The sequence below is a fragment of the Membranihabitans marinus genome, assembly GCF_021729155.1.
Taxonomy (GTDB): Bacteria; Bacteroidota; Bacteroidia; order Chitinophagales; family Saprospiraceae; genus Membranihabitans; species Membranihabitans marinus.
Genome location: NZ_JAJQYA010000023.1, coordinates 1 through 57,671, shown reverse-complemented (window position 1 = coordinate 57,671; position 57,671 = coordinate 1). Strand labels below are relative to the sequence as shown.

The 57,671-nt window shown below is 37.9% G+C and carries 45 protein-coding genes and 1 pseudogene (1 of these 46 running past the window's edge); 14 read left to right on the top strand and 32 right to left on the bottom strand.

Translation table 11 applies throughout. The annotated features are described in order from the left end of the window. Positions 1-167: the 5' end (the start) of an RNA polymerase factor sigma-54 gene (gene rpoN, locus LVD51_RS13810; protein ID WP_262912785.1), read on the bottom strand. The gene continues 1,315 nt to the left of window position 1, outside the view; the window shows 167 of its 1,482 coding nt (coding positions 1-167); its start codon is at positions 165-167; its stop codon lies beyond the left edge, outside the window. Positions 168-727: 560 nt separating this feature from the next. After that, complete coding sequence (locus LVD51_RS13805; protein ID WP_236971982.1) at positions 728-1,174, bottom strand: hypothetical protein; 447 nt, start codon at positions 1,172-1,174, stop codon at positions 728-730. A gap of 203 nt (positions 1,175-1,377) precedes the next feature. Between LVD51_RS13805 and LVD51_RS13800 the strand changes: the two genes are divergently transcribed. From LVD51_RS13800 to LVD51_RS13785, 4 genes are all read left to right on the top strand, one after another. Continuing rightward, positions 1,378-3,705 (top strand): TonB-dependent receptor, encoded by a 2,328-nt coding sequence (locus LVD51_RS13800; RefSeq protein WP_236971981.1) that lies wholly within the window; start codon positions 1,378-1,380, stop codon positions 3,703-3,705. A gap of 7 nt (positions 3,706-3,712) precedes the next feature. Further along, entirely contained in the window at positions 3,713-4,561 is an 849-nt protein-coding gene (locus tag LVD51_RS13795) for a DUF4249 domain-containing protein (protein ID WP_236971980.1), read from the top strand. 139 nt (positions 4,562-4,700) lie between these two features. Then, positions 4,701-5,720, top strand: a complete 1,020-nt coding sequence (gene galE, locus LVD51_RS13790; RefSeq protein ID WP_236971979.1) for a UDP-glucose 4-epimerase GalE — start codon at positions 4,701-4,703, stop codon at positions 5,718-5,720. Between the two features lie 9 nt (positions 5,721-5,729). Further along, positions 5,730-8,750 carry a M1 family metallopeptidase gene (locus LVD51_RS13785; RefSeq protein ID WP_236971978.1) on the top strand — a complete coding sequence of 1,007 codons (3,021 nt, stop codon included), beginning with the start codon at positions 5,730-5,732 and terminating at the stop codon, positions 8,748-8,750. A gap of 240 nt (positions 8,751-8,990) precedes the next feature. Here LVD51_RS13785 and LVD51_RS13780 read toward each other — a convergent pair whose 3' ends face one another. The 3 genes from LVD51_RS13780 to LVD51_RS13770 form a co-directional block, all read right to left on the bottom strand. Beyond that, positions 8,991-10,019 (bottom strand): cytochrome d ubiquinol oxidase subunit II, encoded by a 1,029-nt coding sequence (locus LVD51_RS13780; protein ID WP_236971977.1) that lies wholly within the window; start codon positions 10,017-10,019, stop codon positions 8,991-8,993. Continuing rightward, positions 10,016-11,323, bottom strand: coding sequence for a cytochrome ubiquinol oxidase subunit I (locus LVD51_RS13775; protein ID WP_236971976.1), 1,308 nt, complete (start codon positions 11,321-11,323; stop codon positions 10,016-10,018). Before LVD51_RS13775 ends, LVD51_RS13780 begins: the two co-directional genes overlap by 4 nt. Positions 11,324-11,457: 134 nt before the next feature. Further along, positions 11,458-12,132 (bottom strand): GDSL-type esterase/lipase family protein, encoded by a 675-nt coding sequence (locus LVD51_RS13770; protein ID WP_236971975.1) that lies wholly within the window; start codon positions 12,130-12,132, stop codon positions 11,458-11,460. Positions 12,133-12,401: 269 nt separating this feature from the next. Here LVD51_RS13770 and LVD51_RS13765 point away from each other — a divergent pair, with 269 nt between their 5' ends. Together LVD51_RS13765 and LVD51_RS13760 are read left to right on the top strand one after the other, a co-directional pair. Further along, positions 12,402-13,352, top strand: coding sequence for a polyprenyl synthetase family protein (locus tag LVD51_RS13765; protein ID WP_236971974.1), 951 nt, complete (start codon positions 12,402-12,404; stop codon positions 13,350-13,352). 27 nt (positions 13,353-13,379) lie between these two features. Continuing rightward, complete coding sequence (locus LVD51_RS13760; protein ID WP_236971973.1) at positions 13,380-13,724, top strand: DUF6970 domain-containing protein; 345 nt, start codon at positions 13,380-13,382, stop codon at positions 13,722-13,724. Positions 13,725-13,897: 173 nt separating this feature from the next. Here LVD51_RS13760 and LVD51_RS13755 read toward each other — a convergent pair whose 3' ends face one another. Genes LVD51_RS13755 through fabD form a run of 3 tightly spaced genes read right to left on the bottom strand, consistent with a single transcriptional unit; the run spans position 13,898 to position 17,294 of the window. Continuing rightward, a complete protein-coding gene (locus LVD51_RS13755; protein ID WP_236971972.1) occupies positions 13,898-15,826 on the bottom strand; it encodes an ABC-F family ATP-binding cassette domain-containing protein in 1,929 nt (642 codons plus the stop codon). 7 nt (positions 15,827-15,833) lie between these two features. Continuing rightward, positions 15,834-16,403 carry a YqgE/AlgH family protein gene (locus LVD51_RS13750; protein ID WP_236971971.1) on the bottom strand — a complete coding sequence of 190 codons (570 nt, stop codon included), beginning with the start codon at positions 16,401-16,403 and terminating at the stop codon, positions 15,834-15,836. A gap of 12 nt (positions 16,404-16,415) precedes the next feature. Continuing rightward, a complete protein-coding gene (gene fabD, locus LVD51_RS13745; RefSeq protein ID WP_236971969.1) occupies positions 16,416-17,294 on the bottom strand; it encodes an ACP S-malonyltransferase in 879 nt (292 codons plus the stop codon). Positions 17,295-17,456: 162 nt separating this feature from the next. On the opposite strand from fabD, the gene LVD51_RS13740 reads away from it, so the two are divergent. After that, on the top strand, positions 17,457-18,518 hold the full coding sequence (locus LVD51_RS13740) for a sensor histidine kinase (RefSeq protein ID WP_236971968.1): 1,062 nt from the start codon (positions 17,457-17,459) through the stop codon (positions 18,516-18,518). A gap of 10 nt (positions 18,519-18,528) precedes the next feature. After that, entirely contained in the window at positions 18,529-19,230 is a 702-nt protein-coding gene (locus LVD51_RS13735; protein ID WP_236971967.1) for a LytR/AlgR family response regulator transcription factor, read from the top strand. Positions 19,231-19,361: 131 nt separating this feature from the next. Here LVD51_RS13735 and LVD51_RS13730 read toward each other — a convergent pair whose 3' ends face one another. Next, positions 19,362-21,722 (bottom strand): T9SS type A sorting domain-containing protein, encoded by a 2,361-nt coding sequence (locus LVD51_RS13730; protein ID WP_236971966.1) that lies wholly within the window; start codon positions 21,720-21,722, stop codon positions 19,362-19,364. 95 nt (positions 21,723-21,817) lie between these two features. Here LVD51_RS13730 and LVD51_RS13725 point away from each other — a divergent pair, with 95 nt between their 5' ends. Next, entirely contained in the window at positions 21,818-23,272 is a 1,455-nt protein-coding gene (locus LVD51_RS13725; protein ID WP_236971964.1) for a hypothetical protein, read from the top strand. Positions 23,273-23,428: 156 nt separating this feature from the next. On the opposite strand, the gene LVD51_RS13720 is transcribed toward LVD51_RS13725, so the two are convergent. The 4 genes from LVD51_RS13720 to LVD51_RS13705 all read right to left on the bottom strand — a co-directional run bounded on the left by LVD51_RS13720 (position 23,429) and on the right by LVD51_RS13705 (position 26,597). Next, on the bottom strand, positions 23,429-23,896 hold the full coding sequence (locus tag LVD51_RS13720; protein ID WP_236971963.1) for a hypothetical protein: 468 nt from the start codon (positions 23,894-23,896) through the stop codon (positions 23,429-23,431). Between the two features lie 71 nt (positions 23,897-23,967). After that, entirely contained in the window at positions 23,968-24,456 is a 489-nt protein-coding gene (locus LVD51_RS13715) for a hypothetical protein (RefSeq protein ID WP_236971962.1), read from the bottom strand. A gap of 22 nt (positions 24,457-24,478) precedes the next feature. Next, positions 24,479-25,249, bottom strand: a complete 771-nt coding sequence (locus LVD51_RS13710) for a (Fe-S)-binding protein (protein ID WP_394803174.1) — start codon at positions 25,247-25,249, stop codon at positions 24,479-24,481. A 19-nt stretch (positions 25,250-25,268) separates the two neighbouring features. After that, positions 25,269-26,597, bottom strand: a complete 1,329-nt coding sequence (locus tag LVD51_RS13705; RefSeq protein ID WP_236971960.1) for a (Fe-S)-binding protein — start codon at positions 26,595-26,597, stop codon at positions 25,269-25,271. Positions 26,598-26,728: 131 nt separating this feature from the next. Here LVD51_RS13705 and LVD51_RS13700 point away from each other — a divergent pair, with 131 nt between their 5' ends. Then, positions 26,729-27,223, top strand: coding sequence for a phosphoribosyltransferase family protein (locus LVD51_RS13700; RefSeq protein WP_236971959.1), 495 nt, complete (start codon positions 26,729-26,731; stop codon positions 27,221-27,223). 24 nt (positions 27,224-27,247) lie between these two features. Here LVD51_RS13700 and LVD51_RS13695 read toward each other — a convergent pair whose 3' ends face one another. The 3 genes from LVD51_RS13695 to LVD51_RS13685 form a co-directional block, all read right to left on the bottom strand. After that, complete coding sequence (locus tag LVD51_RS13695) at positions 27,248-28,108, bottom strand: patatin-like phospholipase family protein (protein ID WP_236971957.1); 861 nt, start codon at positions 28,106-28,108, stop codon at positions 27,248-27,250. Between the two features lie 81 nt (positions 28,109-28,189). Then, the gene (locus LVD51_RS13690) at positions 28,190-29,341 is read right to left on the bottom strand and encodes a hypothetical protein (RefSeq protein ID WP_236971956.1); all 1,152 of its coding nucleotides are present in this window, start codon (positions 29,339-29,341) and stop codon (positions 28,190-28,192) included. A gap of 69 nt (positions 29,342-29,410) precedes the next feature. After that, the gene (locus LVD51_RS13685; RefSeq protein ID WP_236971955.1) at positions 29,411-31,993 is read right to left on the bottom strand and encodes a TonB-dependent receptor; all 2,583 of its coding nucleotides are present in this window, start codon (positions 31,991-31,993) and stop codon (positions 29,411-29,413) included. A 203-nt stretch (positions 31,994-32,196) separates the two neighbouring features. Between LVD51_RS13685 and LVD51_RS13680 the strand changes: the two genes are divergently transcribed. After that, positions 32,197-32,349, top strand: coding sequence for a hypothetical protein (locus tag LVD51_RS13680; protein ID WP_236971953.1), 153 nt, complete (start codon positions 32,197-32,199; stop codon positions 32,347-32,349). A 1,915-nt stretch (positions 32,350-34,264) separates the two neighbouring features. Here LVD51_RS13680 and LVD51_RS13675 read toward each other — a convergent pair. From LVD51_RS13675 to LVD51_RS13665, 3 genes are all read right to left on the bottom strand, one after another. Continuing rightward, positions 34,265-35,491, bottom strand: coding sequence for an IS256 family transposase (locus tag LVD51_RS13675; RefSeq protein ID WP_236971952.1), 1,227 nt, complete (start codon positions 35,489-35,491; stop codon positions 34,265-34,267). A 389-nt stretch (positions 35,492-35,880) separates the two neighbouring features. Beyond that, the gene (locus LVD51_RS13670) at positions 35,881-36,795 is read right to left on the bottom strand and encodes an arginine deiminase-related protein (protein WP_236971951.1); all 915 of its coding nucleotides are present in this window, start codon (positions 36,793-36,795) and stop codon (positions 35,881-35,883) included. Beyond that, the gene (locus LVD51_RS13665; RefSeq protein ID WP_236971950.1) at positions 36,795-37,601 is read right to left on the bottom strand and encodes a queuosine precursor transporter; all 807 of its coding nucleotides are present in this window, start codon (positions 37,599-37,601) and stop codon (positions 36,795-36,797) included. The genes LVD51_RS13670 and LVD51_RS13665 overlap by 1 nt, the downstream gene beginning before the upstream one ends. Positions 37,602-37,792: 191 nt before the next feature. Between LVD51_RS13665 and LVD51_RS13660 the strand changes: the two genes are divergently transcribed. Both LVD51_RS13660 and LVD51_RS13655 read left to right on the top strand, forming a co-directional pair. After that, positions 37,793-38,131, top strand: coding sequence for a translation initiation factor (locus tag LVD51_RS13660; RefSeq protein WP_236971949.1), 339 nt, complete (start codon positions 37,793-37,795; stop codon positions 38,129-38,131). Between the two features lie 168 nt (positions 38,132-38,299). Next, the gene (locus tag LVD51_RS13655) at positions 38,300-39,763 is read left to right on the top strand and encodes a T9SS type A sorting domain-containing protein (protein WP_236971948.1); all 1,464 of its coding nucleotides are present in this window, start codon (positions 38,300-38,302) and stop codon (positions 39,761-39,763) included. Positions 39,764-40,300: 537 nt separating this feature from the next. Here the strand turns inward: LVD51_RS13655 and prmC are convergent. From prmC to LVD51_RS13635, 4 genes are all read right to left on the bottom strand, one after another. Then, the gene (prmC, locus tag LVD51_RS13650) at positions 40,301-41,113 is read right to left on the bottom strand and encodes a peptide chain release factor N(5)-glutamine methyltransferase (RefSeq protein WP_236971944.1); all 813 of its coding nucleotides are present in this window, start codon (positions 41,111-41,113) and stop codon (positions 40,301-40,303) included. 2 nt (positions 41,114-41,115) lie between these two features. Continuing rightward, positions 41,116-42,264, bottom strand: coding sequence for a carboxynorspermidine decarboxylase (gene nspC, locus LVD51_RS13645; protein WP_236971943.1), 1,149 nt, complete (start codon positions 42,262-42,264; stop codon positions 41,116-41,118). After that, on the bottom strand, positions 42,265-43,458 hold the full coding sequence (locus LVD51_RS13640) for a saccharopine dehydrogenase family protein (protein ID WP_236971942.1): 1,194 nt from the start codon (positions 43,456-43,458) through the stop codon (positions 42,265-42,267). It lies immediately after the preceding gene. Positions 43,459-44,207: 749 nt separating this feature from the next. Then, on the bottom strand, positions 44,208-45,095 hold the full coding sequence (locus tag LVD51_RS13635; RefSeq protein ID WP_236971941.1) for an IS1595 family transposase: 888 nt from the start codon (positions 45,093-45,095) through the stop codon (positions 44,208-44,210). 311 nt (positions 45,096-45,406) lie between these two features. Between LVD51_RS13635 and LVD51_RS13630 the strand changes: the two genes are divergently transcribed. Further along, on the top strand, positions 45,407-46,438 hold the full coding sequence (locus tag LVD51_RS13630) for an agmatinase family protein (protein WP_236971940.1): 1,032 nt from the start codon (positions 45,407-45,409) through the stop codon (positions 46,436-46,438). Positions 46,439-46,445: 7 nt separating this feature from the next. On the opposite strand, the gene LVD51_RS13625 is transcribed toward LVD51_RS13630, so the two are convergent. The 9 genes and pseudogenes from LVD51_RS13625 to LVD51_RS20020 form a co-directional block, all read right to left on the bottom strand. Next, a complete protein-coding gene (locus LVD51_RS13625) occupies positions 46,446-46,898 on the bottom strand; it encodes a hypothetical protein (protein ID WP_236971939.1) in 453 nt (150 codons plus the stop codon). 63 nt (positions 46,899-46,961) lie between these two features. Beyond that, positions 46,962-47,408 (bottom strand): hypothetical protein, encoded by a 447-nt coding sequence (locus tag LVD51_RS13620; RefSeq protein ID WP_236971938.1) that lies wholly within the window; start codon positions 47,406-47,408, stop codon positions 46,962-46,964. 437 nt (positions 47,409-47,845) lie between these two features. Then, entirely contained in the window at positions 47,846-48,901 is a 1,056-nt protein-coding gene (locus LVD51_RS13615; RefSeq protein WP_236971937.1) for a hypothetical protein, read from the bottom strand. 79 nt (positions 48,902-48,980) lie between these two features. Next, complete coding sequence (locus LVD51_RS13610; protein WP_236971936.1) at positions 48,981-49,172, bottom strand: hypothetical protein; 192 nt, start codon at positions 49,170-49,172, stop codon at positions 48,981-48,983. Positions 49,173-49,763: 591 nt separating this feature from the next. Then, positions 49,764-51,458 carry a RagB/SusD family nutrient uptake outer membrane protein gene (locus tag LVD51_RS13605; protein WP_236971935.1) on the bottom strand — a complete coding sequence of 565 codons (1,695 nt, stop codon included), beginning with the start codon at positions 51,456-51,458 and terminating at the stop codon, positions 49,764-49,766. A gap of 12 nt (positions 51,459-51,470) precedes the next feature. After that, the gene (locus LVD51_RS13600) at positions 51,471-54,416 is read right to left on the bottom strand and encodes a SusC/RagA family TonB-linked outer membrane protein (protein ID WP_394803175.1); all 2,946 of its coding nucleotides are present in this window, start codon (positions 54,414-54,416) and stop codon (positions 51,471-51,473) included. 1,184 nt (positions 54,417-55,600) lie between these two features. Continuing rightward, entirely contained in the window at positions 55,601-56,725 is a 1,125-nt protein-coding gene (locus LVD51_RS13595) for a DUF6920 family protein (RefSeq protein ID WP_236971933.1), read from the bottom strand. Positions 56,726-56,776: 51 nt separating this feature from the next. Then, positions 56,777-56,998, bottom strand: a pseudogene (locus LVD51_RS20295) (IS30 family transposase); the annotation flags it as partial. Between the two features lie 208 nt (positions 56,999-57,206). Continuing rightward, complete coding sequence (locus tag LVD51_RS20020; protein WP_317207902.1) at positions 57,207-57,473, bottom strand: transposase; 267 nt, start codon at positions 57,471-57,473, stop codon at positions 57,207-57,209. Positions 57,474-57,671: the final 198 nt, after the last annotated feature.

The following is a 57,671-nucleotide window of genomic DNA, read 5'->3' as shown; positions in this document are numbered from 1 at the left end:
TTTTCCTCCACCGTGGTCACTCCTTCTTCTAGAGCAGGATTATTTTCCAGTTCTTCTTTAATTCGCTGCTCCAAGGCCACAGTAGGAATTTGCAACAATTTCATTAACTGAATTTGTTGCGGAGAAAGTTTCTGCGACATCTTTTGGCTCAAGCTCTGTCTTAACATAGATTCATTTGTTTACTACTGCAATAATATCAAAAATAAAACACATTACAATTATTTATAATGTATATTTTCAATATTTAACCCTCATTTTTTTCTACTTCCTTGGTAATCTTCGCATTCCCTCGTCGATTAATTTTACCACAGACCGACGAGATCTCTCCATTCACATCCTGTGAATATTCTCCTCTATTGATTTACATTCAACGTCGTAAATGACAAATCATTTTTACCATATAAAAATTAATAATATAAACCCCAGAATAGTCCTAGATGTTTTAAAATAAATTTGGATTAGGATTTGGGCATTATCGTATAATGTGGTTAATTTGCAGCAAATTGTTTAACAGTTATGGATCATATAGAAAATCAAGGTAAAAAAGGACGTTTTTTAATGTGGGTAATAATTATTTTTGTTTTGCTTATCCTATTATTGACTTGGATATACAGAATGAATATGAACGGTGTGCCCGTTTAATATAGCACTATAGATTATCTTTTAGGCTATATTCCTCTAAGCTTCGTCATCTGTAAATTCAGTTGGTTTAGATGTACCAACAAAACTATTTTTCAAAGTGAATCACCAGTTTGCCTGTTCGCTGGGCTACCTCGTAAGTAAATTTACGTTTGGTCAACCATGAAATATAGCCGTAATACCCAAACACATCTTGGCGAATAGGATCATAAAAATGCATATTGAGGTAAAATTCAACATCTGAATCCCCAGTATGATAGTCGTAGCCTTCTTCAGCGACTACTTCCCAGCTTCCTTCGTATTCTATATTCTCTTCATAATCATAGTAATACACCGTATAATCTGGTAAAAACTCAAACCAATCCGATCTGTATTCACGACTGATATTGTCCTTAAACAAATCTCCATATTCTTTAAAAGTAGCTTTATCGATTTGCCATAAACCAATGATCTTATCTTCTTTATTTTCAATCCGGTCTTCAATAGAACAACCTACAAAAACAGACAAACACAGTATATAAATTCCTATTTTCATAACATTTTGATTTAATATAAGCAATTAAGGAAAAATGTATGGCTTCACCTCTTTGATTAGATTAATTTTAACTATTTATCGACCAATGTGTTTACCACAATTTCATATCAATCTTCGTCGATAAACAGAAGACATTCTCACGAAAAACCATGGGTTATTCTTTCAATTTATTTTATTACTTTGTATAAGGCAAAAAAAGTATTGTGGTAATTAGAATCATTGGCTTTATCTTGATATTCTGTACTTCATCTCTTCTACTTGCACAATCCAATGACACCATTCAAGGAGTCGTCGTTTCGTGGGAAGATGGACATCCCCTATCCGATGTATCGGTATCTCACCTATTAAGTGACCGAGGCACAACTACGGACAGCTTAGGTCGATTTGTTCTCGAAATCCCTCGTCATGACATCATTGCATTACAATTTAATTTTTTGGGATTTAGCGAAGTCAATATCACCTTAGATAAGGAAGATCTATATCATGACATAGTGGTTGAAATGTATAAGACTGGGATCGAAATAACCCCCATTGTCATAAGTGCCAACACCAATGCAGAAACCGAAATATCAAATGCTGGGAGTATTGAACATCTAACCACCGAAGATTCCAAATATGTACCCATCTTGTTTGGTGAATCTGACTTATTTAAAACCATCCAGTTGAAACCGGGAATTTCATCGGGTTCAGAAGGCAGTTCCAATTTATTTGTTCGCGGTGGCAACGGAGACCAAAATCTCATCCTTTTAGATGGAGCCACCATTTACAATCCCAGTCATTTGTTTGGTTTCTTTAGTACTTTTTATTCCGATGCCCTATCTTCCGTTTCCGTACACAAAGGTGGGTTTCCCGCTGAATATGGAGGTCGACTTTCCTCTGTTATCAATGTAAAATCTAAGCAAATCCAAAACGATAGCCTTCACCTGACTGGAGGACTTGGCCTAATCAGCTCTAGATTGGCCATAAGTGGTCCAATAACCAAAGGGAAAACCCATTTTTTAATAAGTGGAAGGCGAACCTATATCGATTTATTCACAAAACCAGTCAATAAAAAAAGAGCAGACAATGATGAATTATCGCCCATACCCCTATATTTCTTCTATGATATCAATGCCAAATTAAGTCATAAATGGTCGGAATCCAACCAAGTCGCCCTCACCTTTTACAATGGCTCTGACCGATTGGAATACGACAATGAGTTATTTAATTTCCAGTTTAAATGGCGAAATTTGGCCGCCATCCTCAATTGGAATTACAAAATATCGGACCAAATTCAAACAGAATTTTACACCACCTTCACCAATTATCAATACGACATTGCCAATAATTTGGATGATTTCAAGTTTGACATCGGTTCCCATATCAATGATTACAAAACCAGCGGTCATATCGAATATCATCTCTCTAACCACAGATTGCAGTTGGGAATGGATTGGATTTATCGCCAATTTAGTTTAGGACAAATTCAAGCGGGCAGTACAGATGGGGAAATTCAGTTTGAAGGAGGTAGTTCTCCAAGCGGTCATGAATATGGTATTTATTTGAAAGATGAATTTTCTTGGACGCCCCATTTCAACTTAAAATACGGTATAAGATACAGCGGATACCTTCAATCATCAGGAAGCTATCACAATCTAGAACCTAGAATAGCCCTCAATTATCGCGGATTAGACAATTGGTCATTTACAGCATCATATGCAAAAATGAGTCAATATATTCACTTATTGTCCAATAGCGGACTGTCATTGCCCACAGATTTATGGCATCCTTCCACAGCCAGTATTGAACCACAACAATCTCATCAATGGGCAATAGGTCTAAACTACAAAATGGGCAAGGGCATTTCATTTCGTCAAGAAAATTACTATAAGACTCTATCCGGCCAAATAGAAGTCAAAGATCATCAACAGATTTTGACCAATGAGGACATAGGCTCTTCATTGACATTTGGTCGAGGCTATGCCTACGGCAGTGAATGGAGCATCGAAAAAGAACAAGGCAAACTAACAGGATGGATAGGATATTCATTGGCCTGGGTCAAAAGAGGTGAATTCAGCGATATCGACAATGGCAGTTATTTTCCTCCCCGCCACGACAGACGTCACGACTTATCCACTGTGGCCAACCTAGCTGTAAATAAAAAATGGTCGGTGAGTGCAACATTCATTTTTGGTTCGGGCGATAAAGCTTGGCTGCCCTCTGGTCGATTTTCATTGCAAGATATAGATGGAATCAATTCTCAAGCCGTAGTACCTATTTACGGCCAAAGAAATTCAGTAAGTCTACCCTCATATCATCGGCTCGATCTATCCATCCATCGACATTTTAAAGCGAGTTGGGGGAATCACGATCTATCACTAAGCATTTACAATGTTTACAACCGACGAAATCCATACTTTATATATCTGGATACTACAACCAAACCACTGATCGCAGAACAAGAGATCATTGATTTACCCATTAAGGTAGAGGCCAAACAAGTATCCTTGTTCCCGATTATCCCCAGTCTTTCTTGGAATTTTGAATTTTAATAATCTTATGATGAAACAACAACACCTCATATTCATCCTATTCGTCATATTTAGTTGCAGTCTAGAAAAAGAAATTGAAATTGATCTTCCCGATTTTGAAAATGGCTATGTCGTAGAAGCCTATTTACAACCCAACCAATCCTTTGAGATGTTGATTACTCGAACCTACCCATTCTATGAGGTATTTGACAGCAATTTATTTAAGGTTGAAAACATCAATGAGCTCTTGGTAAACAATGTAGAGGGCATATTAAAAGTAAATGGAACATCCTACGTTATCGACAATAAACTAATCTTTAAACCAGACAATTTTGTAATACATAACTATACAACATCCAATAACATAACTTTCAAAGAAGGCGATACCATATCTATAGAACTGACATTTGAAGATGGAACAGAGATTGAAGCCCACACCTATATTCCTTCAATTACCCCAATCGATAGTGTTGTCCTTATTTGCAATGAAGAAAACATCGGCAGGGAATTGACCTATATCACTACAGACTCAACCAGTGTACAATATTACCGACGAATCATTGGCAAACGCAATGAATCTAAAACCTATACTTTTCAGGACTTTCCATTCGACAATGACTTATCCGATGGTGGAAAAATGGTATTCGGATCTGGTTATGATTATTATCCAAAGGACACCCTCTACAGTAGAATCATTCATATAACGGAAGACTATTATCTTTTTCTGCAAAGTGTAAATGGCAATATCTCAGCCAATATCCAACCTCTTTCCCAACCGGGGAAGATATATTCCAATGTCAATGGATCGGATAAGGTAACCGGGATATTCACTGGACTGGCCAAATCCGAGGTCGTAAAAATCATTTCAGAAAAATAAATCATACCAGATCACTGCGCAATAAATTATGAATTCATAGTGCACAATCTATCCTAAAATACCATTTTATAGTATCTTTCAATCTTGAAATCACAGGGAAGAAAATTAATAACTCTAACAACAAACATAATAATTGAAGATGAAAAAAATATTGGTTACAGGAGGATGTGGGTACATTGGAAGTCATACGATAGTGGATTTAATTGAATCTGGTTTCGATGTATTCTCCATCGACAATTTCAGTAATTCATCTGCAGTAAGCCTTGACCAAATCGAAGCCATAACAGGTAAAAAGATTAAGAATTACGAGATAGATCTCCGCAATCAGGCCGACCTATTCGATGTCATCGAAGGAGAAGGCCAAGTAGATGGCATCATCCATTTTGCAGCACTCAAAGCCGTCGGAGATTCAGTCTTCCAACCCAATTTATACTACGACAACAATCTCAATGGCTTGCTTAACATTTTGGAGGCGCAAAAGAAATACAATATCCCCTATCATATATTTTCGTCTTCATGTTCTGTCTACGGCAATGCCGATGAGTTGCCCGTAACCGAATCTACCCCTACAAAAGAAGCCGAATCACCCTATGCGCGAACCAAGCAAATCTGCGAGGACATCATCAAAGATTTCACGGTAGCTCACCAAGACTTCCAATTTGTAACTTTACGCTATTTTAATCCCGCTGGGGCACACGAATCTGGACTTATGGGGGAATCCCCCATCAACAAAGCGGCCAATTTGGTTCCGGTGATTACCGAAACAGCTTACGGCAAACGGGAATCGATGACTATATTTGGCGACGATTACGATACGAGGGACGGCAGCTGCCTTCGAGATTACATCCACGTCATGGATTTGGCACATGCCCATACACTGTGTTTGGAATTTCTTCTCAATAAAAAATCAGAAAAATCAATTGAATTATTCAATGTTGGCACTGGTTCTGGCGTTACTGTTCTGGAAGCCATTGAAGCTTTTGAAGCCTCAACAGGTAAAAAATTAAAATATTCCATAGGACCTCGACGCGAAGGAGATGTAATCGCCGTGTATGCCAACAAAAACAAAGCGGAAGAATTATTGGGTTGGCATCCAACCAGAGACATTTCCACGATTATGAAAACCGCTTGGGAATGGGAATTAAAACGAAATAAATAACATTCATCTATGAAATCATTGATCTTTTTTCTACTGTGTATAAGTTGTTTATTCACACCGATCGTAGCGCAAGAGTTTCAACAAAAAGTGGATTACGATATAGAGGTAAGCTTGGACACCAGCCGCAAAGTTTTGACGGGCACAGTACTGATTCAATATAATAATCGTTCCAATAAAAATCTAAACAAAATCTTCTTACATCTATGGACGAATGCATATCAGTCCAAGGCCAGTGATTTTTCTAAACAAAACCTAGCTTCCAACGACGATAAGTTTTATTGGGCCGACGACAAAAAAATGGGAGGGTATCAAAATATTTCATTTTATCAAGATGAAAATGAATTGGACTTTGCTTATGTCCAACAGAACAAGGAATTTGTAGAATTATCCCTAAATCAATCCATTGGTCCTAATGAAACCGGAGTGCTAAAAGTGAATTTTGAATCCAAAATCCCCTATATCTTTTCAAGAGGGGGTTGGGCCAAAGACTTTATAGCCCTTACTCAGTGGTTTCCCAAGGTAGCGGTCTACGACAAGGACGAATGGCATTTAATGCCTTATTTGGAAATGGGAGAATATTTTTCAGAATACGGAGACTACAAGGTGACCATTGAAACCCCAGACAGCAGCATCATTGGGGCTACTGGTGTCCTAGTGGACTCTACCGTGTTGGATTCGGGAAGAGTACAGCGCACCTATGAAGCGAAAAAAGTATTGGACTTTGCCTGGTTTTACGGTCATGAGATGATCGCTCAGCACGGTAAGACTGTATTGGACAATGGGCAGACTGTAGATTTACACTACTATGCCCCCAAAAATTATCCATTAAACCATGCTCAGGTATCCGACACTTTAATACCTCAAGTAAAAGGTCAGATCAACAACAATCTATCCCCTATTGGATTGATGGCTAGGGCAGTTCAATTTTATTCCGAAGAAGTGGCTCCCTATCCCTATCCTCAAGCCAGCGTAGTTATTGGCCCCCTCAATACAGGAGGTGGTATGGAATACCCAATGATCACTCTGGTAGCTCCCATGCGCGACATCAAAATGTTGGATCGCACCATGACTCATGAAATCGGTCACAACTGGTTTCAATCCATATTGGGTTTCAACGAAAGACAATCCCCATATTTGGATGAAGGCATCAATAGTTTTTATGAAAAAAAATACATGGATCGCTACTATCCTGAGCCCTTTCAATCGATGCAAATCATGGCGGCTAGAACTGAATTGACCATGGATCAAATAATGTACCATGGCAGTTATCAACGAGGAGATATACTACCCGTCAACTCTCACACTCACGACATGAGTACCATTCAGTATTATTATAATGGCTACATGGTTCCCCCTACTCTATTTAAGAAATTGGAAGAAGTAGTTGGTGAGGAGAAATTCAAAGCCGCCATGAATGAATTTTACCAAAACAATGCATTTGGTCATCCTACGATTGAAGATCTGAGAAAAGTCTTTGAAAAAGATGGTCAATCCTTGGATTGGTTTTTCACGGACATGTTGACTACAGTTAAAAAATACGAGGTGGGTATTGAATCGGTTGAGGAAAGAGGAGATCATTTCATTGTGCATTTAAGTCAATCTGGGGAAATCAAAGCCCCCGCAGTCCTAAAAGTGTACGATGGTCCGAAGGTCGTTCTATCCTATGATATCCCTAGCATCAATGATGGCACCAGTATCAAGATTCCCATAGATGACTACGACTATTTTGCCATCGATCAAGGCTTGGTTATAGAGGAAACCCCTCACGACAACACCTATTACTTTACTCCACAACGGGAGCAGAAATTTTTAAATCCAGTATTGGGTCTCAACAATCCCGGTATTAATAAAATATGGTGGTATCCCATATTTAATTACAACTATTCCAGTGGGGGAATTTTGGGAGCAGGTCTTCACAACATCACCCTGCCGGGGAATAATTTCGAATTCAATCTACATCCCGGTTACGCCCTTAAATCCAATGAAATAGTAGGGATGGCCTCTATGGATTATTATATTCCAAAGAACAATACCAAGTTGCGATATATTAATTTTGGCTGGTCATTGAAACGCTACACCTTTGACTACAATGAAGCCCAAGATTTCCATCTCAATTACACGAGGATAAATCCTCATTTCAAAATATCTTTTCAGCCCAAGAATGCTATCAATCCATGGTATAAGACTCTGAGATTTGAGATGCCCATAGTCCAAGAAGAAATTCCAGTATACAATGATGAAGGATTTTATGATGGCAATGACGGTACTTGGCGATATATCCCAAGGGGAGAATTTACTATAGAAAAAAAATCTCCAGTCAACAATATTAAGCTCAACATATTAACGGAGTTTCAATCCTATAAAAGCTTTTTTGACAGATCAGAAAATTATTTAAAAACCTCAGTTGAACTGATGACTGACTATGCCTATGCACCGAAGAAGAAGATATATGCTCGTTTTTTCATCGGGGGTTTTCCAGTCAATTCATCGCGAGATATAGGTAGTGTAGCTTCCTATTATACTCAGGGAAGTCTGGCTATGTTTAGTCAAGCTTATAACGACTATGCCTTCGATGGTTATTTCTTAGATAGAACGGAGCGGGCAGACAATATACTTAGCCGTCAGGTACGACAAAACGATGGTGGGTTTAAAGATGCTCTAGGCTATAGTTATGCCAATGTGACTGGAAATAGCAATTCGTTTTTGGCCAGTGCCAATTTGAGTTTTAATTTGCCCTTTATCCCTGCCAAAATACCGATTCAACCATATTTTGACATAGGTATTTACGACGATGCTACACCTACGGGGTCAGGCATGGAGATGTTGTACAGTGGGGGTATTATGTTGGGCAACCCCAAATGGCCCATTCAAGTCTATCTACCGTTGGTCTACAGTGAGGCTATAGGCAATATATACAAAGAAAGGGGGAATATTTGGAAACGAATATCCTTTAAGATGGACTTAGAAAACTTTAAACTTTCTGAAAAAGCCAGAGACACCAGAGTGGAGGATTTGAATATATTCCAATAATTAATGACCATTATTGCAAATCCTTCAACACAGAAGTGGAGAATCGGTCAGATTGATATGAGGTATAATTCTTTTAAACTTAGATGTGGACTACCACAATGTGGCTATTCTATTTCTATAGCAAAATCCCTTATACCTCTATCCATAGTAAGGACAGATGGTCAAATCACCTATTCTTATGCAACCACCTAGGAATATAAGGAGATATTTCGCATTGACTCTATCTTTCAAAAAGGATCTCTATGAGGTTTTACTATTCCCCTTAAATACTTTTAACAAATAGTAGAGGGCTGGAAATATTATGACCACACCTATAAGCAAGGAATAAAACAGCACGACCATGACTGGTTTAGATGCTGCAGCTTCGTAAATAGAAATGGTTTGGCCATCATTAAAATGCAATACATTGGGCCATTGAATGGCCAACCAACCCAAAACAATAAGCACGACTTGGACGCCAACTAGAATTCTTAAATTCCACACTTGTTTGCGTTGGATATAGATCCAAATCAATGGGACAATTATAGTAGCTATTATCCCTGTAGCGACAGAGAGTGAGTGATCAAAAAAGCGATGAAAAAAATCTAAATCTTGATAATAAGCACTGGCCATTAACAATCCACCGGCTAGCATTGATGCTAAAAACAAACGCTTAATAAACCTAGCGATCAATTGATAACCAAAATCGGTCTCCACTTCACCCAATAAAAAAATAGAAGCGATATAGGCACTTAATACCGACACAAACAAACCACAGAGTATACAAAAAGGATTGAGCCAAGGCTTCATAAATAAAGTATAAAAATTCATAGACTCTCCTACTTCATAGTAGTCATTGTAATTGGGAATGGTACCAGCCAATAAAGCCCCCAAAATAACTCCGAGAAAGAAGGTCGAAAACAGACTTGAATATCGAAACACTTGATTATAGAGTCGTTGACTCCCGTCTTTTACAGCATCATAATGTCGGAAAGTAAATGCTGTACCTCTAAATATAATACCCAGTAAGGCCAACAATACGGGGATATGCAATGCAGTAGTGATGGTAGAATACACTACTGGAAATCCATTAAACAAAATCACCACAGCAATGATTAGCCAAATATGATTGGCTTCCCATACTGGTGCTATAGCCCGACTAATGGTACTTACCCCTCTATCTCCGGTAAAGATTTCCACTATTCCAGCACCAAAATCCGCCCCTCCAAAAACCACATAAAACAATAAAGATATGGCGAATATTAAAATGACTAATTCTGTAAAAATCATTTTTCATGGTTTTCATGTAAAACAAATATCTGTCTTCTCATAAGCCAAATAATGACCAAGGTCAGTAAGGAGTAAACTAAAATGACTAAAATAAAAGAAAACTGGATTCCCGGCATTGGAGTTAATGCATCCTCGGTCTTCATGATTCCATAAATAATCCAAGGTTGTCGGCCGACTTCCGTCACTACCCAACCAGCTTCTAAAGCTAAGAATCCTACTGGAGTTAATAAAAACACCAAGCGCTGTCCCCATTTTTTATTTAATAGTGACTTTTTACGCCACATCATCCACAGATAGATTATCCCAAAGCCCATCATTAAAGTGCCCAATCCAACCATGATTTGAAAAGCCAAATGAGTAATCACCACTGGAGGATGCTCATCCTTGGGAATTTGATCAAGACCAATTACTTCCTCTTGAAAATTTCCGTGAGCCAAAAAACTTAAGGCCCCAGGAATTTTAATGGCATAATCTACTGTTTGATTTTCCACATCGGGAATACCTCCAATAATTAATGCGGCATTTTTTTCGGTATGAAAATGAGCTTCCATTGCGGCCAACTTCGCCGGTTGGCGTTTGGCCACACTTTTGGCGGCAATATCTCCTGTAATGGGCATCAAAAAGGCTGCTCCTACCCCAAAGGCAAGGGCAATTTTAATGGCCTTATAATGAATATCCAAAGATTTTCCCTTGATGAGATAATAGGCATGTAGACCGGCGACAGCGAAACCAGTACTTGCAAAGGCAGCAAAAGTCATATGCAAGGCTTGACTAAACCAAGCATCATTGAACATGGCCTCCATGGGACGAATGTTTGAAAACACGCCATCGTGATAGTCGAAGCCAGCTGGACTATTCATCCATCCATTGGCCGCAACCACGAAAATGCCAGAAAAAACTCCTGAAATACCCACCACTAAACCACTGGTCCAATGGGCCCATTTCGGCACTTTGTCCCAACCGTACAGAAATACTCCCAAGGCTATGGCTTCTAAGAAAAATGCCGTTCCTTCTAGGGAAAATGGCATTCCTATGATTGGCCCTGCATGGTGCATAAACTCGGGCCATAACAGTCCCAATTCAAAAGACAACAATGTTCCACTTACCGCACCAACGGCGAAAAATATAGCTACTCCTTTGGACCATGATTTGGCCAAAGTCAGATAAGAATCATCCCCTGTCTTCAGCCACTTCCATTCGGCTACAGCCATGAAAAAAGGCATGGCCATACCGATACAGGCAAAAACGATATGCCATCCCAAAGAAAAAGCCATTTGCCACCGAGCAGCTAATAAATCGTCCATTTGATTCTGTTTGAAATCTTCAAAAAATATCCAAGCGTATCTCTGTAAATATACAACTTATCGACTTCAAAGTAGAGATCAAGGTAACAGAATAATGTATTTAGAAGCAGTATAATTAAATAAGAAATTAAAATTTAATTTCGAATATAAGTTTGAACTATGGGTGCCCACAATTCATAACCGGCGCGATTCATATGTAGGGAATCCGACTTCCAAATATCCTTTTTAATCACTCCATCCAAATCGTACATTACTTGTGTAATATCAATAACATCGAATTTTTCTCTTTCAATAGACAGCTCTAGGAGTTGTTTACGTACTTCATTGTAACTATCTAAGAGGTGTTTTCTAGAAGGGCTGGGTTTAGGGGGCAAGAAGGAAACATGGGTGCCAGGCAATTTAATCTCTACCATTCTCAAGAAAGTATGAACATCATCCATATACTCCTCTGGTGTCATACCAGCGCTGATATCATTGTCCCCTTCATACACGACAATTTGCTGTGGGGAGAAAGGAGTAAGCAATTGATCGAAATAATATATAACATCAGACAATTGTGATCCACCAAAGCCATTGTTTACCACTTGTTCTGTATCAAAATCTTGTTCAAATCCCACCCAAATGGTAAAACTACTGCTACCGACAAAAACGGTATGTACATTTTCCGGAGTTAGCACATTTGCTTTATTTTCCAGTTTCTCAATGGTTTTCTCAAAGCGTTTGCGGCGTGCATCATCTTTGGAAGGAGATTGCCCAAAGACAAAAACGGAGGAACAGATCAAAGTGATAACAAGGAATAAATTTTTCATGTTTTATTATAAAATTTAGATAGTTTAAACAACAAATTATTGTATTGCAAAGTAGAAAAAAATAATAAAGGGAAGTAAAAACAAAGGTAAAATAACCCAATTAAAAACACCTAGTACCAGATAGTCCATAATTTATATTTATGAGGAGTTTATCCTTGTACTTGTTCGATCTTCCCTCTCAACCCATAATGCCATGAGAGAGAATCATTCTACAGATATATTTGACTATATTTGTTTTTGAATATTTAGATAAAATACAAGATTATCCATTGAAGAACCCAAGTCCCCTTAAAAGCGAATCGGCATTTAGCCGACTCTATAGCCCAGCTACTTTATATGAACCCGTTGATTATACTATGAATCAAGGAGGGAAAAAAATTCGCTTTAATATTACCTTATTGGCATGTAAAGCCTTTACCGATGATGTTGCAAAAGCAGAGTTGGCAGCCAAGGCCATTGAGATGTTTCACAACTTCACCTTGGTCCACGACGATGTAATAGATCGTGCAGATACGAGAAGAGGACAGCCCGCTGTTCATAAAAAATGGGATTTAAATACCGCTTTATTAAGTGGAGATGTTATGCTCATTTTGGCTTATGAATACTTGACCCAAATTCAGCATCCCAATCTGTCTCAAATCCTTCAAAAGTTTACAAAAACGGCTAGAGAAGTCTGTGAAGGTCAGCAAATGGATATCGATTTTGAAAATTTACCAGCTGTCCAAATGGATTCATACATCGATATGATATCCAAGAAAACCGCAGTATTGGTAGGTGCAGCCATGTACATTGGCAGTAAATGTGGTGGCGCTGAAGAAGCAGATGCCTTGTCACTATACCAATTTGGTCTCCATTTAGGGATTGCTTTTCAAATCAGGGATGATATTTTAGATTGTTATGGCGATAAAGTAAAAGTGGGTAAAACCAAGGGTGGCGATATCCTTCAGGGAAAGAAAACCATTTTGTATATTCGCACATGGAACACTTTATCACCCGAAGATCAGGTGAAATTTGAAAAATTGTATTACGGATCAGACTCTGACAAAATAAATCAAGTATTGGAGTGGTTTATAAAATCAGATGCCAAGTCCTATGCCTTGGAGATGGAAAAGAACTATTTTAGAAAAGCTATAAATCATCTGAAACAAGCCAATATTCCAGAACACAAAATGCATGACTTGTTTGATTTTGCCAATGAATTAATGGATCGCGATCACTAATTATTTAAAATATTAACACAAATCAAAATGACTAACAAATATCTAATTATAGCACTATTGGTTTGGTCTTTTACAATGAGTTGTGACAAAAACAAAGACGAGGTAGATATACCTACATGTATTCAAGCCAAAATAGAGTCCTTAAAGACCTTACACAAACAGAATCCACCAGCCATTGTCGAGGAGTGGGAAACTCCTAGTGGGACATACTACTACATCACTTCTGACTGTTGTGATCAATTCAACTATCTCTACGACGGTTTTTGCAACGTAGTCTGTGCTCCTGATGGCGGGATTACTGGTGAGGGTGACGGAAATTGCCCCGTACTTACTGATACTGTAGTCACTGTATTGTGGCAAGATGAAAGATAGGTGAACCTCTACATAGGACATAGTTCTAAGGCTGTCTATATCCATAGATTGACCAATACCATATGTATTTATAGTCCCAACCACAGTTGAAGGATTTATATCATAGGAAGAGTATCTGCCTTGTCGGGACAGGTAATAGAGAACAACTATAGAATAAAAGTCTAGTGAAAATACTATTCTTCTAGGACTTCAAAAGTCTCGACCAATTCCTCCCAGTCCATCATTACTTGATTGAGTTCAGTAGATATCTCTTCATGGGATTTCATAATATCAACCGATTCACTTCTTTCGTAAAATCCTTGTTCTGCCATATCCTTTTCGAGGGAAGATTTTTTGACTTCTAACCGCTCAATCTTTCGCTCCAATTTTTGGATATCTTTTTGCACTTGTTTCTTTTTTTCAAACAATTGCATTTTCTCTTCTCGAGAAAGTTCTTTTTTTGCACCATTATTCGAAGATTGAGCTTTGTTCTGTTCTATTGCCCTCATATTATCTTCATTTCTCTTTTTCAAGAAATAATTGATATCTCCGAGATATTCGTGCACTACACCATCTCTAAACTCATACGTTTTATCAGTCAACCCCACGAGCAAGTCTCTATCGTGAGACACGACCAACAAAGTACCTTTATAATCCATTAAGGATTGTTTTAAAATGGCCTTGGTCTGTAGATCTAAGTGGTGAGTAGGTTCATCTAAGACAAGGAAATTGATGGGAAATAACAACAATCTGGCAATGGCCAACCGCGTCTTCTCCCCTCCGGACAACACCTTGATCTTTTTCTCAACTTCTTCCCCGCTAAATAAAAAAGAACCCAATATTGACCTTACTTTAGGTCGCATTGCCTCGGGACTTTCTTGTTCCATATAGGCTAATGGCGTCATATCAGGAGGCAAAAAATCTACTTGATTTTGAGCAAAATAACCCAAATCCACATTTTGTCCAAGCTTTACAATTCCTGTACTCGGTTTCAGAGTATTGACGATAATCTTAGTTAATGTAGACTTACCTTGTCCATTCTGACCGACAAAAGACACTCGCTCTCCCCTTAGGATTTCCATATTCACATTGGAGAAAACTTTCAATGCGCCAAAGGATTTAGATGCATCCACCACTTTCACCACCTCATTGGCCGATCTACGGACGGGAGGGAACATGACTCGAACACTTTTTTCGTCGATAATTACTTCATCGACGCGATCCAATTTTTCCAAGCTTTTTTCCATTGACTTAGCCATCGAAGCTTTACTCGCTTTTGCTCTAAATCTCTCAATGGTCCGTTCTTTATCGGCTATTAATTTTTGCTGGTTTTCATAGGCGGCTTGTTTAATGGATATCCGCTCTTCTTTTAACTTCAAATAACCAGAGTAATTACTCACGTACTGTTCCAACCGTCCATTGTCCAATTCGTAAACTTCAGATACGATATTGTCCAAAAATTCTTTATCGTGAGATATCAATAGAACAATGCCCTGGTAGTCCCGAAGAAATTTCTCCAACCAGATAATTGAATCTATATCCAAGTGGTTGGTCGGCTCATCCAGAAGTAAGACAGATGGTTTGGCCAATAATATTTTTGCCAATTGCACCCTCATTTGCCATCCTCCACTCAATTCACTCACTCCCTTGTCCATGGTAGTGCTGGTAAATCCCAATCCCTTGAGGACGGATTCGATCTGTCCCTCCATGGAGGCAGCACCGTAATAGGCCAATTTGTCACTTAAATCTGATATCTGCTGTATAATGGCATGATATTCATCTGATTCATAATCACTGCGATTGCCCAACTCATTGTTTAAGACTTCAAGTTTATTTTCGATTTTTTGAATCTGTGCAAATGCCATGGCGGCATTTTCTTTTACCGTCAAATCTTTTTGCAGATCAATATGTTGGGAGAGATAACCAATAGTATAACTACTGGGGATTTCTATCTGACCAGCATCCTGCTTAATCTCACCAATCAGCACCTTCATCAGCGTACTCTTTCCCGCTCCATTCTTACCCAATAAGCCATATTTGGTATTGTCTTTAAAACTACATTGGATTCGATTAAATATAATCCGATCCCCAAAATATAGACTTAGTCCCTGTATCGTTAACAAATTGCTATTAATTTAAATTAGAGAATTCTGAAATATGTGATATTACTTGATAGGTTCCCCCTTTATCACTCATCGCTTCTGCCCATAGGTTTTCTTGATCCAATGCAAACAATCGCTGTATATTCATTTTAGAAACCACCCAAGAGTGGTATGACAATTCTTCCTCGAGTTGTCCCGCCGACCATCCCGCATATCCCACGAAGAATCTTATGTCCTTCGCAGTCATCAGTTTATTATTAAAACACTCTTTTAGTTGATCATAATCTCCCCCCCAATACAAATCCTTATCCACTTGTAAACTATTGTCAATGATGTCTCCACGGTTATGAAGAAAATGGATAGTATCATGGGAAACAGGACCGCCGTAGTGCAACTTACACTCACAATTTGGAAAATCTTCTAAAATTTCGCAAACATTGGGTTGCATCGGTTTATTCATTATAAAACCAACAGTCCCGTCAGAGTGACGATCACAAACCAAGACTACTGCCCGTTTGAATTGATCGTCCATCATAAATGGCTCTGCCAATAATATATATCCGTTTTCTATTTTTATATCCATATTATGTGTCGACATTAAAGCGACTTATTACAAAGAGTATGTTTCGATACTTCTATCCACTTTTTTCAATAATCCCTGAAGAATACCTCCTTTGCCTCCGATCTCATAAAATTGTTTCCCCCCATTCTTTATCATTTCCAACATAGTCTGGGTCCACATCACCGGTGCTGTCAACTGAGACAATAGATTTTCCTTTATAATTTCGGGATCGGTTTCAGGCAATCCAGTCACATTCTGATAAACCGGTACTTGAGGTGCTAAAAACTCAACTTCCTCAATGGAATCCGCCAAATGATCTTCTGCCGGCTGCATAAGTGGCGAGTGAAATGCCCCCCCTACTTTTAGTATAATTGCGCGTTTAGCTCCAGCTTTTTTTAGTTCTTCTACTGCCAAATTAATTCCCTCTATTGAACCTGAAATAACTAATTGCCCAGGTGAATTGTAGTTGGCTGGCACTACGATATCGTCGATACTCTTACATATCATTTCGATCTTCTCATCTGCCAAGCCCAATATAGCAGCCATTGTTCCCTCCGTCATATCGCAAGCATCTTGCATAGCAAGGGCTCTTTCTTTGACTAAAGTAAGCCCATCCTCAAAACTAAGTGCTCCGGCAACGGTAAGTGCCGAAAACTCACCCAGAGAATGTCCAGCCATCATGGCAGGAGTTTTATCTACGCCCAATATCTTAGCTGTAATTACCGAATGGATAAATATAGCTGGCTGAGTTACTCTGGTTTGAGCCAATTCTTCTTCAGTTCCTTCAAACATTATCTCGTTGATGTCGTAACCTAGAATGTTGTTTGCCTCTTTAAATAGTGATTTGGCCTTGGCACTAGACCTGTAAAGTTCAAGTCCCATACTGGTAAATTGGGCACCTTGACCCGGAAACAAAAAAACTTCCATTTTTTTTAAACGCTTTTGATTTTTTTAAAATTAATAATTAATAACATTCTAGAAACCATCACTTGATGGACTTTCTCCTCTGTTTGTCTAAATTTAATGAAATATTGTATAAAATTCTTTTTACACTAAAAAATATATACTTCATTTACGGAGATTAAAACTATGACAAAAGTAAATAAAAATAACGCATATCTCAACGCTCATATATATAAATATGCTGCCCAGTATTCCAAACCTCTACATATTGTATTTTGGGTGGTGTTTTTTTGCACCTTGGTATTCTTAGATATCCAAAAATTGGACGTAATTACCAATATTGTATCAAACCTAACCATTACTTTGTTCTTTGCCACTATAGTGTATGTGAATATATTGTATTTAGTCCCCAAATACCTATTCAATCAAAAAACACTCTTGTATATTGTCTTATTGATAACCGGCATTCTATTGATAACACCGGTATATATTAGTTTGAGGATCATTATATATCGGCAATATCCCTCCTTGGCCAATCTCTACTACTTTAACTACACCACAGTGATATTGATTGAAATTTTTGTGGCCTTGGCCTCACTAATTTACGCCATTATCATTGATTGGCTGAAAAAAAGAGGAGAAGTTGCCGCCCTGTATACTACGAATATAGAGACGGAACTCAATTTTTTAAAAACTCAGATCAATCCACATTTCTTGTTCAATTCTCTAAATAGTATATACGCCCATACCCTGAAAAAATCTGACGAAGCACCAGAACTCGTACTTAAGTTGTCAGAGATCATGAGATATATGCTCTATGATTGCAATGAGGCTGTTGTTCCCCTAGAACAAGAAATCAATTATATCAGAAACTATTTAGAACTTGAAAAAGTCAGAAAGGGTAAAAACAATGAAATATCCTTCACTATTGACGGGCCTCTTGACGGCCACAATATAGCTCCCCTACTCCTTATCACATTTGTAGAGAATAGCTTCAAACATGGAGTCAATAACGTCTCTGAAGGATTTGTCCGTCTGAAATGTACCGTTGACAACCACAACCTGAATTTTAAAATCGTCAATAGTGTATCACCACAATTACACATCGCCAATCTACAGAAAAAAAGTGGTGGTATTGGATTGGAAAATGCAAAGCGACGCTTAGAATTGCTCTATCCCAACAGACATAGATTGGATATTAAAAAAAGAATTGACGAATTTGAAGTAAATTTAATTATAAACTTATAACTATAAAACCATGATTAAGACCATAATAGTAGACGACGAACCATTGGCTCAGGAAATATTAGAGACATATATAGCCAACTACGAAGATTTTGAACTGGTAGGCACCTGTAATAATGCCTTAGATGCCAACAAAATATTAAAAGAACAAGAAGTTGATGTAATGTTCCTGGACATTCAAATGCCTCAGCTAAATGGAATTGATTTTTTAAAAATTCTTGAAAATCCTCCACTTGTTGTATTTACTACAGCATTTAAAGAATATGCATTAGAGGGTTTTGAACTCGAGGCAGTAGATTATTTATTGAAACCGATATCTAAAGAGAGATTTGAAAAAGCCATCGACAAAGTTCGACAGGATTTAGGGAAAAACACGGAAGCATTCGAAGACAGTATCTTTGTAAAATCGGACAAAAAGCTTCACCGACTTCATTTTGATGAAATCTTTTATATCGAAGGTTTAAAAGATTATGTCATTATCAAAACCGAAATATCGAAAATTGTTACCCTTCAGACGATGAAGAGTCTGGAAGAAAAGCTTTCTAGTCATAATTTCATAAGAATTCACCGATCTTATATTGTCAATTTAGATAAAATCAAATCGGTAGAAGGCAATTATCTAGAATTGATCATAAAAAATGAAAGAGTGAAATTACCCATTGGCAAAAACTATAAGGACGACTTATTGGACATCGTCAATACCAGACGATTGTAGTCCTGTTTTATGGCTAATACCAAATGCATTTGGTATTCAAACTAGTATATTAATAAAGTATATTTCGCCTTTTGTCTATAGAAGTATAGAGGGTCGGAAACTATAGAATTGAATATATCGCTTTATGAATTTTAATGTATTACTGAAAATCTCTTAACTGCCTTTTTGCCATCGGCTGTTATTTCCAACAAATACATCCCTTCCACCAATCGGTCGAGGTACATTCGCGGCAAATCTTGCCGATAATCTACTTCGACTGAATTCATCACCTGCCCCTGCATATTATATATAGTGAGCTGTTCAATTTTGTATAAGTCCTCTCCTGAGATGGAGATCTCATTCGTGGTTGGATTGGGAAAGACATTCCAATTTTGCCCCAGATCGGTATCCGAGTCTAGATCTTCGCTAAAAGGAATGACTATTTTTTGATCGGGCAATGAAATACTGCCAAAGGCAGTGTGAACTACAATATTTTTTAATTCTAACTCCAATTCTTTTTTCGCCGAACGAATGGTGGTAAAACCTTCAATTTCATCTTCGACAATAATACTCATTTTCATGGCCAATCCATGTCCATTTTGATCGAAGGTAGATACTCTATATTGACCGGCAACCACGTTGTTGGACAGCCCTTGAGTAACCACTTCAATGGTGGGCTCATTGGATTTCAACCAAGTGGAATGATCGTTTAAAACTTTGACATCTTCACCATCTACCAAATCTTGGTCGTAATTCACCTCCAAACTGATTCCATTAACCCCTCTTAATTGGCTGTCTTCATCTCCCAAATATATTCCCAACTCTACGATATCTCCTGGCTGGAGTACTGACTTAGAAGTTTGGATTTGCACGGGGATACTGGGATCCGCTATTGGGGTGGAGAAAAGACCGTGATGCAATCCATAGTGATACACTACAGGATAGACATCGTCCTTGGTGATAATTCCATCTCCGTCAGCATCAAAATATTGAATATTCTTATTTTCTTGATTAAACCACTCCTCGTTATTCTGAGGCTTCCACAGAACACCTCCATTGCGTTGAGACCCCACTTCTCCTATATAGCGAGCTATGGACTGAATATCTTTAAAGTCAACTACATTGGACAAATCTGTATCTCCCGACCAAATACATTTATCACAATTGGCATCAAAGCTCAGTGATGAAGGCCTAAAGATAATTTCATGCTCACTGGAGAACTGATAATTGGCAGTATTGACCGAGTATTTAAATCTCACTTTATCTTCATCAGAAAAATTCTCACTTGGACTGTATTTAATTAAATTTCCAGGCAAGATGCTAGCTATTCCCTTATTCCCTTGCTCTATTATTTCCAATTCAAAATTGGGATTGGGATTGTCAAAGGGCAGTACATAATCAGCATTGGGATCAATATCAAATTTAAATGTCGAAAGTGCTGGTTTAAAAGCATCGACATAGACTTCCACCTTGGCGGTATCACAAATTCCAAAAGCACAGGAAATATAGTCAAATGAGGTGATACCTTGAAAACTATTTAAGCTGGTCACATTGACCTCTCCATTACCAGATTTTCTAACTTGAATACCTTGACCAATATTTAATACTTCCTGAATATTTTCCAACAAATCATTCTGGCTAATATCCACTTTCAAACTCTGACCTGGATGAATATATATTCGATCCGGCTGATTAAAGGTATTGTAATTCCAGGGGTTATCGAGGGTGAGATCAAAGGACAATTGTCTGCCCTGAAGATCTTTAACCACTACCTCATAGCGACCTTTGGCTGTAGAATTGGAGGGCAGGTGTAATTGATGATCAGCGGTAATTTCCACCCCAGGCAAATTAGAAGAAAATAAATAAAAATCATCTCCTGGCAGAGGTAAATCCATGGATTCATTGTTGTAATAAAACCAAGATATTTTTTCATTCGTCCAATCGGGCTGTAAGCCAATCACCGCAACCTTGGCTTCATCGCATTGTCCGAGGTCATCACATGCGGTATACACAAAATATTGAATCCCCTTCTCTACATTACTTATTCTTACTCTTTCTCCCGCTTTACTAACCACCAATCCTTCTTGAAACGGTAGATACTTGACCTCTTTACTAGAATAAGAACGATCGTTATCCAATACATCAACGGTTTCATTTAAACCAGTATAACCGTAAACCACTTCGGTATTGGCTACAATAAATTTTGGTTTTAATGCAAAAGATAAGATTTGTTGGTCGACCAACAACAGGACGGTATCGTATTGATTATGTCCTCCGTTGTCATAAATTAAGTCGTAAGTTTGATTATTGCGTGCACTTATTTCAAAAGATCCGTATTTTGGAGATTGAAAAACCACAGGTTTTGATGTGCTTTGGATCTCCTTTTGCCATTTTTCACCAACAATGAATTTTTCTTCTTGAAAATTGGCTAAATTCTGGGATTGTCCAATCTGTGATTGAAGAATTATAAAAAAACACAAGATAAATTGAATGCGATACTTACATTGCAACATGTTCGTTAGGATTACGGGATTCCTATGCAATATACGACTATTCAACGTATTAATATCACAACAAGGCCATAGCTTTGCTTATTACAATGTTAAATATGGAAAAAACCAAATTATACCAGCTCCTAAATCAAATATCTGACAGAGAAATTAAAAGAATTAAGTCCTTTTTGCAATCTGGATTAAGCAGTGATAGTCCTAAAGTGATAAAGTTACTCGATCTTTTAGCTCCCAGTGCTGCTGGGACTTCTGCAATATTGGACAAGGAAAAACTGTGGAGAAAAATATTTGGCAAAGAAGCATTTAACGATGGTCGATTTCGGAAATTGTGTACCGATTTATTTAGTGAATTGGAATCTGCAATTGCCCACATCCAATTTCACGACAATCAAAAATCTAAAAGTGTACACTACTTGCACTATTTACGACAACAAGAAATCGATGACAATGTAATGAAACCAGCGATTTCTAAGACCAAGAAACAACTGTTAAACAGGAAGAAAATATCTGGGTCTACCTATTATTACCAATATCGCATTGAGGAGATAGAATACGAGACCCTTCAACATTCGAGTTCTGCTTGGTCTCCAGCCAATATTGAGGCTCTGGATCAAAATCTCAACCAGTTCTTTATTATCGAAAAACTCCGAGTAGCCCTCAGTATTTTCTCTAGACAAAAATATATCCAGATAGAAAAAGAACTGCCCTTTCTCAACACCATATTCCAATTAATTGAAGAACAGCAATTCTTAGACAATCCCATAATCAAGCTCTATTACTACGCTGTAAAAACCTATCAATCTGAGATAGCAGATGAAATGTACTACGCATTAAAGGACACTTTACTGGACTGCATTGACATTCTCGAACCCAGTAACTCAAGAGAGCTCTCTACCATAGCCCTATCGTATTGCATCGGAAAAATCAATCAAAATCAAACCCAGTTTTATCGCGAATCATTTGAATGGTATGAAACCATGTTGGCCAATAGATTACTAATGACCAAGGAAGTCCTTCCATCGACGACTTTTAGAAATATCGTATTAATTGCAATTAGAATTGAGGAATTTGAATGGGCTCAGAACTTCATTGAAGAAAACCACGGCTATTTGGAAGCCGACAAACAACTGGCGACAAAGATGCTTAGCTTGGGTCAACTCTACTTCAATATGAAGGAATACGATAAGGTAATGGAGAGCCTAATGAATGTAGAATACCTTGATGTATCCTTTAATTTACAATCCAAATTGACCTTGGCTGCGACCTATTACGAACTGAATGAAAAAATCCTACTAACCAATTTCCTACCTACTTTCAACACCTATTTACGTCGTAAAAAACCATCGATGTCGGCCGATAAATTTCATAGACATTTGCGTTTTATTTCCATCTTAGGTCAAATGATAAAAATCGAAGACCATGAAATTCACAAATGGGAAGCTCTTCAAGCTAAGATTGCTTCCGATAGCAAGATTGTATCTGTAACATGGCTAAATCAAAAGATAGCAGAAAAACTCAAGCACCAAGTGATCAATTCCAGTGATTCAAAATAAAAAATGTGACCAATATTCTCAGCAAGATGGTTGCCACAGAAAAAACGAAACCAAAAATTGGAATATTACCAGATGAATTTACAATGGAGAAATACACTGGTGAGTATAGAAATCTTACCATCGAATACTAGGATGGTCAGTGATTTAAGATGGAGGCTAAGACAAGATCTTGATTTCTTTTTTGACCAATGGACTGATGGCCATACCTTTGACATCTACTTCTACTTCAATTCGATAAATAGACTTCACTCCCCGAACCCATTTAGCCGACTTAACCAAGCCCTTAAGTAGTATATTTTTATCTTGATATTTGTCCATTTCCGAATGAATGGGCTGAAAGGGCAAAACAAAATCTAATTCGACCAATTCATCTTCTCCGACAAAAATGTGTTTTTCCATAGCCATTTGGCCCAACTCGTATTCATCGATTAATTTTTCATGTCTTCTGCCTCTAGAAAATTTTTCAATGAGACGCATCCGCAAACGAAGTATTTCACTATCCTGTTTGCTCTCAAAGACCAATTGACCTTTAATCTGCTTATCTTTTAAGTATATAGCGTCATCGACGACGACATTGATTTTGACGCCTTCTATTCCCAACCATTTTTTTACTTTCTTCAGCATGGATTTACTTTTTGAATATTGCTAGAAAAGATTTAGTAAATCAATACATTAAAAGTGAAAATAATTCCCTTTTATAGGAACTTTGAATGCCAACTTTTGGCTAGGGGTTGCAATTTTTTCTGATTCCAACTGCCTTTATCTTCCAGTAATGTATTGTAGAACAAAGTATCGTCATCGACAATACCTTTTTCGTATAGTTTACACAGATCTCTAGCACCGACAAAATGGACTTCGGCCTCATCGTCTTGATAAACAAAGACCATTCTATCGAAGAAATCAATGTTCATTCTATCTCCAATTTGTCTGATAAAGTGGACGGATTGATCGATAGAGCAACCGCTGGCTGATTGATGATCTTCGTCGATGGCAAGGATAATAAAAACATTATCTTCCACCCAAGCTTCAGCGACAAGATTTTTACCGTGGGTATTCCATTGATCGAGAAACGAATCTAATTTTCTATTAATACATTCAATTTCTTTGTCATTGAGCACGCGATCTGACTTATAGATCCATATTCTTGCACTATCCTTTAAAGAACCGACTGTTATTGTCTCCATATTATTTTTAACCTCAGTTGGATTATTTCTGCAAAATTAACTCACTTATATCATATACCATGATATTTTTGTCTTTTTCTTTTACACCATCGTTCATCATCGTCAAACAGAAAGGACAATTAACCGCAATTATATCGGCACCAGTATTAGCGGCCTCATCCACTCTTTCAATATTAATTCTTTTGTTGCCCGGTTCATCTTCTTTGAACATTTGCCCTCCTCCGGCACCGCAACAGAGCCCATTAGCTCGAGATCTATGCATTTCAACAATCTCATTGTCCAAATGTTCAAGAACGGATCGCGGAGCTTCGTAGATATCATTGGCTCTACCGAGATAACAGGAGTCGTGATAGGTTATTTTTTTCCCTTTGAAAACATCGCCTTCTACCTTAATTCGACCTTCGTCTAGGAGGGATTTCAACAATTGTGAGTGATGAATCACTTCGTAATTTCCCCCTAGGGCTGGATACTCATTTTTCAATGTATTGAAACAATGTGGACAGGTGGTCACAATTTTCTTTACCGCATAGGCATTAAGGGTTTCAATATTTTGAAGAGCTAACATTTGGAAGACAAATTCATTGCCCGCTCTACGAGCAGGATCTCCGGTGCAACTTTCTTCTTGACCTAGAATAGCAAAACTTATCTTAGCCATATTTAGCACTTCCACCAATTTCTTACTTATCTTCTGAGCTCGACTATCAAAACTTCCCGCACATCCTACCCAAAACAACAATTCAGGTTGGATACCTTCACTTTGAAATTCGGCCATTGTTTTTACTTCCATATTCATTTATTTAACTCCGCTTTGGTTATTGTCGAATCCAGGCATCGCGTTCTTCGGGCAACTGCCAAACGGCACCTGTATTTTCAAGGCTATTAAACATTGGAACCCAATCGCTAGGTCCTTGGGATAAGGTGAGAATTTCATATCTTCTCAACTGCAATATAATATCTAATGGATTGATCATTATAGGACAGGCTTCCACACAAGCGTTACAAGTAGTACATGCATGGATTTCTTCTGGTGATATATAATCGAACAGCGATCGTCCGTCATCAAACACTTCCTCGCTGTCTGCTGGTCGCTTGCGCATTTGTTCCCCCACCTCTTCGGCGCGGTCTCTGACATCCATCATTATTTTTCTCGGCGACAATTTTTTCCCGGTCAAATTCGCTGGACATTGACTGGTGCATCGTCCACATTCCGTACAAGTATAGGCCGCTAACAATTGATTCCACGGTAGATCCATCACATCTTTGGCACCAAATTCAGGAAGTTCATCCATGGCTCCATCTCCTACAGCTACATCATCGGTTGTAAGCCCCAACATGGATTTCACTTCAGACATCACATCGGGCATATTGTCCATTTCTCCCTTTGGTGTAAGTTTTGCAAAATAGGTATTGGGGAAGGCCAATAGGATATGTAAATGTTTGGAAATAGGTAAATATAAGAGAAAACCAAATACCGCCAGTACATGAAGCCACCAAGCCATTCGCTCCAAAAACATCAGTGTTGAGGTCTCCATTCCGCCAAACAACCAAGGCCCCAAAAACTGTGATACCGGAAGGGTGCCTGTATCTGGATATTTTTCTGGCATGATACCTTGCAGAAGGACATCGGTGCCATTCATGGTAAAGATCGCAAACAACAATAGCGCTTCAAGTCCCAATATAATTATAGCGTCTTTGCTGGGCCAACCTATCATTTCGGATTGAAAGAAACGAGGGATTTTCAAAATCAGTCTTCTAATTAAGAAGGCCGATGTAGCGACCAGTGCCAATACAGATAGTATCTCCACAGTGGCAATCACCAAGGTATAAAAACCACCCAATACAGGAGCCAAAATACGGTGTTTACCCAATATTCCATCCAATAGAATCTCTATCAACTCTACTTGAGTGAGCAAAAAGGCCAAGTAAATGAATAGATGTAAAAAAGCAGGTACTACTTTTTTAAACATTTTTTTCTGACCTAAGGCGATCAAGATTACATTTCGCCATCTGTCTTTTGGGCGATCAACAATCCGATTGGCTTTGCCTAATCTTATATTATAAATAATCTTTGAATAGCTCTTATAAGCTAGGTAGGCAACAACAGCCAAGATGATTATAAAAATAATTTGTCCCGCTTTCATATAAAAAAAATAGGTTCAACTTATCCTGAAAATATTCCAAAGATGATCATAAAACTTTAAAATTTGAACGAATCCTAAAATATTAAATAAAATAACTATAAGATTGAGCCACCAATTTTTATTTTTACATCATGGAAATCATTCAGCACAAACAGATAAAACAAAAAATAAAACGCCTCTCAATCGAAATCCTAGAAAGGAATTCGAAGGCCACAGAAATTTACTTAATCGGAGTAAATAACAGAGGATTTCGTTTTGCGGAATTGATAAAAAAAGAAATGGATCGTTATAAATTGACGAAGACTTATTTGGTCAATGTTCAGGTCAATACTGAAGATCCTGTCAATGAAGCGGTAAAACTATCCATCGATGCTCAAAAGTTGCATGGGCAAAGATTGATCTTGGTAGACGATGTTGCCAATTCGGGTAGAACATTGTTTTATGCCACCAAACCACTATTGGACATATTGCCAAAGAAACTAGAAGCCGCTGTTCTCGTTGATAGAACCCATAAAAAATTCCCTATTCACGTGGACTATGTCGGTTTGTCCCTAGCCACTACTCTGAAAGAGAATATAGCCGTAGACCTCGATGATGCCAGAACCTTCTCAGTGACGCTGGATTAAAGACCGTGCACTATTTCAATCCGTTTAGGCGGGGAGTTCGAACATAGATGATTTTTCGAAATCTTCTTCCTTCATAGAACCATTGTACTTAATGGCTATTTTCTGTCTCATTCTATCTAGAATAACGGGTAAGTCGTGAATGGTTTTTCGATACCCCATTTCTATCATTTGATCTACTTTACCAAAATCAAATTTGGCATAGGCTGCCATCCCTGTAGGTTCTACTACAAAATCACAGTCTTGATAATTAATCCCTGTTCTGGTAATCAATGATATGGTCAGGGTTCGCTCCATGATTTTTTTAAAGGAACTGAATTCTTTGCGTTCAACTGTGACCGCTTCTACTACATTGGAACCGATTACAAAATCACATCTGTCTCTGAGAAACCGAGCCGGCATATTATTGGACACTCCCCCATCTACATATAGATTATTATTGATTTCTACAGGTCGAAAGAAGACCGGTATGGCACATGATGCGGTAACCGCTTTGGCTATATTGCCAGTGGATAATGTTTCGTGTTCTCCCGTTTCGAGATTCGTCACTCCGATATGGCTGGATATAGGTAAATCTTCTAGGTTTTCATAACCACAGGCATCTGCTATTCTTTTCTCAAGACTATCCAGAGGAATAAAACCCATTCTGGGAATAGTCCAGCGCACCATCTTGCTAATTTTACTTTCCCTAGCAAATTGTTTTAAATCGCGAATACTGCCACCATTGGCATAAAGCACATTGACTATGGCTCCTGCACTGGTGCCATAAATGAAGTGAGGCTCTATCCCATATTCTCTGAGAGCCTTCAATACACCAATATGGGCGATGCCATAAGAAGCACCTCCTGAAAGTGTTATGCCTATTTTAAAATCTTTCGGTAGTCTCATATTCTATAAACGAAAAGCAGGTCCTTGATGTTTACAAGAACCTGCCCAAAAGATATCTAAATTTTTTCTTAAAAAAAAGTTCTATTCTTCGTAATAAATATATTCTCCAGAACTGTCTTTAATCACGTATATATCTTCAGTACCCGCACCACCATCGTAGATAGCATAAGTAATCAAATATTTTTGACCCACTGCGGAAGAAGGATAATTGGTATTCAATAAAAAGTTGATTCCCGCCAATATCATTTCATCACTCCAATAAGCAGATCCGGTTGGTCGTCGATCAAAGTTTCCGTAATTTCCAGCACTTTCACCGGCATCACCTCCTTGATTTCCTCCTATCAAACTAAAGTCAGCCGAAGACAGGGTAAATCTTATGGTATTGTCAGGTACCCACTGACTGCCATCGAATCCAAATTTCAAATTTGCCACTTTAAGATCTGGAATCACCATCCATTGACTGCCATCAAATTCGAATATAGCTAAGTAGTCTTCAAACACTCTATCTCCTCCACTAGGCACATAAGTATAGGTAAACACCACAGCTTTCACATCGCCTTCATAGGCAAAAGGATACTTTTGGTCAAGTAAAATCGCCAAATTTCTCTTGGCCGTTGTTCGGCTCGAAAAATTGGGAAAACTCTGTCCCATCATAGCGTATTCCTCTGATGTAGGCTGATCGGCCAATAACCAATCATCGTTGTAACGTGCGATTTTTCCGATAACGGTATCTACCGTCGTTCCGTCATCATATACGTATTCTAGAGAAACCAAATCCAAATGTTCTGGATTAGCTAATTTGTATTCAACAGCATCAAACACATCCCATTGACTATCCAAACTTCCCTCTTCTTGACCAAGGGCTTGGTAATCTGCATCGGTTAATTCGAAACTGTATTCATTGTTTGATACAATGGCGCTGTAGATATGATAATCTACCGAAGCACTAGCTCCTTTGCCCAACTGAGGATATAAATAATCCAATACGTATGGAATATAGGTTTTTGCTTCATCTTCTGATGAAAAACTTTTGTAATTGGCAATGCTCTCTGCGCCATCTACATCTTCCAACAATTGGTATTCGTCATCACCCATTGTAATGGACAATTCCTGAATCCCACTGGGGTCTTGATAATTTTCATCTAATTCGGCATAGGTATCTTTTAATGAATCACAGGAGAACAATCCCAAGACCAATACCAAACCGGACAACATCAAATATATATTTTTCATTTTTTATTGTTTTTGAAGTTTTATTGTCTCTAAATATTTAATTTATTCAGGGACACAATTCTGTCAATATTAAAATCTTATTTTAAGACCTGTGGTCCATGTTCTTCCCAATCCGTAAAATACTCTAGCTCCAGCAGCATCACCTATTCCATCGCCATCGCCGTCACCATCTTGAGCATCGGTTATGTACTCTTCGTTGAAGAGATTGTTAACGTTGGCATATAAAGATGCATCCAATGTGCCTATTTTGAAATCGAATACTGCCTTGGCATCGAATACTCCCACATCGGGGATCTTCCATGATTGAACAATACCGTTTTCATCACTTATACGATCGATTGGATCATATTCGGCATATAAATTGGCGTAATAATTATAGGTAATCCCCAATTTCAAATCATCGATTACTCTGTAATCTGCGATTAAAGATCCCGTTGTTTGTGCGGCATCCCCCACTTTTAAACCTTTGATAAACAAAGTAGGAATGGTTCCTACAACATTCTGACGCTCATCTATAATGGATACTCCATCCACATTTTCATCCCATGTCCAGTCTCCTATTGACAACATACCTCGAAGTGTAAATCTAGTAGTTGGCTCATATACAAAATCTAACTCAACGCCTTGGTGAATAGCATTTACCCCTAGGATATTGGCAAATAATTCTGCTAGACTCTCGTCGATCACAGTGTTGGGATCGTCTTGAGCATTAAAGCTTTTGGTAAAAGTTCTATCGTTCCAAGTCGTTCTATATACATTGATGTTGGCTTTAAATGCCGAGCTTCTGAAACCATAGCCCAATTCGAAACTCAATATTTTTTGATTCTCAGCATCGGCATTGATATCATTTCTAAAGTTTTGGAATACTGCGTCAAAATCTGGTGCTTTTTCAAAGTAACCTAAGTTGGCGAAAAAGTTGTGATTTTTATTGACGTTGTAGTTGGCTCCCCCTTTGATTTGGTAACCAAAGAAATTTTGGAAGTCAGTCTCCTGTAATGGATCACTATCTAAATAATTGTAATAGTCGATTCTTTTGTATGAAGTATTCGAAGCCGACAATGATAAAAAGGCAGACAAGGGACCTGAGCTATACTCTCCCTGCAAGTAACCACCTTCCCACAACACGATACCATCATTGGCATAATCTCTTTTATCTCCTACTTTCAATCTTCTGTTGGGATTGTTGATATCGTTGTCATCCAAGGCATAATCTGCACCGAGCAAATCGGTTACTTCTGAGAAGTGAATACCTTTGTAAGATCTCAAGTCCAATCCGGCAAGTAAATTGAAGTCGTTGCTCAATTTTTTGTTATAAGTACTCAACATACCATACCATTTGTGATCATTTCTACTCGCTCTTAAATAAGCAAATGCATGACCATCTTGAGAGGTTAGGTTTTTTTCTACTATAGCATCCAAATCATAGGGACTATATTGATCGCCAGTTCTAAATTCATTGAATCCCACTGATCCATCGGTGGCTGTTCCACCTCCTCCCCCAGTACCGGTAGAAGCATATATGGCAGTAGAAAGATCAGAAGTAGAGTTGATGGTCCAATAATGGTTCAATGAAAATTGTGGTTTGTGGTAGAAGTTATCTTCTACATTGACCAACTGTCCATTGAGATAACCGTAGTCGGCATTGTATTTCAAACCTTGAGGAGCATTTCTAAAAGACTGAATAGTCTGTTGATTCTGACGCTGACCATGACGCTGAGGTGCACCAAATCCAGTCAATGACAGAGTGTGTTTTTTATTGATTACTTTAGATACATTGAAGAAGTAATTATATCCTTCGAAGTTTAATCCTTCAGCCCAACCATCACCTTCAATTTTGGAAGCGAGGACTGTAAATGCCCAGTTGTTATCCGTTAGACCAGAGGAATAATCAAAAGATACTTTACGATAATTGTCGTTTCCGATTCCGTAAAATACAGAACCTCCTTTTTCCATATCAATGGTATTGGTCAATATATTGACCGTTCCCCCAACAGAAGGCACAGCTACTTTAGAAGCACCCAAACCACGTTGTACCTGCATTGATCGAGTAACATCAGTTAAACCAGCCCAGTTTGACCAATATACTCGTCCATTTTCCATATCATTTACCGGCACACCATTGATGGTCACGGCTACATTGGTGGAGTTAAACCCTCTAACGTTGATCCGCGAATCACCGTATCCACCCCCTGTCTTTGTAGCATATACACCAGGAGTAGATTTTAATAATTCAGGATATTCTTGATTAGATGCATTTTCCGCAATAAATGTACGTCCAATCGTAGAGACAGCCACTGGAGTTTTTCTGTCTACAGCTACACTAGCTACGATCTCTACCTGTTTCAAACCTATGGCACTGAGTTCCAATTCAATGACACCCAAGTCCATTTGCCCCGAAATCTTAACAATTTTTGATTCAAATCCTATGTAAGATACTTTGACTTCTGTCGCATTGTTAGGGATGTTCGACAACTCAAAGCTACCATCGAAGTCAGTAATTGTACCTTGGTCGCTACCTACGACCAAAATCGAAGCTCCTATTAATGGCTCATCTGAACCTGCTTCCATCACATTTCCTCGAATAGTTTGTTGTGCCTGTGCCCAAAGAGCTCCAAAACACACTATTCCAAAAACAAGTAACAATCTTTTCATAATGTTAATTAAAATTAGTTAATAATTGCAAATGTCACTAATATTTCAAAAACGAATATTAATTCAGTATTAAATTTCCACAAACCACACCCTTCGCGACCACAAACATATATAATTTTATGGGCATTATATGACAATTTTAACATTATAACGTTCAACTCTAAAAATTGTGTAGAATATTTTCAATAATTTTAAATTAATTCATGGAAAACCCCCAGCATCCCCTACTCCACACCATCACAGGACGTGAATGCCTAATTCCAGAACCGTTTTTAGACGATATTCAGGGGGAAAACCCACATAAAAAAAAGTATTTCACTGCCAGTTTTACTGAAAAATTAGATAATGATGATTGATTTGCAAAAATTTCTTCTCGAGAAAAATTTCAAATAAATGTGATAAAACATGGTTTCCGAGTTATATGAAATACATTTATAATTAATGGGAATCTTCGGATTTAATTATTACACATTACGTTTTAATTATTCTGTTTAGAGCCGCAATGCCAACCAATCTGAAACACTGAGGTTGTGGTGCCTTCAATGTTATTATATTTTATTGAAAAATGAAATTTAAGACATAGCGATTTAAATGTAGTGTTGTCACAGCGCAGTGGCTGCGACTTCTCTCATCGTAGACCGATTTACGGGCTTTCCCTACCCACCCACGACACAGTGGTCATGGCTCCTTCATCCAATCCACATTTACTGGATTGGGTTGTCCTCCGGACAACTTCATTCAGTCATGCTCGTTCACACCCGAAACACGGTGGTTTCGGTTCCTTCAGCGCTATTTTATTATTACTTCAATTGTATTTTATACTTGTCAATTTAAATGCTATCTCGTCGTAGCACAGTGAGAATTTGCTGTCGAATTTTATGTATTCTTGTCGCAGCGCAGTGGCTGAAAACCTATCGAATTACGTTGCAGTCACGCCGGAGCCAATGGCTCCGGTTCCCTCAAGACATTTATATTAATTCTGTGACAAGTACTTAAACCTGTCAATATAAATACTATCTCGTCGGAGCACAGTGAGAATTTGCTGTCGAATTTTATGTATTATTGTCGCAGCGCAGTGGCTAAAAACCTATCGAATTACGATGATACCATGCCATTTAAGCTTAAAAAAGTCCTGAAAGGACGAAATATGTCAGCGTAGGGTGAAACCCTATGAAATAATTGTCATCTTGAAAAGAAGTCCTGAAGGGACGACATAATATTAATAAGTAAAATCCTGTAGTTAAATATTCTAATCATGCCTCGGCACAGTGGCTAAAAAACTGAGAACTTTCATGCCATCTCGTCGCAGCGCAGTGGCTGCGACTTCTCTCGCCCAATGTCCGTTCAGGACATTGGATACTACGTATTTTGCTCGTTCACCCACGACACAGTGGTCATGGCTCCTTCATCAGTTGAACATTTAGTTCATCTGGTTGCTCTTTGAGCAACTTTATTCAGTCCTGTACTTCATTCGTTCACCCATCCGAAACACTGAGGTTTCGGTTCCTTCAGCGCTATTTTATTATTACTTCAATTGCAGTTTATACTTGTCAATTTAAATGCTATCTCGTCGCAGCACAGTAAGAATTTGCTGTCGAATTTTATGTATTCTTGTCGCAGCGCAGTGGCTGAAAACCTATCGAATTACGTTGCAGTCACGCCGGAGCCAATGGCTCCGGTTCCCTCAAGACATTTATATTAATTCTGTGACAAGTACTTAAACCTGTCAATATAAATACTATCTCGTCGGAGCACAGTGAGAATTTGCTGTCGAATTTTATGTATTATTGTCGCAGCGCAGTGGCTAAAAACCTATCGAATTACGATGATACCATGCCATTTAAGCTTAAAAAAGTCCTGAAAGGACGAAATATGTCAGCGTAGGGTGAAACCCTATGAAATAATTGTCATCTTGAAAAGAAGTCCTGAAGGGACGACATAATATTAATAAGTAAAATCCTGTAGTTAAATATTCTAATCATGCCTCGGCACAGTGGCTAAATACCTATCGAATTACCTTGCAGTCACGCCGGAGCACAGTGGCTCCGGTTACCTCAAGACATTTATATTAATTCTGTGACAAGTACTTAAACCTATCAATATAAATACTATCTCGTCGCAGCGCAGTGGCTGCGACTTCTCTCGCCCAATGTCCGTTCAGGAGGGAGTGTAATTTAAAGTCTGTCTGTTTTTATATTACGTTTTAAAAATAATTGGATTTTTCTTTTTTTTAAAATCCAATTATTTTTAAAATGAGCCATAGCGGCAGCGTCACGTATTGCTTGGATTCGTTTGTATATCCAATGTAATTCTATCTCCAAATTTAATATATAATTGTTGAATGGTCAAACTCCAATACGGCAACGGAGAGGTCCATTTCTTTTCAATATTTTTGGTAGCTAAATATATCAATTTTAACAGAGCCATATCATTCGTAAATGCACCTTTCGTTTTAGTAACTTTACGTACTTGGCGATGAAATCCCTCCACTGCATTGGTCGTATAGATAATCCTTCTAATTGGTTCTGTGTATTCAAAATAGGCTGATAGTTCTTCCCAATTACGCTCCCAACTATCAATAACTACCGGGTATTTCTTGCCCCATTTTTCCGATAGTTTTTCTAATTCATCTTCCGCTATCTCTTTGCTTACTGCTTTATAAACAAGTTTTAAATCTTTTATAAATTCTTTTTGGTCTTTGGAAGCAACGTATTTTAAAGAATTTCGAATTTGATGTACTATACACTTTTGGATTTGAGTTTTTGGGAAAATGCTTAAAATTGCTTCACTAAACCCTTTTAAATTATCTGTACATGCAATTAAGAGATCTTCTAATCCTCTGTTTTGCAAATCAGTAAGTACTTGCAACCAGAATTTTGCACCTTCACTTTGTGAAACATACATACCTAAAATCTCCTTTCTCCCCTCCTTGTTCACACCCAAAATATTATATACAGCTCTATTTTCTATTTTGCCATCAACCTTTACTTTGTAGTGCATTGCATCTAGCCATACAATACAATATAAGGACTCTACTGGCCGGCTTTGCCAGGCCTTAATATCCGGTATGATTTTATCCGTAATCTCTGACAATACGGTGTGGGATATCTGCATATCATACATCTCTTTAATATGGGATGAAATGTCTCGCAAACTCATTCCTAATCCATATAAGCCAATGATCTTTTCCGATAAATTATCCGCTAATATTGTTTGGCGCTTCTTTACAATACTGGGTTGAAAACTACTATTTCTATCTTGAGGTGTTTCTATCTCTATCGATCCTATATTTGTTTTTAAGGTCTTTTTACCTTTGCCATTCCTTTTGTTTTTTTCTGAGCCTTCTGATAAATGGGACGTCATTTCTGCTTCTAATGCTTTTTCTATAAAGCTCTTTAGCATTGGGCCAAATGCTCCATCTTCCCCAAATAAACTCTTCCCTGATAATAGCTGGTCTAATGCTTTCTTTTCTAATTCTTTTTGTTCTTGAATTTCCATCTCTTTTGTTTGAATAAATTTATTAATTTTTTTATCCAGACAGAGTTTAATTTACAGCCTCGTTCAGGACATTGGATACTACGTATTTTGCTCGTTCACCCACGACACAGTGGTCATGGCTCCTTCATCAGTTGAACATTTAGTTCATCTGGTTGCTCTTTGAGCAACTTTATTCAGTCGTGTACTTCATTCGTTCACACCCGAGGGATGGGACCCTCGGCTCCTTCATCCAATCCACATTTACTGGATTGGGTTGTCCTCCGGACAACTTCATTCAGTCATGCTCGTTCACACCCGAAACACGGAGGTTTCGGTTCCTTCATCCGATGGATATTTAATCCATCGGGTTGTCCAACAGGACAACTTCATTCAGTCATCCTCAGCAGGAGCTATTTTTTGGATTCTAGAAAATTTTCTGCAATCATACATCTTACACTACCCCCTCCGACGGTTTCAATGGTGGGTATCGGATAGTGAATGATGGTCATTTGACTGGACAAATCATAGAGTTGGCGAAGGGTTAAAGATCTATAAGCATTACTAGACATCAGCAATAAAGGGTAATCTGATCTACCCTGTAGTACAATGGCATTCCCTAGGAATTGATTCATTTGCAGCATGGAGATATCGATAATCTTTTTATTGTTCTTGGAGAATTGTGATTTCAATGTTTTCCAGTCTCCTTTTGGTATGGCTGAGGAATTGATCATAACGTAATGAGGCGTCATTGTCATCAATACATTGGTGTGATACACAGGTCTTCCATGCATATCAAAGGCATCAAATATTATCAATTGATAATCCATTCGCTTTGCCCACTTTTCCAGTAAGGTTCGGCTGGTTCGAACACTCTTACAAGCATATACTACGCGATGCTCTCGATCCAAGACCATGCTGCCTGTGGATTCCAAGAATAAATGACGATCCTCGTAATGAGTCATCGACCAAAATTGTGATACTTCATACTGTGATCGAATATAATCTATCATGTCCTGTCGTCGCTCCGTCCTTCGCTCTGGAACCAGCATAGGATATACCACCATTAAACCATTGTCATGTGTACTGAACCAATTGTTGAGAAAGACTGCATCCATACTTTCGCCTTCAGCATCAAAAGGCAAGACATCTACTTCTAGTCCTGCATGACGTAAGGTGGCTACTAAACCATTGAATTCTTGCTGAGCTTTTTGTTGAATAAAAGTTTCAGAATGAGACAGTTTCTGCTGAAAGTGATTACTTTCCGCTGAGGGTCCGTGAAATCCAAAATTAAACGGACGCTTCATCCATATTTTATTCGTCCACATTAAGCAGAACTATTTTGTGCTTCTCTTTTCATTTTATCGGCCAATTCAGGCCCTAAAAAAGTATCGATAACATAATGCATTGCGTATATCAGTGGGGTAAGCAGGATAGCCATTGATCCCTTGTATATATAGTTGACCACCCCGATGGCCAAGACTAAGGTCAATGACCAATCGGCCCCGATATAAAAAGCTATAAAGAGAACAACAAAACTATCGAGAAGTTGCGATACCAGTGTTGACCCCGTAGCTCTTAACCAAACCATTCCCCGTCCTGTCCATGTCTTAATCTTGTGAAAAATAAAGACATCGACTACTTGGCCCAATAAGAATGCCACTACTGAGCCAATAATAATCCATAAGCCCTGGCCAAAGACCAATCGATAGGCAGCGTTATAATTACCAACCAGAGCCAGTTCTTGTTCTTGACGCTCCACAGGCCAGTTGGGATTGATATGAGATTGTGGCCAAAAATCCGCTGGGTCTAATTTCATTCCCCAAAACACCACAACAAAGGCGTACAAAATCAAGACTACGGCCAAATAAGACAGGAATTTCACTCCTTTTTTTCCAAAATATTCATTAATCACATCGGTTAGCACAAACTCCAGAGGCCATAAGAGCACACCTACAGTAAGATTAAGTGAAAGATTGGGTTGATTAAAGATGGTTAAATCTAATGGGGGAATTCCCAGAGTTTTCTCAAGAGAAAATATTTTCACTCCTATAAACTCCGCAATGATGGCATTGGCCACAAAATAGGCTCCTAAAGCCAAAAACAAAATGTGTTGTTTTTTAAATGTCCGCATGGGTTGAAATTAAAAAATACCACTTACATTTTATCAAGATAATCATAAAATTATAGAATCAAACTGGAATTTTCCCATTACAAAAAACAAATATCGCTGCAAAAACCTTTCATTTTCATCAATTGTTTTCATATGTATTATCAATTATCTATCTTGTTATTTTGTTTCTCTAAACCAGGAAAAATTTAATTGTGGCTAAAAAGAAGAAGAAATTAACGGTTTACTCGACCAATCCAGATTTTGCGGCGTCTTTTTTTCAAAATGAAGAAAGTAGTTCTATAGAACCCAAAGATCAAAATTTGCGGATCTGGTTGGATCGCAAGAAGGGTAATAAACTGGTGACTGTGGTCAGAGATTATGAAGGAGATGAAGCAGAATTAGAGGACTTGGGCAAATTTTTAAAGCAAAAGTGCGGATGTGGAGGATCGGTCAAAGACATGGAAATATTGATCCAAGGTGATCATCGCGACAAAGTACTGGAATTACTTCAAGGCAAGGGTTATTCGAAAACCAAAAAAGCCGGCAACTGACTTAGTGGGCCATGGACAAGGAGTAAAATCTTCAGAATATTTCATAGATAGAATATTGTATTTCTCATTGTTTGAAAAAATGTTAATTTTCATATTTTAACTTTTTTCATCCAATTTTTTGAGTGTTTTGAGGTTTTCTTAACAGTCATAACATTCAAAAAAGCGGAAATGAAAAGAATAATCTACTTGACTTCACTAGTCATATTAATCTCCTGTTATGCCCTATTGGGCCAAAATCCTAGTCAATCATTTGGACCTGGAGTTTACGAAGAACTCAATCCACAGATTCGATTGCGTGCCTCCTGTGTACCCAGTCCTAACCAGGATTACGAATACAATTTCAATCAAAGTTTCGAGGCCAATGTCAATGCAGCCATTGCAAGAGAGCGCAGTGCTTTTAGGAACAACAACATTGATGATTATGTCCATCCCGAGACGTACACAGATCCTAGAGATTATGCTCAAAAGATCATAACCGCTCTTCGAAAAGCCTATAGTTCAGCTTACAATATACCTACGGTTTCCATTCCTTTGCATCCTGCGATAAATAATGCCGCACAGAATCACAGTTGCAGAATGATAAGCTGTGGTGAATTCAATCATCAATCGAGCTGTCTAGGCAGTCCAAGTAGTCGGATTAGTGAACAAGTAGGTGATTGGGGAACTTGTTTCAACGGTTATTCCGAAAATATTGCCATCAATACATTGAGCAGTGTGGAAGCAGCTATTGAATGGGCTGTTTTCGGTATGATGTACGACGATCTCAGTTGTTGTAACAATGGTCATCGAGAAAATTTCTTAAACTGTAGCTTTGATAATAGCTGGTATTTGGGTTTCGGATTTCAGAGAGGAAAATTCTCGTTTGGACAAGCCAACAGAAGTTATGACACCTGGTTTTTGACTTGGGATTATGCCAAAAAAACCAATCAATCGAACTGTAGTTGGGATGAAGACAATGGCAGTGCGCAATGTCCAGAAACAAATTATACTGCATTTCAATCATTTTCCACTACGGGCAGCAACAATTGTTCGTCGGTAGAGATCCAATGGTCTACAAAGCAGGAAGCAATGACTTCTTCGTTTGAAGTATATGTGGCCAATGACAATGGCAATTACTCCGTAATAGAGAACATCAATGCCAAAGGCAGTCCTTCATCTTATTCTGCGGTGTATTCTCCTACTGGAAATACTAGTCTCAGTATATACGTAAAGGCTATTGAGAGTAATGGTTCATTTGTATCCACCTCTCCACATGTTTTGCAATTGGATGATTGTGAAGTAGACAATACTCCGAGTGAGGAATCTAATACACCGGAAGAAACCGAAGAACCTAATGAGGAAGTAAGCGAACCTAGTAATCCTACTGAACCCAGCAATCCCGCGGAGTCAGAAGAACCAGAAACATCCAATCCGGTAGTGGACAATCAAGATATAATAGTTGTTCCCAATCCGGCATCGAGCTATATCAGTTTGAGCAATGTGGACTATGGCTCCATCTATATAATATACAATATGAGTGGTAGACCTCTGTTGATTGGATACTATACCAATCGCATCAATATCAGCAGATTATCCTCAGGTCAATATATTATTGCCACGAGGACTCAGGTGGGCAAATTTGTAAAGCAATAGAGGAAAATTTCTTTTGTATTGAAATTATTTTTAGTTCTAATTCGTTGTATTAGGTGAATATTCTAAATATTTTATAAGCTGATTGCCTGTAATTTATAATAGAATAAAAATACAAATTGGTTGGAGGGGAAGAATAGATTTATGCGGAGCGAATAAATATGATATTTAGAATATGGGTATACCAAATGTATTTATAATTGTCGACTATATTTCGATCTATTTGCGATGGTAATAAGATTCTAAATATTTACCCCTAAGGATAGGATTAATGATTGGATGTGATTGGATGTAATTGGATGTAATTGGTAAATGTAGAAGGGTGATAAGGGTAATTTTAAAAGTCTTCGTGGAGAATTTAAGCAGGCTGAGAAGAATTGATTTTGAAGACAAATGTAGTTTATAGATCAGAATTGAAATAGAGTCAGAAATAAAGTGAGGCGCAAAAGGTTCTTCATCAAATAGAGAAGGGTAATACGAATAATATAAAAGAATTAAGGTTTAGTTAATTTGAGTGCTGAGAAATAGCTTTTTGCTAACTCAGCACTTTTTTTGAGCATAAAAAATCCTAGGTTTCCCTTGTAAATCGTTTAAGACTCCGATATCTCCCCAGTGATGTCGAGGATGGAACAAGGAAAGTATTTCTTCGGCGTAGGATTCGTGAATTTCCATAAAAATCCAACCGTCTGATTTTAAATTTCTACTATAATTTTCTGCAATGGCTTGATAAAACTCCAAACCTTGAGGATGGTCGGTAAATAAAGCAGAGTGAGGTTCGTATTTTAAAACATTATCGGCCATTATTTTTTGGTCATGAAGGGGAATATAGGGTGGATTGGATATGATAATATCAAACATGACATCTTGAAATTCGCCGAGATCCCAAGTCAGAATATTCCCTGTGCACCATTTTACATCGATGTCCAGATCTAAACTATTTTTCTTAGCTACTTCCAATGCCTCTGAATAATAATCCAGTCCGTACAACTGCCACTCTGGTCTTTTACTTTTGATAGCCAATGGAATACAACCACTGCCCGTCCCCAGGTCTAGGACAATAGGGGCATGGTCATTCATCCCCACCATATCCAATAGATAGAAGACCAATTCTTCTGTTTCCGGTCTCGGGATTAAGACCTCAGGTGTTACACCGATTTTGAGATCATAAAACCAAGTGAATCCCAATAAATATTGAAGGGGAAAATAGGATTTTAATTGTTCGATATCTGCATCAAAAATGTCCTCTGGTCGATCCACCTCCACATACATTCGCCACATATTCTCAGTCTCCCGATCGCCATAAAGAGGACTTAAAGCAGACCGCCAGTATTGGTATCTTTTATCTTCATCCATATTTATGAAAGCCGTTGCTTGAAATCGGAATAGTTAAACCGGCGAATTAAATGATAGTTGCCATCGACGTCGATTTTGCCAATATCGGGATGTCGAACCCCATTAAACATAGTGGTTTTGACCATGGTATAATGAATCATATCCTCGAATATTATTTCATCGCCAATGTCCATCGCCCTTTCGAAACTATATGGCCCCAATTGATCTCCTGCTAAGCAACTCATCCCTCCTAATTGATAGACGAATTTCCCCTCACTTCCATAGTTAGCCTTTCTAATGGCAGGGTTGTAAGGCATTTCCAAGCAATCGGGCATATGGGCGGTGAAAGAAACATCTAAGATCAAAATCTTTTGCACTGGTGTTTCGACAATGTCCAATACGCTGGCTTTTAAAAACCCAGTCTGCCAAGCAATGGCAGACCCGGGTTCTAGTATAACTTTTAAGTGAGGATATCTTTGTTTAAAGCTTTTGAGGACATTAATCAAATGCGGTATATCGTAATCTGCTTGAGTAATTAAATGACCACCGCCAAAATTCACCCAATGAATATGGGGCAAAAGATGAGCAAATCTGTGTTCAAAGGATTGCAATACCCTTTCGAAGGTAAAGGAATTGTTTTCACACAGGGCATGCATATGAAGTCCAGTTACTCCTTGAGGCAATTCCGTTAAAGAGGGGATTCCCAAACGAGATCCTATTGCTGCGGGATTGTATAAATCGGTTTCTATCTCGCTGTAACCGGGGTTTACACGGAGACCAAATTCCATATCTGACCGATACCGCAGAAATTCAGGGCCATGGCTATGATATTCTTGCACAGAATTGAATACAATGGTTTGGCTGACTTTAGCCAACTCTTCTATTTCATCTGAATGGAATACCGGGGCATAGACATGGGCCAAGGTCTTCATTTCTTCGGCAATTAATTTGGCTTCATACAGAGAGCTCGCTGTTGCCCCATTGAGATATCGACCGATCAATGGAAATTCTGACCACATTGCAAATGCTTTCAGGGCAAGAATAATTTCGATTCCTGCCTCGTCTCTGACTCTCGAGAGTTTCTCCAAATTGGCGATTAATCGATTTTCTTCCAATACATAGGCTGGAGAATCGATCAGTGGATATATTGTATTTTGATTGTTGTTACTCATTTACAATTCCAAGTCTATATCTAACTCTACCTTCCAAGGCAGTCCACATTTATTCAATTCATCCATAAATGGATCCGGGTTAAACTCTTCTACATTATACACTCCTGGTTTTTTCCATTGATCGGTCACCATCATTTTAGCACCAATCATTGCAGGCACACCAGTGGTATAGGATACGGCTTGAGTCCCGGTTTCAGCATAGGCTGCTTCGTGACTAGCATTGTTGTATATATAACAAGTGCGTTCTTTGCCGTCTTTTATCCCTCGGATTCGACATCCAATTGAGGTCCAACCTTTGTAATTGGCACCCAATGATTTGGGATCGGGCAATACAGCCTTTAAGAATTGAATGGGAACGATTTGCTTTCCTTCGAATTCTACGGGGTCAATGTTTGCCATTCCGATGTTTTGAATTACTCGAAGGTGGGTCAAATATTCTTCTGAAAAGGTCATCCAAAAACGGGCTCTTTTAATGGTTGGAAAATTCTTAACCAAAGATTCTAGTTCTTCGTGATAGATGAGGTAAGAATCCTTCACACCGATTTCTGGATAGTGTAGTTTCTTTTTAAATTGGTGGGGTTCTGTCTCTACCCATTCACCATTTTCCCAGTATTTTCCTTTTTGAGTTACTTCTCGAATATTTATTTCGGGATTGAAATTGGTAGCAAAAGGATGTCCGTGGTCACCGGCATTACAATCTACTATATCTAAATAATGGATTTCATCGAAATAGTGTTTAGCCGCATAGGCGGTAAACACTGAAGTTACTCCAGGGTCAAACCCACTACCTAGCAGAGCCATTAGGCCTTTTTCTTTGAAGCGATCTTGATAAGCCCACTGCCATTTATATTCAAATTTGGCTTCGTCTTCTGGTTCGTAATTGGCTGTATCTAAGTAATCGACACCTGCTTCTAGGCAAGCGTCCATAATAGCGAGGTCTTGATAAGGCAGGGCGACATGAATTACCAAATCGGGTTGAAATGACCGGATTAGGGCAACCAATGCGGGAACATCCATAGCATCAATGGCTGCAGTAGATATTCTGTCATCACCGATGGCATCCTTGATTTCATCACATTTTTCTTTGGTTCTACTTGCCAATAAAATGTCAGAGAAGACCTCTTTTTGTTGGGCACATTTGTAAGCAACTACTCTGCCTACACCGCCGGCCCCAATTATCATTACTTTTTTCATATTTACCAATTTCGAATTAAATATTTTAGTAGATTTTAAATATTGATATCTTGTTTACGATTGCCAAAATAAGTCGCAAAATCGAAGGTCATTAACCGAGGTCAAATGTACATTTTATTGCGAAATCTTATGTTAATTTTCTTGAATAAACAGCTAATTATTCTTTTGCAGTGTTGAAGTCTACAAGGACTAAAGATATCGATTCAAAGCTAATATAATCAATAATTTAGATGGATAAAAATGAAAAACGGAGGAGTTAATAAGAGAAGAAAACTATTGAAAAAATTTGGTTAAAATTTGAAGCAAGCCATTTGCCATCAATTTTCACGATTGAGAATGACTATTTTTCTGTATTAAATGGAAATCTTTTGATTAAAAGTGGTTTGTTAAAAGTATAATTCTTTTCCCGGAAAATTCAGCTTTGGATAAAAATCAGAACATCCGTCATAGCATTGAAAATGACATCATTTTATTACTAAAACGGCTGTTAAAAAATAAGAAGTAATAATGGCAAATTCGAAATCACTCCTTGTATAAGTTTTTGTATATACATTTTAGCCCATGAAATGGTTTTTGTTTATTAATAGCCTTCGGCTGAAAATTTCTATAATAGGGCTAGTAGATGTAATTATACATCTATGATATTGGAAAACAATCAAGACAAAAAGTCGAAATTGGAGGCTTTAGCAGCTAAAATGTGAGGGGTTAGAGATTTTGGATTTTGGTACCAAGCCCATATAATTAGGCATTTAGCTGATAATCTCCATATATGTCCTCGGACGATGGCAAACCATGCGTTCCAAAAGATGGACAAAAATCTCCTCCTTCATCTGATTGCGATTAAATCTATAACAGAATTCATCCAAATAATACTGTAATAATTCAGCATGATGATGAATGCCTCTCAACCAAAATACTATGCTATTTTCAATTCTATAGGACAATGGCATAATGGTCTTCTTTGTTTTTTTAACTCTAGATATGACTTGGTATTTCTTGCATATTTGGTCATAGCCGCGCAATTTATAACAACTAATAAGGGCATCTGGATTCACTGTCCGTTCAACCACAGCATTGATTTGATTATATCCGCGATGATTGACCTCATCGGCATAAACGTGAGAAACTCCCTTACCTTTTTTCTCTACAGCTAGAACTACCCTCTTTTTATACCGTACTTCCCGGCCGTTTTTCATCACCTTCTTCATTCCGATTTCAAAATCTGAAATTTCTACTTTTCCACTTAACCCTACATTGCGATGAGTTTCCATGGCCGACAATACCTTAAGACGGAACAACCAACAAGTCTTTTGTCTCAACTGTAAGGTTCGACTTAATTCACAAGACGATATTCCTTTTTTATTGGTAGCAATAAAGTAGACAATGGCAAAAGCTTTGACTAAATCGAACTTGACTTTGTGAAATAAAGTGTTGGCAGTAGCTGATTCTTTATACCGACATCGAGTACACTGCCTTACGTATGGCTTTCCTCCACTGCAATAATGATGATGTCCACAATGTTTACAGGTAAATCCTGATTCCCACTTCTTTTTGGCCAAATATGCTAAACAACTATCTCTGCTAGGAAAACGTTCGTATAAGTCATAAATTGACACACTTTTAAATTTCTCTTCCATAGCGCTATGTATTTTCCTTAATATACGGAAATCATAGGTTATTTCATAACCGCCTAATTATAAAGCCTAATCACAAAAGCCTAATCTCAACCGCCTAATCACAACCGCTTAATCTCAAGGCTATTGCCCTCTCCCCTAATTCCGCTCCATCTTAAATTCAACTTCTCACTATTTAACTATTAACCCGCAAAATCCTCCCCCCTCATATAATAAAATATTAACCTACATCTTATCAATATTCCCCACGTATATTAAAAAATATCTATACATTTAAGGCCCTTATTGTGAATATCATTATCAAAATATAAACTATGTCTACCCTAACCGACTACAGCCCTAATGGCCCAGGCATGAAAAACAATAATTTTATTGGCCTGCCTTTTACAAAAAGTAATGCAGATTTAATCTTTTTACCTGTTCCTTGGGATGTAACCACTTCCTATAGCGACGGCACTTCCCTTGGTCCACAAAATTTACTCAATGCATCTTACCAGCTGGACCTCATGAATTTACAGTATCCCAACGCCTGGAAAAAGGGACTATTCTTTGACAAAATAAGCAAAGACATATTTCAACGCTCACAAAAATGGCGCAAAAAAGCGAGTCAGTATATTCAACAACTAGAATCTGGGCAAGAAATCAATGCAGAGATGAATGACTTGGTCGATCAAATCAATCAAGAGTCACAGTATCTCAATGAATGGGTATATACCAAATCCAAAAAATATTTAGATCAAGACAAGCAAGTCATTCTAATTGGAGGTGATCACAGTACACCATTAGGTTATATCAAAGCGCTGGGCGAAAAACATGGAGATTTTGGAATCTTACAGATCGACGCACATTGCGACCTGCGCAAGGCCTATGAAAATTTCACTTACTCTCATGCCTCCATTATGTACAATGTATTGGAAGAAAACCCGCAAGTTAAAAAATTGGTCCAAGTTGGCATTCGAGACTTTTGTCCAGAAGAATACTCATATATCCAAAACAATGCAGAACGAATACACAGTTACTACGCTGAAAACATCAGCAAAGCAATGTTTCACGGTGAATCCTGGAATTCAATCTGCGACTACATCGTCTCGAAACTTCCTCCCAAAGTATACATCAGTTTCGATATCGATGGATTGGATCCTAGCCTTTGTCCACACACCGGCACTCCTGTTCCGGGTGGATTGCAATACTATCAAGCAACCTATTTAATCGATAAATTACAGGAGCAAGGACGTACCATCATCGGTGCCGATCTCTGTGAAGTAGCGGGTGATCCACATGAATACGATGGCAGTGTAGGAAGTCGATTGGCTTACCACATGGCATGCAATATGTTGGGAGAATAAAAGAAAGCTATAATGGAATTTTCACCCCAATCACAGGCATAGAAAGTATATCCATCGTTGATACAACTTTAAATTCATGACTTCTATACGAAACCCTGGAATTCAATGGACTCTTTTCCATCAATCCTATGTACATTTTAAGAGCTTTGTTTTGATTCTTATTTGACTTAACAAAAAAAGTAATACTCGTTACAATAAACCCAAGACCAATTAATGCGATAGCTTCTCCACCAGAAGACGACCTTGATATCCCTATAGGGAAGGTAACCGCACCTAATCCCATGGTAATACATGCTATATTTTCTTGAGTCTTACTTTTATCTAACAATGCGTTTCTGACTGCTTTAAGCTCAAGGTCTCTATAATTCTGACCATTCAAATTTATATGTAATTGAAAAATAAAAATTATGAAAATTGCTTTTAATAAAAAATAATTTGGACAACAAAATGAATTTTCCATAAAAAAAGTTTTAAACCCAATCAATACACGAATACAATTATTATATTTTTAAAAAATTCAATATCACCATATGTAAACAACTCTCCATCCTGGACCAACACCTAAACCCGGTAGCAAAGTAGATCTTTGTTGAATCCGAGGAGAAAATGGACTTATAGACATTAGTCCCAAGTCCATTTTAATAGCCTTGGATTGATTGTTACTACCGGCAATGTATAAACCTACACTGGTTCCCACCAAACCTAGACATACAAATTCTGGCCAGCTCCCCAAGCCCTGTATATTTGGATTATCAATGAGGGGCGTTATCAACACAGCAAACCCCATAGTCGTAATGGCCATAATTTTCTGGGTTTTCGACTTGTTTAACAATTGTTCAACGACCTCAGGCTTTATATCATTAGCTCTATGCATGGTCTGACCAGAAACTGTAAAAACGAAGTGTAATAGAATTCCTATAAAACCTATCTGGTATAAAAACTTCGACTGGTGGACTAACTTTTGAACCATAACTATTCATTTTACTAAATTCAGACACATAGCATACACTCGATCTGATGTATACAAATAACCATTCGCTGTATCTAATGCTACGCAAGCAAAACTATACTGAGTATGACTGAGCGTAGTTGATCGAAGAGCAACCGAATGTCCTAAATGGACATTCGGCGAAGGAACCGGAGCCACCGCGCTCCGGGTAAAACCGGAGCCACTGGCTCCGGCGTGACTACAACGTAACCAGATAGATATTTAACCACTTCTCTCCGACGTGACTATACTTTAATTCGGCAGAGAAATTTATGAAATCTCACCATGCTCCAGAGGATGAAGGAAGACGACCACTGTGTCGTGTCAAAGCTTCATTATTATCGAATGCTTAATCAATCGGCAAGCCTAGTGCTAGGTTCCATCAAGCTACTTCTTTCACACCTATATCCATCAAAAAACTACTCCCGCCCCTGCCCAAACATTTCTTTTCTTTGACTGAGAAATTTCTGATCAAATGAGTCTACGGTCTGTATATCGTCAACTACCTCTATATATTTTTTACCTGCAATAGAATTCATATATTTCAAATTTATATACTCAGTAGGATCTTCTATAATCTGGTATTGACTTATTCTTTTAAAACTTCCACCTAGGTTTCTAACAAAGTAGTACGCCGTTTTTAGAATCAATGTATCTCTATAGGGAACGTGTAAAACTTCAGAGACCAACACTTTGTCTTTCCAATACAAGGATGACTTCATCACAGCATAATTTTCTTCATCGATCAATAAGGTGCCACTATCGTAATAGCCTTCACCTTTGCTTTGAAAACCGATGATGTGCACCTTTCTCCCAAATTGTTCTACTTGACCAATATATTGCCAATCAAATTTTCCCAGTTTCAACCTTTTCAGATGATCATCCTTAAGCCGAAGGATGGGGTCGAATTCCATACTGAATAAAGAAGTCAAATATTCACTTGGCTTAAAATTCTTATCCTGCTTAATATAGTATCGACTATTTTGAAAAAAAAATGAAAAATCCTGATTACTATTTTGCTTTAATACCCCATTATAATCCTCTATCGTTTGCAGTACATCTTGTTTATCATATCCATCGATAGTGGTCTGAAATTTAAAATACTGAGTTGAATTACTGTGATTGGCCTTAAGCCTGCGAATACAGTTCTTCATTATGTCGAGCGCCGTTTCCCCAAATACATGTACTTCATCTAATTCGAAAGGTCTTGACTGGAGAAATATCGTATCTAAATGAGACGAGCTACCACATAAAAATCTTTTCTTTTCATAGGAGATGTGACTCATTTCTAAACTATCTTTAAAAGAAATGGACTCAGGCAGAATAAACAATCCTGCTTCGTTCGATACCACACTTAGATGTGGTTGACTTACAGGATAGACATAGGCATTGGAAACAGGAAGTGATCTTTCATTATCCCAAAGAATTCCTTGAACAACATTGACTTGTAATATGAGCAGTAGTAATACATGCATAGTATATCCTGTTTAAAAACATTCAATTAATTTCACTCCGAGTCCTTTCGAAATAAGATTATATCACTTTCATCCAATATCAGTCTAATTGTTTTACAGCAACCAAAACTGCTGCTGTCGCAGTAACTGCCTTCACCACGGTTTCTACCCAACATCCAACTTTACACCAACCTCTTTCACCTATTTTATTCCCATTTTCATCAGTATGTATTTCTTGGCAATGAGCAATACAACTTGCCGATCTTGATTGTAGACCAAAATAATTGGACATAAATTGGGGAGTTAAGCCTGTGTTAAAAAAAAACATTGGAAGTCATTTCTAGTCTAATCCATTTTTTACTTGAATTATACGAGATTCAACTATAATAACCTTTCGAATCAATATTTCTATTTACTGTCGTCGATATCTTCATTAAGTTTAAAGCTTGTAAATTCATTTCAAAACATTTACAATCAAATATTTACAGCTTCTATTTGGGGAGGGATCTAATTTTTTGAAATAATAGACAGGTGTCTATTTAGAAAATTATCTTCTATTTTTCCAAATGTTATTTTTCTAGAATCAACAAGACCAATTACTACAATATACATAAATTTTTCACATTTTCATACACATCTACTACAAAATACATTACACGGCTCAGTAGTACATAAAAAAGTATTCTTTCGACACAACCACGATACTTTTCTCAAAAATTAAAAGAAATTCAAGGTTAATAAAACACCAATTCAAAAATAGAACCTCTCCATCTTCTAATCCACCATTTTTCCAATTCGAATATCAAAAATGGCTTTGATTGAATCTTCAAAGCCATTTCTCAATTATTCTTCAAATTCTAATCCCTTTAGCTAATCCTTTCCCTTAATAGCTCGGATTCTGAACTAAATATCCATCTAGATTAGAAGCACCATCGATGGCTGTCTGCGGAATTGGAAAAATTCGCTTCATGGGATCGGAATTGGTTTTCTCAGTCCACGTCCCTTCATATTCTCCAAATCGGATCATATCACTGCGACGCAGATGTTCCCAATAAAATTCAAATCCCCTTTCCCGATACAATAAATCGAGGTTCATTTCCGTCATAGTCGGTGGAGGCGTACGACTGGTTCGTGCAGCCCGCACTGTATTCACCGCAGCCAAAGCCCCCGCCACATCATTGTTTTTTCGCAACAAGGCTTCAGCTCTCATCAGATACACATCAGCCAATCTCAATATCACAATATCGGCCTCGCCATTGTTTCTTCCGGAACTAGATACAGAACTAAATTCATATTTTTCAACTCGATACCCCGTACTATAATCACTCCCTTCAGCCGTAAAATCAATATTCTCAGTAAAAAACACAAATTTGTCGGGGCGATTTCTACTTAAATTGGTCAAGGCCCCAACTTGGTATTTGCCATCTTCACACTGCAAGAATACACCGCCTTCACGAATCAGTCCATATTGTTGACCTCGAAGGATTCCTCTATTAATTTTAAAATCTTCAGCGGTCAAACAAGTGTCTCGTCCCGTACTGTAAATTTCCAAATTTTGCAGATGAAATCGGGGATCTATCGTGGGATCAGCTGGAGCGTAAGCCTCTACCCAAGTCTGATAGAAATCAGATGTAATACCGGGACCATCGGTTCCATTGGCACTCGGAAATTGAGCTAGTGGATATTGATCTCCTGAAAGTGAAAAATAAGCCATGCGATTGTGGCCATTTAGGTCGGGGCGTTGATCGATGGCAAAAATCAATTCTGGATTGTCGTGATTGTTGTTTCCAAAAATGTCAAAGTAATCATTGGACAACTGATAATCTCCAGAAGCAATAATCTCATCACAATAATCGATTACTTTGTCTAGATCTTCATCCTGAAAAGCAATGTCTACGGCATAGCGATCCCGATAGACCGCTGCATTGAGGTGCAACCGCGCCAAAAGTCCCTTCAATCCCAACTGAGTCAATCGACCAGGACCTACTTGGGATTTATTCTGAAGATTGGGCAAAACTGCTTCAAATTCTGACTGAATATAATTTAATGCGTCCACACCGCGCAACACCTCAGAAGTATTTCCCGGATCATCCTTTTTGAATGACAGACCGTAAAGATCCAACAGCATCATATTGTAGTAAGCTCTCATCCCTCTAGCTTCCGCTATATATACCGTCGTGTTGCCATCGGCGATATCGGGCAATGTATTCATCGCCAAAACAGCACGCGACAATGACTGTACAATATCATCCCAAGTATTGCGCACATTGGCTGAGGTACTGGAAAAAGTATGTCGGTGCAATTCGAGATAGATACCATTGTCTCCCCAATCCGTTCCTCCTCTATAAGGCAATATGGCTTCATCCGTACTAATCTCTTGTAAAGCAAAATAATTGGTATGTCGATACATATTGGGCAATAGAGCATAGACAGGAGCAATTATCCCATCGGCGGCTTCTTTATCCGTCAAAGTACTGGTCAATGACTCATCCAAAACCACTTCTTTCAAATCCGTACACGAAAGCAGTATGGTCAACAAACCACATAAAATCAAAAGTTTATATAATATATTTCTCATTTTTTTAAATTTTTATAAACCAATGGAAAGTCCAAATAAAAATGATTTTGCCTTGGGATAACTCAAATAATCAACCCCATATGATGAAATGCCATTGATGGCTCGATCGGTATTTACGTCGGGATCAAAACCATTGTACTTGGTAATCAAGAAAAGGTTTTGCCCAGTCAGACTAAAACGCAAATGCGATACCCAATCTCCAAAACCCAACTTCCTAGTATCTAAGTTGTACCCCAGGCTGAGATTATTTAATCTAAAAAAGGCAGCATCCTTGAGATATCGAGATGAGACAGGAGCCGAATTATTAATTGATTCATTCTCAAATTCAATGGCTTCTGGAATAGCATTTAGGCCTTTGGACAATCTCAATTTATAAAAATTGGCATTTGCCGTATTGTCGTACACCATATTGCCTGCGACACCATTAAAATTAACAGCTAAATCGAATCCTTTAAAAGCCAAGCTGGCGTTGATATTGTAGATTTTATTCGGCAGAGCCGTTTCGGAAGCCACTCTATCGTTATCGCTGATAATTCCATCGCCATCAATGTCTCTAAACACCGATTCTCCTATTTCGTCGAATCCAATAAATTCTTTTAAATAAAATGATCCAATCGGCCTACCATTAATATAGCCATTGATAGTGGCAGAAGTAAGACCAGGGCCAGAAGCTGCGCCTGAGGGAATAACGGTATAAGGAGAATTGGTCACTTCATTATCTATAAAAGTAATATTTCCACCCATCACAAAACTAAGATCATTGGTCAAAGTTTTCCTATAATTGAGATCCAATTCAAACCCCTTATTCGATATCTCCATATCGGGAACATTGGTCCAAAACGTTCCTGCAGGCTGTACGGGATCGGAAGGAATCACTTCCAACAAAATGTCTTTTGATATTTTGTTAAAATAATCCATGCTCCCCTCAATGGCGCCATTAAATAAAGCAAAGTCTAAGCCTATATCGGTTTGTGATGAAACCTCCCACTGAATGTCGGGATTGGCGAGTCGAGAATAAGTCGTACCCGCAGGATAACTGGACGAACTGTTCAGCGGATAACTAGATGACGAAGAAATAGAGGAATTAAACGATGCCTGGGTGATTTTAGGTGGAATTTCTTGATTGCCCGTCAAGCCCCATCCTGCTCTAATCTTAAGATCCGTAAATATACTGCCCTTTAAAAACGCCTCCTCCGACAAACGCCACCCCAAGGAAAAGGACGGAAATACTCCATATTTATTATTATCCCCAAATTTAGACGACCCATCGACTCTCAAGGTAGCTGTTGCTAAATATCTGTTATTGAACTGATAATTTACTCTCGAAAAAAATGATTGTAACTCATTGATAATCGCAAACCCCGATGGCTTATTATTAGCTAAATCCAATTCTTGCCCCAAACCAGGATTATACACAGGATCAATCCCATTTATGGGAAAAGTATTGATGCTAAAACTTCGACCAGTTAAGTCAATCTTTTGATAAGAATGTCCAATGAGAGCACTAATCTGGTGAATAGAATTGGAGAAACTATAAGTTAAATAATTCTCAATCAACTTATTCAGATTGCGGTTGGTATTGTTTTGAAAACGCCCCAATCGCAGGGGTTCCTCATTGGGCTGGTCTTGAAAATCTCTCGAAGTATTGGAAAGATCTACACCAAAATTCAATTTATATACCAGACCTTCAATAATGGTCAAGGAAGGGGAAATATTCCCTAATATTCTCGTTGTACGGGTAAAATCCTGACTCAATTCATTGGACAACAAGGGGTTGGTGCCATCTAAATAGTGATATATGGAACCATCCGGATTATATGGTATATATGTTGGATTCGCCGTCAATGCATCGGCTATCATACTTTGGACAGGTGGGCGATCGTTTTTGGTTGATGAGGCCGTCAAATTGACATCTACACTTAATTTATCTTTAAGCAAGATTTGATTTAGATTCACTCTACCCGAATACCGATTGAGTTGACTACCTATGAGAATTCCCTCTTGATCTTGAATACCAAAAGATCCAAAATATTTAAGTTTAGCCGTTCCTCCACTGAGTGATAAATTGTGATTTTGGGTTATAGCCGTTCTAGAAATTTCTTTTTGCCAATCCGTATTTCCTCCTTCATCGATAAATTGTACGCCCAATGCATTTAAATTGCGGCGAAACTCATCGGCTGAAAATACATCGATGGGATTGGCGAGGGTTGACAATCCGACATTGGCAGAGTAATTGAGTGCGGAACTGCCTTCCTTGCCTTTTTTGGTTGTAATCAATACCACACCGTTGGCTCCTCTCGATCCATAGATCGCTGTAGCCGACGCATCCTTAAGTACATCAATGGATTCGATATCATCGGGATTTAAGAAACTTAACGGATTGGTCGCAGAACCGATAGAGGAGTTATCTAGAGCAAAACCATCAATCACAAACAAAGGCGTACTCCCTGTTCTTACGCCGCCAGGCCCTCGAACCGTAATATTCAATGGACTTCCGGGCTCACCACTACTGGCATTGACATTGACGCCAGCCACTTTGCCTTGTAGCAATTGCTCTGGGGAGTTGATTATTCCTTTATTAAAATCTTCACTTTTCACCGATTTAGCCGATCCAGTAACATCTTTTGTTCTAGTCGTACCATAACCTACCACCACTACCTCATCCAATAGTTCAGAGTCCGATTCCAAGACAATATACAAGACGGTTTGGTCAGAGACCAATACTTCTTGGCTTTTATAACCTATATAAGTAATCAATAAGACGGCATTTTCAGCCACATTTTCCAAGGTAAATTTTCCTTCAAAGTCGGTAGCCGTTCCATTGGTACTGCCCTTGACCAATACATTAACACCAATTAATGCATTGCCTTCGACATCGACGACTTGACCTGTAATAGTCTTATCCTCATACACTGTATTAATGGGATTTTCAGTGGACCACTCCAAACTCGTATTCATGATCCTTCCTCCTGTATGACCTACTGCCCAGACCAAGCAAGTAAACTGCAGACAAAATATCAATCCTATACAGCGGTATTGATTTTTCAATAAAAACAATAGACTCCTACACATAATTATTGCATTTAAATAATAAATTAACCTTTTATGTAAAATTTCTAATACACCATATATTGATCTTTAAACACACCAAAACTTCAAACAACAATACAATCAAATATTAATTTCACTACACATTAACACACAACACCAATCAATAATAAAGCAAATCGAAATACATAAAAATATAAAATACAATTTTAATTTATACAATAAAACAAAACACATGATTTTAACATATAAGCTCATAAACAATAAATATTAACTCCATTGTTTAACTAAATAAAAATTCTCCCTAAATCTAGGACTAAATAGGCAGTGACATTTTAGTGGAGATATAGATGAGGTATAATGATTTAATTCGTCTGAGCAATCGATGATTAACTTGTATAAAACTAAGAGGTATATCTTTATCAACTAGGTAAAAAAACATAGCTTACACATTTTAAATTAACCTAGTAAAATAGGGGGAGAAATGGGAAACCGACACTGTGGACGACACCACTAATAGGAATTACATTTTATAATGACGGAAAAGATTTCGAGAATATTTGAAGTTTGACGAGGCTATGACTGAACAAAATTGCTCTTTGAGCAATCAAAGGTCGTAAATCGACCTGTGGTGAAGGAACCGAGGCCAGCCAGCCGAGGGTGGGTAAGCCAGCATAGCCGTAGCTACGGCGAGTATTTTAAACAAAGTAAAACTTCTAATAAATCGAAAGATAACCGAGTAAAGTACGAAGTACGGAAGGTAGTAAATCTACCTTCAACGAGGGCACCACGACCTCTGAGTCGTGGGTGGGTGAGCTTATCAATTATAAATGTAATTCGTATAAATCCTTAACAGCACTCTGAACATTGATACGCCAATGACCTCCTTGTAATTGAGCTAGACAATACTATCCTACTTATAGAATTATATTAAATTGACCATATAGCCCCAGCACAACAAATTGAGGTTAAAATATAGAAAGAAACTCAACTAACCACCTTAAAATATAGTGGTACTGACTAAGGGTATATAATCGTTCAGTTAAGTGCAAAGTTTGGCACGAGGACAACCCTTGAATTAATCACTGATTCGTCTATTTTTTATGTGTATTGTTAGCCACTGGCATTTCAACCACGTTGTATTTAATATCCGTTATTTTCAATTTTAACCAAGTCCATTTACCGCTCTCCAATTCCCAACTTGCTTCGCACTCAACAGGTATTTTTATGCCATTCCTTTCTTCGGTTTTGGTCGCAGTTACAGTCCATTCGGTAGGTTCGGCATCGTTTGAATCTTGGTAACGCATTGCTACGAATTTTTCAAAATTGCCGTCTATATCAAAATGAAATACGCCTGAACCTTTTGTTCCATTATATTCCATTGTTGCTCTGGCAGAATTGTCGTTTATAGCCTCCCATTTTATATATTCACTCAAAGACGCTGATGGGAACCAAACGATTTCCGCCAAATATCGTTGCAACGTTGCCTGATTTACCTTTTCGTCATTTTTTGCATTTGCAACAGGAATAATTGATAGAAGCTTAATTGTCATCTCGCCTTTACCGTCTTCAAATTTGTCTCGACCCGCAACACTCAATATTGAATTCATTTCAGTATTAATATTCCAATTAAACGCCGGTGGTTGAATAGTAAAATATTGCTCTGCCGTGCCATTGTTCCAAGTTGTTTGTTCAGGCTTTAATTTGAGTTGTAGTTCTTGAGTTAAATAGACGTTAGAAATTAATTTTTTATCAATAATTCCGCTATTACTCAACCATTTCTGAACATTTACTGGTAAGTCAAGCAATGATTTTCCGGTAACAATATTTTGGTTTTTGAGTTGTGAATTTTCAAATTGAGTTATTCTTTCTCCTTTAATTTTTTCTTTAAAGTTGAAACTTGAATATCCAATAATTGTTGCTAATAGAATAATTACGTTTGCTATAGTGCCAAATTTTGCATCAACCCAATAGTTTATGATTAAGAACTGCGAAAGGATTACTCCAACAATTCCGATAATCCACCAATAATTATATTGAGCAATTAATAGAACTACAGTAATTGCAAATAAAACAAAGGTCAATAACCATACAATTCCGAATGCCTTGGTAATCGAATGTGAAATTGCATTGAACTCGGATATGCCAAATGCTTTCAGAAATCCAAAAAAATGGATAACTCCGTGTAATGCAATCAATATTGTTAAAACTATTCGCATTGGTGCATTCAATGTTCTAACGCAACAAAGCGTTGTTAAAATTAATTGATACTAAGCTACATTTTTAAATTCAAATCTCAAGACTTCTTTAGGGGTTTTGTAACCGATAATTTTTCTTGGTTTATTGTTGAGTTTTTGTTAAAGTTTTAAGAGCTGTTTTTTGCCTATTATATTAAAGTCTTTTCCTTTAGGGAAGCCTCTTCTAATGATAGCGTTTGTATTTTCATTAATTCCTCTTTCCCAAGAAGAATAGGGGTGTGCAAAGTAAATCTTCATTCCTGTTCTTTAAGTTAAATAAGGTCTACTAATAAATCCTAAAATCACTTCAAATAATTTCTAGACTTGACTTTATATGGTTGGGCTGAATCAGGACCAAAATGTTTTCCAAAAAGATTTGTATTATAAAATTAATCCTCTGATCTAAATCATTGGTTTGTCTGCGGATAAATTGACTTAAAAAGAGCTTTCACTTCTTCCACAACTAATAGATATTCATACTAATAGCTATCAAGCGCATGTAAGCCTTACTTGTTTCAGCGTACTTCATTCTTATTTTATTTATCCCATATTTCAATTTTCCAAGACCAAATTCACCCACAATTTCACGCCTTTTATTTTGCCGTTTTTTTGCAATATCTTTTTTCTTCATGTTATATCCTTTGGGGCGTTCCAGTTGAACTCCATAATGTTCGAATCCTCTTTTCTTTAGCATTTTACGATTTTCTCGAGTTAAATATATTTTGCCCACAATTACACTTTGAGGATAATCGACATCGTTGATACAAATCCCTAGACAGAGATATATAGTTGATATGATTGGAGTTGAGACAGATAAGGAATCCAATTAAAAAAGCAAAAACCGCAATTTTTGAGACTGTTCAATTAAGTGTGTCTACTTATCTTAGCAAACTATGAAAAAAGAGAAGAAAAACGAGAAGGAAATACT

Excerpts from the sequence above, each read along its gene's own strand:
- LVD51_RS13805 (WP_236971982.1), bottom strand. The coding sequence starts at position 1,174 with ATGAAAATAGGAATTTATATACTGTGTTTGTCTGTTTTTGTAGGTTGT.
- LVD51_RS13795 (WP_236971980.1), top strand. The coding sequence starts at position 3,713 with ATGATGAAACAACAACACCTCATATTCATCCTATTCGTCATATTTAGT.
- galE (WP_236971979.1), top strand. The coding sequence starts at position 4,701 with ATGAAAAAAATATTGGTTACAGGAGGATGTGGGTACATTGGAAGTCAT.
- LVD51_RS13785 (WP_236971978.1), top strand. The coding sequence starts at position 5,730 with ATGAAATCATTGATCTTTTTTCTACTGTGTATAAGTTGTTTATTCACA.
- LVD51_RS13780 (WP_236971977.1), bottom strand. The coding sequence starts at position 10,019 with ATGATTTTTACAGAATTAGTCATTTTAATATTCGCCATATCTTTATTG.
- LVD51_RS13775 (WP_236971976.1), bottom strand. The coding sequence starts at position 11,323 with ATGGACGATTTATTAGCTGCTCGGTGGCAAATGGCTTTTTCTTTGGGA.
- LVD51_RS13770 (WP_236971975.1), bottom strand. The coding sequence starts at position 12,132 with ATGAAAAATTTATTCCTTGTTATCACTTTGATCTGTTCCTCCGTTTTT.
- LVD51_RS13760 (WP_236971973.1), top strand. The coding sequence starts at position 13,380 with ATGACTAACAAATATCTAATTATAGCACTATTGGTTTGGTCTTTTACA.
- LVD51_RS13750 (WP_236971971.1), bottom strand. The coding sequence starts at position 16,403 with ATGTCGACACATAATATGGATATAAAAATAGAAAACGGATATATATTA.
- fabD (WP_236971969.1), bottom strand. The coding sequence starts at position 17,294 with ATGGAAGTTTTTTTGTTTCCGGGTCAAGGTGCCCAATTTACCAGTATG.
- LVD51_RS13740 (WP_236971968.1), top strand. The coding sequence starts at position 17,457 with ATGACAAAAGTAAATAAAAATAACGCATATCTCAACGCTCATATATAT.
- LVD51_RS13735 (WP_236971967.1), top strand. The coding sequence starts at position 18,529 with ATGATTAAGACCATAATAGTAGACGACGAACCATTGGCTCAGGAAATA.
- LVD51_RS13730 (WP_236971966.1), bottom strand. The coding sequence starts at position 21,722 with ATGTTGCAATGTAAGTATCGCATTCAATTTATCTTGTGTTTTTTTATA.
- LVD51_RS13725 (WP_236971964.1), top strand. The coding sequence starts at position 21,818 with ATGGAAAAAACCAAATTATACCAGCTCCTAAATCAAATATCTGACAGA.
- LVD51_RS13720 (WP_236971963.1), bottom strand. The coding sequence starts at position 23,896 with ATGCTGAAGAAAGTAAAAAAATGGTTGGGAATAGAAGGCGTCAAAATC.
- LVD51_RS13715 (WP_236971962.1), bottom strand. The coding sequence starts at position 24,456 with ATGGAGACAATAACAGTCGGTTCTTTAAAGGATAGTGCAAGAATATGG.
- LVD51_RS13710 (WP_394803174.1), bottom strand. The coding sequence starts at position 25,249 with ATGAATATGGAAGTAAAAACAATGGCCGAATTTCAAAGTGAAGGTATC.
- LVD51_RS13705 (WP_236971960.1), bottom strand. The coding sequence starts at position 26,597 with ATGAAAGCGGGACAAATTATTTTTATAATCATCTTGGCTGTTGTTGCC.
- LVD51_RS13700 (WP_236971959.1), top strand. The coding sequence starts at position 26,729 with ATGGAAATCATTCAGCACAAACAGATAAAACAAAAAATAAAACGCCTC.
- LVD51_RS13695 (WP_236971957.1), bottom strand. The coding sequence starts at position 28,108 with ATGAGACTACCGAAAGATTTTAAAATAGGCATAACACTTTCAGGAGGT.
- LVD51_RS13690 (WP_236971956.1), bottom strand. The coding sequence starts at position 29,341 with ATGAAAAATATATATTTGATGTTGTCCGGTTTGGTATTGGTCTTGGGA.
- LVD51_RS13685 (WP_236971955.1), bottom strand. The coding sequence starts at position 31,993 with ATGAAAAGATTGTTACTTGTTTTTGGAATAGTGTGTTTTGGAGCTCTT.
- LVD51_RS13680 (WP_236971953.1), top strand. The coding sequence starts at position 32,197 with ATGGAAAACCCCCAGCATCCCCTACTCCACACCATCACAGGACGTGAA.
- LVD51_RS13675 (WP_236971952.1), bottom strand. The coding sequence starts at position 35,491 with ATGGAAATTCAAGAACAAAAAGAATTAGAAAAGAAAGCATTAGACCAG.
- LVD51_RS13670 (WP_236971951.1), bottom strand. The coding sequence starts at position 36,795 with ATGTGGACGAATAAAATATGGATGAAGCGTCCGTTTAATTTTGGATTT.
- LVD51_RS13665 (WP_236971950.1), bottom strand. The coding sequence starts at position 37,601 with ATGCGGACATTTAAAAAACAACACATTTTGTTTTTGGCTTTAGGAGCC.
- LVD51_RS13655 (WP_236971948.1), top strand. The coding sequence starts at position 38,300 with ATGAAAAGAATAATCTACTTGACTTCACTAGTCATATTAATCTCCTGT.
- prmC (WP_236971944.1), bottom strand. The coding sequence starts at position 41,113 with ATGGATGAAGATAAAAGATACCAATACTGGCGGTCTGCTTTAAGTCCT.
- nspC (WP_236971943.1), bottom strand. The coding sequence starts at position 42,264 with ATGAGTAACAACAATCAAAATACAATATATCCACTGATCGATTCTCCA.
- LVD51_RS13640 (WP_236971942.1), bottom strand. The coding sequence starts at position 43,458 with ATGAAAAAAGTAATGATAATTGGGGCCGGCGGTGTAGGCAGAGTAGTT.
- LVD51_RS13635 (WP_236971941.1), bottom strand. The coding sequence starts at position 45,095 with ATGGAAGAGAAATTTAAAAGTGTGTCAATTTATGACTTATACGAACGT.
- LVD51_RS13630 (WP_236971940.1), top strand. The coding sequence starts at position 45,407 with ATGTCTACCCTAACCGACTACAGCCCTAATGGCCCAGGCATGAAAAAC.
- LVD51_RS13625 (WP_236971939.1), bottom strand. The coding sequence starts at position 46,898 with ATGGAAAATTCATTTTGTTGTCCAAATTATTTTTTATTAAAAGCAATT.
- LVD51_RS13620 (WP_236971938.1), bottom strand. The coding sequence starts at position 47,408 with ATGGTTCAAAAGTTAGTCCACCAGTCGAAGTTTTTATACCAGATAGGT.
- LVD51_RS13615 (WP_236971937.1), bottom strand. The coding sequence starts at position 48,901 with ATGCATGTATTACTACTGCTCATATTACAAGTCAATGTTGTTCAAGGA.
- LVD51_RS13610 (WP_236971936.1), bottom strand. The coding sequence starts at position 49,172 with ATGTCCAATTATTTTGGTCTACAATCAAGATCGGCAAGTTGTATTGCT.
- LVD51_RS13605 (WP_236971935.1), bottom strand. The coding sequence starts at position 51,458 with ATGAGAAATATATTATATAAACTTTTGATTTTATGTGGTTTGTTGACC.
- LVD51_RS13600 (WP_394803175.1), bottom strand. The coding sequence starts at position 54,416 with ATGAATACGAGTTTGGAGTGGTCCACTGAAAATCCCATTAATACAGTG.
- LVD51_RS13595 (WP_236971933.1), bottom strand. The coding sequence starts at position 56,725 with ATGCGAATAGTTTTAACAATATTGATTGCATTACACGGAGTTATCCAT.